The following is a 55,344-nucleotide window of genomic DNA, read 5'->3' on the forward strand; positions in this document are numbered from 1 at the left end:
CATCACCCCGTCCACGCCGGAGCGCGAGCCCGGACGCCGGACCGCCGCGGGGAGCCTGGCCGGATGAGCGGACCCATGGCCCTGGAGCCGGGCGGCGCCGAACAGGACACCCTCGCCCTGCGGCTCGCCCGCCCCGACGACCGCACCCTGTCCCTGCGGCTGCCCGCCCTCGGCACCGACGAGGCGGCCGTCAGCCTGCTGGCCGCCGAACTCGCCGACCGGATCGGCCCCGCCGTCCACCCCTACGAGGTCGCCGCCCTGCTGGAGGCCGAGGGCCTCACCGCCGAGACGATCAAGGACCGGTACGGCCATCCGAACCTGTTCTCGCTGGCCACCGCCCTCTACGAGCAGGTGCCCCGCACCTTCCCCGAGCCCGCGCCGGCCGCCGACCCCTGGCGTCCCGACCATGTCCGCTGTCTGCTGCGCGGGCTGCTCTTCGCCCTGCCGGGCCTCGCCTACCCGCTCACCGCGCCCCTGTGGCACCCCGGCCGGCACGCCGCCGCGCTGATCCTCGCGGGCCTGATCTCCTGGGCCTGGGGCCAAGGGCTCGGCCACCGCGCCCACCTGCGCAAGGCGACCGGCCCCCGGGAGGCCGCCCGCACCCTGGCCGCGGGCGCACCCCTGGGAGCCGCGCTCGCCACCGCCCTCGCCGCGCCGCTCACCGGCGGCGGCCCGGTCCTGCTCGCCGTCGCCGCCCAGTCGCTCTATCTCGCGGCCGCCGGCGTCCTGCTGGTCCTGGCCCGGGAGAGGACACTGCTCGCCGCGCTGAGCCCGCTGCTCGCGGGCGCCGCCTGCCTGCTCCGCTGGGACCCGGGCCCCGTACCGCGCCTCGGCCTGCCCCTGCTGGCGCTGCTCGGCGCCCTCGCCGTCACCGCGCACGCCCTGCGCGGCCTGCTCAAGGAGCCCGGCGCCGACGGCGGCAGACGGCCCCCGCTGCGCTGGTCGCTGCCGTACGGCCTGTTCGGCCTTGCCGCCGGGCTGCTGGTGCTGCTCGAAGGCCGCCGGGAGCCGTACGCGGTGATCGTGCTGACCCTCAGCATGGGGCCCGCCGAATGGCTGCTCTACCGCTACCGCGGCCTGTCCGTCGCCGCCCTGCGCGCCACCGCCACCCCGGCCGGATTCCTGCTGCGCTCCGCCGGTGTCCTCGGCCTGTGCCTGCTCGGCTATCTGCTGCCGCTGCTGCCCGCCGCGTATCTTACGGGCGCCCCACCGGCACCGCTCCTGCTGCTCGCGGCCACCTTGTGGACCGCGCTGCTCCTCCAGGCGTTCGGGACCGCCTGGCCGCCCGCCGTGATCTGTCTGGCCGCCGCGGGCACGGCCGGCGCGGTCACCGTGCTGCGTCTGCCACCCGGCCCGGCCGCCCTGCCGCTCGCCTGCGCGGCCGCCGTGCCGTGTCTGCTGGCGTGCGCGCTGCGGCTGCTCGGCCGCCCGGCCCGGCACGCCTGAACCAGACCCTCCTCTTCCTCGACTCACTGGAAGGACCCCCCAGTTGACCTCCCAACCGCTCGCCGCCGTCACCGGCGCCGAGGGCTTCATCGGCTCCCATCTCACCGAGGCTCTGGTCGCCTCGGGGCACCGGGTGCGGGCCATGGCCCAGTACAACTCCTTCTCCTCCTACGGCTGGCTGGAGACCCTCGCCCCGGACGTGCTGGACCAGGTGGAGATCGTCCTCGGCGACGTCCGCGACCCCGGCTCCGTGCGCGGCCTCCTCGAAGGGGCGGACGTGGCCTACCACTTGGCCGCCCTGATCGCGATCCCGTACTCCTACCAGGCGCCCCACAGCTACGTGGAGACCAACGTCACCGGCACCCTCAACGTGCTCGAAGCGGTCCGCGCCCTCGGCACCCCCCGGCTGGTGCACACCTCCACCAGCGAGACCTACGGCACCGCGCAGACCGTGCCGATCACCGAGGACCACCCCATCAACACCCAGTCCCCGTACGCCGCTTCGAAGGCCGGCGGGGACCGGCTCGCCGACAGCTACCACGCCAGCTTCGGCACCCCGGTGGTCACCCTGCGGCCGTTCAACACCTTCGGACCGCGCCAGTCGATGCGCGCCGTCATCCCCACCGTCATCGGACAGGTCGCGGCGGGGGAGCGGACCATCACCCTCGGCGATCTGCGGCCCACCCGGGACTTCCTGTTCGTCAAGGACACCGCGCGGGCCTTCCTCGCCGTGGGCGGCGCACCCGCCGAGCAGGTCGTCGGGCGCACCTTCAACGCCGGTACCGGCGGCGAGATCTCGGTCGGCGACCTCGTCGCTCTGATCGGCAAGGTCATGGACACCGCCCTCGACGTCCGCGCCGACCCCGCGCGCCTGCGGCCCGCGGGCTCCGAGGTGATGCGGCTCGTCGCCGACGCCGGCCGGCTCACCGCCGCCACCGGCTGGGGGCCCGTGCACACCCTGGAACAAGGTCTCGCGCAGACCGTGGAGTTCTTCCGCGACCCGGCCAACCTGGCCCGCTACAAGACCGGCATCTACAACATCTGACCCGTCCGGCACGTCACGACGTCTGCTCAAGGAGGCACCCCATGCACGCAGTGATCCTGGCGGGAGGCAAGGGCGTCCGGCTGCGGCCCTACACCACCGCGCTGCCCAAACCGCTCGTGCCCATCGGCGACCAGCACGCCATCCTGGAGATCGTGCTGCGCCAGCTGTCCGCGGCCGGCTTCACCGGCTGCACCCTCGCCATCGGCCACCTCGGCGAGATCATCCGCGCCTACGTCGGCGACGGCTCCCAGTGGGGCATGGCCGTCGACTACGCCACCGAGGAGAGCCCGCTCGGCACCATGGGCCCCCTGCTCAACCTGAAGGACCGGCTGCCCGAAAACTTCCTCGTGATGAACGGCGACATCCTCACCGACCTCGACTACGCGGACGTACTGCGCCGCCACCGCGCCTCCGGCGGGCCGCTCACCATCGCCACCTACGCCCGCAAGGTGCACATCGACTTCGGTGTGCTCACCACCGACGCCAGCAAAGTCGTCGCGTTCACCGAGAAACCCAGCATGGACTACCGGGTCTCCATGGGCGTCTACGGCCTCTCCCGCGCCACCCTCGACGGCTACACCCCGGGGCTGCCACTCGGCTTCGACGAACTCGTCCTCGACCTGCTCAGAGCCCAGAACCCGCCGCACGCCTACGAGTTCGACGGCTACTGGCTGGACATAGGGCGCCCAGACGACTACGACCGGGCCAACGCCGAGTTCACCAGCCGCAAGTCCCTGCTGCTCAAGGGAGCCTGAGTCCCGCATGCGCATTCTCGTCCTGGGCGGCACCGGATATCTGGGCCGCCGGGTGACCGAGCAGGTGCGCGCCCTCCCGGGCGCGCACCTGCTCGCGGGGGGCCGCACCGGCGCCGAGTACGCCGTCGACCTCGCCGCCGACCGGCCCGAGCGGCTGGCCAAGACCCTGGCGGCGGCCGCGCCCGACGCCGTGGTCAACTGCGCGGGCGCCACCGGCGGCGACCCGGTGACGCTCGCGGAGGTCAACGCCCGGGGGCCCGCCGTGCTCTGCGCCGCACTGCGCGAGGCGGCCCCCGCGGCCCGCCTGGTACACCTCGGCTCCGCCGCCGAGTACGGCCTCGGCACCCCCTGCGCGGCGGTCACCGAATCGGCGCCCGCCTGCCCCGTCACCCCGTACGGCGCCACCAAGCTCGCCGGCACCCTCGCGGTGACCGCGGCGGGCCTGGACGCGGTGGTGCTGCGGATCGGCAACCCGGTGGGGCCAGGGGCGCCCGCGGCGAGCCTGCCCGGCCGGATGGCCGCGCTGCTGCGGGCGGCCGGCTCCGACCCCGGGGCCGTGCTGCGGCTCGGGGACCTGTCTGCCTACCGTGACTTCGTGGACGTCCGCGATGTGGCCCGGGCCGTCGCCCTCGCCGTCACCGCGCCCGGACCGCTGCCGTCTGTGCTCAACATCGGCGGCGGCGGGGCCGTACCGGTGCGCGATCTGGTGCACGAGCTGGCCCGACTCGCCGCATTCCAGGGGCAGTTGGCGGAGGGCGGGAGTGGCTCGGCGCGCTCCGCCCAGGTGTCCTGGCAGTGCTCGGACATCGGCGCCGCCGAACGCGCCCTCGGCTGGCGCCCGGCCCATGGCCTGGACGACGCCCTCGCCGCGCTGTGGGCGGCGACACCGTGAGCCTGCTGATACCGCTGTACGTGCACCCGGCACAGGACCCGGGCGCCTGGCACCGGCTGATCACGGCGGCCGCCCGCACCTACGCCGTCGTCCTCAACCCGGCAAGCGGGCCCGGCGCCGCGCCCGACCCCGCGTACACGGCGGCGGCACGGGCGCTGCGCACGGCGGGCGCCCGGCTGCTCGGGTACGTCGACACCGACTACGGGACGCGGGACCGGGCCGCGATCACCGAGGACGTGCGCCGGCACCGGCTCTGGTACCGGACCGACGGCTGCTTCCTCGACCGGGTCACCGCGACCGCCGAGGGCCTGCCCGACTGCCGCCGCCTGGTCCGGGAGCTGCGGCGGCTCGGCACCGGCAGCGTGGTGCTCAACCCCGGCGTCCATCCGGCGCCGGGGTACGCCCGGCTCGCCGATCTCACCGTCACGTTCGAGGGACACTGGTCGACATACGTCTCCGCGTTCACCCGGCCGTCCTGGGCCGCGCGCCAGCCACCCGACCGTATCTGCCATCTGGTGTACGGCGTCCCCGCCGCCCTGGTCCCGCTCGCGGTGCGCACCGCGCGGCAGCGGGGGGCCGGGGTGTGCGGGCCGGTGACCGGCGAAGGGCCCAATCCCTGGGCGGGGTTGAGTCCCGCGCTGGAGTTCTCGGACGGTGTGCGAGGCTGAGCCCGATCAGCACGCTCACACCGGGGAGACCACCACCGTCATGGCCGTCATCCACCACACGACCCTCACCCCCTCCAAGGTCGAACTGCTCACCGAGTGGCTGCCCACCCGCCCGTGGTACCGCGGCGGTTCAGGCACCCCCGTCCTGGAGAAGACCGGCGGTTTCCGGCTGGACGACCCCGAGGGCGAGGTCGGCATCGAGATCATGATCGCCACCGACATCACAAGCCCCGAGCGGACCGCGTACCTGGTGCCGCTGAGCTACCGGGGCGCACCGCTGGAGGGCGCCGAGCACGCGCTCGTCGGCACGATGGAGCACGGTGTGCTGGGCAAGCGCTGGGCGTACGACGGGATGCGCGACCCGGTGCTGGTCACCGAGCTGCTGCGGCTCGTCGCGGGCCAGACGCAGGCGATGGCGCAGAGCATCACCGACCTCCCGGACCACGAGGTGACCCACGCCTACACGGGCGCCCCGTTCACCCCCGTGGCCTTCACCCCGACCCCCGCCGACGACGCGGACGGCACCTATCTGCCCACCCCGCACGGCACGGCCCTGCGGCTGCACCGCGTGCTCACCCCGTCCGACGACAACCCCCCGGTCCCGGCGACGCCCGCCCTCGGCCATGTCTCCACGGGCTGGCCGACGCCCTCGGGCGACCGCCTGCGCGCGGTACTGCTGACGGTGCGCCGGCACTGACCCGACCGGGCCGCCCGGCCACCGCCCGCCCCGCGCGGACGGTGGCCCGGCGCCCCAACCGCTCCGGTCCGCCTCCCGAGTCCCCACCCGCCGCCCCCGCCGTTCCGCCGTCCCCACCCCCTCCCACGTCGAACCGGCGGAGCCGTGGGGAAGGAACGGCCTGACAGGAACGGTCTGGCATGGACGGGTCAAATCTGGCACTCTTTCGGCAGTCGTCGCCCCGACCTCAGCGGGGGAGGCGACCGTTTCCTCAGCACCGCGCTCGCGCAAGCCCCGTACGCGACCGCCCCGGCACATCCCAGCCGGCCGGGCGGTCGTCGAGCAGGCCGGGACCCCGGCCGCCCCGAAGGAGTAGCGTGTGAGACCCACCCCCCACAAGGCCGCAGGCGTTGCCGCGCTCACCGCCGCCGCGCTGGCCGCCTTCTTCCTCCCCGCCGTACCCGCCGCCGCGCACACCGCACCCGCACCCGTGCGCGCGGCCGCCGACTGCACACCCGCCCAGGTGGTCACCGACGGCGGCTTCGAGAACGGGAGTCCGGCGTGGACCCCGTCCACGTCGACCGTGATCACCAGCCGCACCGGGCAGAGCCCGCACGGCGGCAGCTCGTACGCCTGGCTGGACGGCACCGGGAAGAGCCGTACCGACAGCCTCACCCAGAGCGTCACCCTCCCCAGCGGGTGCGCCACCGCCACCCTCAGCTTCTATCTGCACATCGACACCGCCGAGACGACGTCGAGCACCGCCTACGACAAGCTGACCGCCAAGATCGGCGGCACCACGCTGGGCAGCTGGTCCAACCTCGACAAGAACACCGGCTATGTGCAGAAGTCGTTCGACGTGTCGTCCTTCGCCGGGCAGACGGTGAACCTCTCCTTCACCGGCACCGAGGACTCCAGCCTCCAGACCAGCTTCGTCCTGGACGACATCGCCCTCGACACCTCCGGCGGCACCACGCCCCCGGCCACCGACACCACCCGCACCCCCGCGGCGCCCGGCTACACGGTGAACCTCAGCAGCGACAGCAGCGGCACCGCCTGGACCGGGCACGAGAGCGTGACCTTCACCAACGCCTCCGCCACCGCGCTGAACGAGGTCTATCTGCGGCTGTGGGACAACTACCACGGCACCTGCTCCGCGATGCCCATCAAGGTCACCAACGTCACCGGCGGCACCGCGGGCGACCTCTCCGTGGCCTGCACCGCGCTGAAGATCACGCTGCCCGCCCCGCTCACCCAGGGACAGAGCGCCTCCATCGGCTTCGACCTCGGCATCACCGTGCCGAGCGGCGCCGACCGCTTCGGGCACGACGGCGCGTACAGCAACATCGGCAACGCCCTGCCCGTCCTCGCGATCCGGGACGGCGCGGGCTGGCACCTCGACCCGTACACGAACAACGGCGAGGCCTTCTACTCCCTGGCCGCCGACTTCAAGGTCACCCTCGACCACCCGACGAGCCTGCTGGTCCCCGCCACCGGCACCTCCACCGACACCCCCGGCACGAGCGGTCGTACGATTACCACGGCCACCGCCTCCCAGGTCCGTGACTTCGCCTGGGCCGCCGGGCCCTTCAGCAAGATCTCCGGCACCTCGCCGGCCGGCGTCGCCGTGAACGTCTACTCGGTGTCCGGCATCAGCTCCTCCAGCGCCCAGTCGATGCTCAGCACCGCCAAGTCCGCAGTCGACGCCCACGCGGGCCGCTTCGGCGCCTACCCGTACGGCGAGCTGGACGCGGTGCTCGACAACAACTACTGGTTCGGCGGAATGGAGTACCCCGGCTTCGTCCTCGACCTGGTCAGCAGCACCGCGCTCACCCATGAGATCGCCCACCAGTGGTGGTACGGCATCGTCGGCGACGACGAGTACAACAGCCCCTGGCTGGACGAGGCGTTCGCGGACTACTCGACCGACCTCGCCCAGGGCATCACCGGCGCCAACTGCTGGAACAGCGTCTCCTGGGCCTCCAGCGCGGAGAAGATCACCAACTCGATGGCGTACTGGGACGCCCACTCCTCCCGCTACTCCACCGTGGTCTACGGCTACGGCAAGTGCGCCCTGCACGACCTCCGGCGTCTCATCGGCGACACCGCCATGACCAAGCTGCTGAAGGACTATGCGACCGCGCACTGGTACGGCGTCTCCACCACGGCCGAGTTCAAGGCCGCGGCCCAGGCCGCCACCAGCACGGACCTGACCTCCTTCTGGACCCAGCACCGCATCGACGGCTGACAGGCCCCCGGCCGGTCGTGGGAACCCCGCAAGGGGCGCCCATGACCGGCCTTCGGGCCACCCGGATGGACCAAACCGGTGAGTAGCCGCCTTCGTTGGGCGGAACCCGGAGTGCGGTGCGGCCCGATGCCGGGTCAGATGGAAGCCGTGCGAAGCTCGATAGTCCTTTCCCGCGGCCGCTCACGCCTGACCGTCACCGGCGTGCTGACCGGCCTCCTCCTGACCCTGTCCGTCCCGGCCGCCCTCCCCGAGAGCGGCGCCGTGACCCCCGAGCGGGGCAGCGCCTACATGGGCATGGGCGTCCTCGCCCACGACGGCATCGCCCGCGGCGCCACCGCCGACTCGCTCCCCGACTCCCGCACCGGCCAGACCGAAGGCGTGGACGTCTCCAGCTACCAGCGCGACGTCGCCTGGTCGACCCTGTACGGCAGTGGGGTGCGCTGGGCGTACACCAAGGCCACGGAAGGAACGTCGTACAAGAACGCCTACTTCACCCAGCAGTACACCGGTTCCTACGACGTCGGCATCGTGCGCGGCGCCTACCACTTCGCGACCCCGGACAGCACCGGCGGCGCCGCCCAGGCGGACTACTTCGTGAACCACGGCGGCGGCTGGTCGGCGGACGGTAAGACGCTCCCCGGCGTGCTCGACATCGAGTGGAACCCGTACGGCGGCGACTGCTACGGCAAGTCCAAGAGCCAGATGGTCACCTGGATCCGTGACTTCCTCAACCGCTACAAGGCCCGTACCGGCCGCGCCGCGGTGATCTACACCGCCACCAACTGGTGGACCCAGTGCACCGGGAACTACAGCGGTTTCGGCGCGACCAACCCGCTGTGGATCGCCCGCTACGCCTCGACGCCGGGCACACTGCCGGCCGGCTGGGCGTACTACACGATGTGGCAGTACACCTCCACCGGCAAGACGGTCGGCGACCACGACCGCTTCAACGGCGGCACGACACAACTGAAGACCTTCGCCTCCGGCTGACCCGCGGGCACGGAGGCACTCGCGGCGCCCGGCGTCACGACGCCCGATCCACCACCGGGATCACCGGTGGTGTCCAGTCGGCGTGGCGCAGGATCGCGCGCATGGCGACCCTGGCCGGTACGAGTCGCATCGCGGTGTTGCGCAGGCCGATGGCCAGGGGGCCGGACAGTTGCTGGCCCAGTCGGCCTGCCCGGCGGGCGGCGCGGGCCACCGCCTGGGCGCGGGGCCGGCGTTCGGCGTCGTACCGGGCCAGTGCCCGGGCGAGGGACGGTGCCTCGGCGAGTGCGGCGGCCAGTGCCGCGGCGTCCTCCAGTGCCTGGCAGGCGCCCTGGCCGAGGTTCGGGGTCATCGCGTGGGCCGCGTCGCCGAGCAGGACGACCCGGCCGGAGACGAACGACGGCAGGGGAGTGGCGAGTTCATGGATGTCGTGGTGCAGGACGTCCTCGGCCCTGGTGGCCGCCAGCAGGGTGCGGACCGGCTCGTGCCAGCCGTCGAAGCGGCGGCGCAGCATGCCGAGCGGATCGGAATGCCGTGTGCCGGGCGGTGAGTTGAGCACCGCGTGCCACTCGGCGTGGCCGTCCGCCAGGCCGATGTGCCCGAACTCCGCGCCCGCGCCCCAGGTCAGCTCGAAGTCGGTGGACAGGTCCAACGGGCTTCGCGTGATGGCCCGCAGCACGGTGGAGCCGCTGTAGGAGGGGCCGGGATGGTCCGGGAAGAGCTGGGCGCGCAACCGGCTGTGCACCCCGTCCGCCGCGACCACGAGGTCCGCCGCCATGACGCCGTCCGGGAGCGGCACGCCCACCTCGGTAGGGCCGGAGCGGTACAGCGAGGGCACGGTCGCGCCGATGTACGGGCAGTCGTCCGGGAGCCGCTCGCGCAGCAGCCGGTGCAGGACCGAGCGCCGGATGCCGACGATCGGTGTGCCCAGTGCCCGCTCCAGCGCCCTGCCGTCCATGTGCGCCAGCCGGCGGCCCGAGGGGGTGCGGGTGCCCCCGGTGTACTGCGGGTGCGCCGCCGCCCGTACCGCCGCCGCCGCGCCGAGCGCGTCCAGCGCCCGCAGCCCGTTGGCGTGCAGCGAGATGCCCGCGCCCGCGTCCGCCGGCGCCGCCGCCCGCTCCACGACCCGTACCCGCCAGCCGATCCGGCGCAGCCCGATGGCCGCCGCCAGCCCGCCGATGCCGCCCCCGACCACCACCGCCGTGCCGCCCATGCCGAGCCCCCTTCGCCTTTCTACAGCTGTAGAAGACCGTACAGCGAGGTTCTACAGGTGTAGAAGGCGGGGTGTAGAAAGAGGGGGTGTCCACTGATCGACGTACTCTCCTCGCCGACACGGCCATCACCGTGCTCGCCGACACCGGCATCCGGGGGCTGACGCATCGCGCCGTCGACCGTGCGGCGGAGCTGCCCGCCGGCACCACCTCCGCCTACTACCGCACCCGCCAGGCGCTGGTGACCGCGCTGGTACGCCGTCTGGTGGCCCTCGACCAGGCGGAACTGGAGCAGCTGGGTGAACTGCTGCCGGTGCCCCGGTCTGCCGCCGAACTGGCCGCCGGAATCGGCGAGTTGATCCAGGCGCGGCTCACCGGGGAGGGCCGTCGCCGTACGCTCGCGCGCTACGCCTGCGCCGTGGAGAGCGTCCATGACCCCGCGCTGCGCGAAATTCTCGTGCCGCGCGAGAACCGGGCGCGGCGCTCGGTGTGCGACTTCCTCGCGGCTCAGGGCGTGGCGGACGCGGAGGAGCGGACGGTCTGGCTGCTGCTCTGCGTGGACGGGCTCGTCTTCGACCGGCTGGTGAACGGCGGCGGAGTCCGGGAGGAGGAGATCACCGGGCTGGTGGCCGCGGCGCTGCGGTGAATGTCTCGCCCGGCCGCCCCGGGCAACACGATGGCGGCGCCGCCTCCACGGAGCGGGCTGATGAGCGACGTCCACCTGTTCGATGGAACAGGTGATCCCACGTTCGGGTCACGTCGAGGCCGCTCAGGGCGGTACGGCCCGCAGCGCCTTCAGTACCGCCCACACCACCGAGATCAGCGGCACCGCGACGATCGCGCCGATCACCCCGGCCACGATGCTGCCCGCGATCACCGACACGGCGACGACCAGCGGATGCAGCTGGACCGCCCAGCTCATCACCACGGGATGCAGCACATGCCCCTCCAGTTGGCCGATCACCACGATCAGCGCCAGCACGGCCAGGGCGGTGAGCGGCCCCCGCCCGGCCAGCGCGACCACCGTGGCGACCGCGAGCGCCACCGGCGAGCCCACCAGCGGCACGAACGCGGCGAAGAACTCCAGCAGGGTCAGCGGCAGCGCGAGCGGCACCCGCAGCAACAGCAGCGCCACGCCCACCAGGACGGCGTTGGTGGCGGCCACGATGATGATGCCGCGGGTGTACCCGGCGAAGGTCCGCCAGGCGGCTCGTCCCGCCCGGTCCCAGGCCGTACGCGCCCCGGCCGGCAGCAGTTCCGCGCGCGCCCAGGCCCACAGCCGCTCCCCGGAGTGGATGAAGAACACCGAGGCGAACAGCGCCAGCGCCCCGCCGGTCACCAGCTCCACCACCCGGCCGAGTCCGCTGACGGCGCTGCTGAGCAGGTTGGAGCGGTGTGCGGTGAGGTAGTGGGTGAACTGGCGTTCCAGCGCGGAGAGTCGGCCGGGGCTGAGCCGGAACGGCGGCCGTTGGAGCCACTCCTCGATCCGGTGCACACCACCGCGGAACTCGCCCGCGAGCCGGGGCGACTCGCCCGCCACCGCGTTGCCGACCAGCGCGAGCAGCGTGAGGAGCACCAGCAGGCTGCCGACCAGCGCGACGGCGACGGCCAGCGGCCTGGGCAGGATGCGGTTCAGCAGGTCGGCGAGCGGGCGCAGCACCGAGGTGATGACCAGCGCCAGGAACAGGGCGACGGCGATCAGCTGGAAGCTGCCGAGGACGATGAACACGCCGTAGACGACGATGCCGACGAGGATGAGCCGCCAGGCGTAGGCCGCGGCGACCCGCAGCCAGGGCACGGTGCGTTCGGTCACCGGCTCCGACGGCTCGGGGCGCGGGGAGGCCGCGAGCCGCACGGAGTAGGCGGGCCGCACCGTGTACGCGGGCCGGCTGCCGAGCCCGGCCCGGCGCCCGCCGCTTGGCCCGGCCGCCCGCCGCCGCGCATCGCCCACCGTCGCTCCCGTCCCACGCTCCTGGAAGCACCGTAAGCACACCCCCGCCCACCCGGCCCGTCCAGCGCCCGCGCCCGGGTCACACGCCGCCCACGAAGTGACCGCCCGCCGGGCCCCGGTGTCCGGCGCCCGCCAGGAGATGTGGCGGGGGCCGAGTGATGTGACAGTGGACGTGGGCCACGCGGCCCTGGCGCGAACGGCGGTCACGGGACCTTCACAGCTCTCCACGGTGGGCGGGTTCGCGTCGGGGCACTCGCGGGGTGTCGTCGGCCAGGAGGTGTGCCTCCAGTGATCACCGTCGCGGTTCTGCTGCTCCCCGTTCTCAGCCTTCTGCTCTTCGGTCTCGACCAGGTCGAGGACCGATGGGTGACCCGCCCCTCGAAGCCCAGTACCGCCCGCGTGCGCAGACGCCGCCGGGCCAGGCCCGAGCATCGCTGACCGTCTGGGGCGCCGGACCAGGCGCCCCTGTCCGACCGCCGCCACCCGTGCCGCGCGCCCGCCGTCCGCTCGGTCAGTTCCGGGGCCGGCGCGGTGTCCAGGACCTCTATGACGGCGGCGGCGTCCCGCAGCGCGGTGTCCTCGCGGGCGTCCGGGCCCCGTGCCCGTGATCGCCGGGCACCCGATCCCCGGGCGCCGGACATCGCCTCCGCGTCAGCCGCCCGCCGCACCGCGTCGGCCATGTCCGGCGGCAACTGGGCGAGTGCCCGCATCTTTCCGACCATCTTCCCCGTGCCGCACGAAGCCTCGTCGGCGCGGGGCTGCCAAGGCCGAGTCCCCCTCTCCCGGTCGGCGGATGGCCGACGGGCGCCGAGCGGAACGGGCCGGTAGCGTCAGGAGACCACCTCGGGGGTAGACGCCAGCGGCAGGACGAATCGGCGCGATGAGATGAGAGGCGTGCATGGCGGGAGTGTGGCTGGCGGCACCGTTGTGGGACATACACAACGGCCAGGGACCCAGACAGCTGGCCGAGCTGGGACTCGCGCTGGTGCTGTCGACTTTGATCGGCTGGGAGCGCGCGGCCCAGCAGAAGAGCGCGGGCCTGCGCACCCACACCCTGGTCGGCATCGCCAGCGCGCTGATGATGGAGGTCTCCCAGCACGGGTTCACCGCGGTGCTCGGCCTGGAGCACGTCTCCTTCGACCCCTCCCGCGTCGCCGCCCAGATCGTCTCCGGCATCGGCTTCATCGGCGGTGGTCTGATCTTCGTACGGCGGGACGCGGTACGGGGCCTGACGACCGCCGCGACCGTCTGGCTGACCTGCGCCGTCGGCATGGCCTGCGGCGGCGGGCTGCCCGTGCTCGCGCTTGCGGTCACGGCGCTGCACTTCCTGGTGGTGCGCGGCTACTCCTACTTCTCCGTCCGGCTGGTCCCCGGCGCGACCGCCGCCGCCTTCGAGGCCCGGCTGACCTACCGCACCGGCACCGCCCTGCTGCCCCGCCTGATGGAGACCTGCACCCGGCTCGGCTTCCGCATCGTCCAGGTCAAACTCGAACGACTACCGGGCCGTACGGACGACGCCGCCCGCGTCCTCCTCGAACTGGAGGGCACCCAGGACCCGGCCCGGCTGACCTCGGAGCTGTTCCAGGACGAGGGCGTGCTCGACATTGAACTGATCCCGGCGTCCGACGAGGAGTGACGCTGAGTCCTCCTCGGTCTGCTGCGTCCATGTCCAGGCGTACTGGAGCCAGTCCGCCACGGTCAGCGCGCCGAAGCCGCCGCAGGCCAGACGGGTCAGCCGGGGCGCGGCCGCGTAGGAGCACACCAGCGTCCCGGCGGCCCAGGCGGAGACGCAGAACGGGCAGGACAGCAGGTCGCCGACGGCACGCCGCAGGCCTCGGCCGCGCGGCTCGTCCAGGACCTCGTTCGCCTCGCCCTCGCCGATGCGGCGGGTGAAGGGGGCCCGCACGAAGCTGGTCACCTTGTCCCGGGCCAGCAGCCTGGACGCCTTGTAGGTGGCGGTGCCGAGCAGGACGACGTCCCACGGCGGCACCCGCTCGGGCAGCCGTACGCCCCGCTGCCGGGCCAGCAGCGCGAACGCGCCGGTGCCCGCCGCGAACGCGGAGGCGAGGACGGCGTAGCCGGCGAGCGGTACCTCGCCTCGCTCGTCGTAGTGTGCGGCGTCCGTCGTCATGGGGCCTCCAGTCGGTCGGCTCAGCCGAGGGCAGGGACCGAGTTCCCGAAGGGGGCGGCGCGACACGGCACGGATCCCGCTCGCGCGGTCCGGATGGCGCAAGGGCGCCGCGCGGCGGGGGTGAATCCCCGTGGCGGTCCTTCGCGGGGCGCGCCGCAGGGGTGAGCATGCCGCGTCATGGACATCCTGCTCGTGGCCAGCGCGTTCAACAGCCTCTGCCAGCGTGTGTACGCCGAACTGTCCGACCGGGGGCACCGCGTGGACGTCGTCCTGGCAGCGCAGGGCCCGGAGCCGGTGCGGGCCGCCGTACGGGAGCGGACCCCGGACCTCGTGATCGCCCCGATGCTCACGACCGCCCTGCCGGAGGACGTGTGGCGGGAGCACACCTGTCTGATCGTGCATCCGGGACCGCCCGGCGACCGGGGGCCCTCCGCGCTGGACTGGGCCGTCGCCGCCGAAGCGACGGAGTGGGGCGTCACCGTGCTCCAGGCCGAGGCCGGGATGGACGCGGGACCCGTCTGGGCGGACGAGCCGTTCCGGGTGGCGCCGGTCGGCAAGAGCGACCTGTACCGCAACGAGGTCGCCGACGCCGCCGTCACCGCCGTCCTCACGGCCGTACGCCGGCACACGGAGGGCGCGTTCAAGCCCCGTCCGCAGAGCGACCCCGCGATCGACGTCGTCCGGCGGGACCCCTTCCGCCAGGAGCGGCGCCGCGTCGACTGGGCGCACGACGACACCGCCACGGTGCTGCGCAAGCTGCGCGGCGCCGACTCCCGGCCCGGCGTCCTCGACGAACTCCTCGGCCGGGAGCTGTTCCTGCACGGCGGGCATCCCGAGGACGAACTGCGCGGCCGGCCCGGCGAACTGCTGGCCCGCCGCGCGGGAGCGGTCTGCCGGGCCACCCGGGACGGCGCGGTCTGGATCCCGGAACTGCGCCCGCGCAAGAACTCCGGCGACCCGGCGCCCTTCCGCCGCCCCGCCGCCGCGGTCCTCGCCGCCCTGGACCCCGGCCTCGAACTCCCCGACCTCCCGGCCCCGTTGGAGCTGCCCCAGGACCGGTGCACCTACACCGACATCCGCTACCGGCAGCACGGTGACGTCGGGCTGCTGAGCTTCTCCTTCCCCGGCGGCGCGATGAGCACCGACCAGTGCCGCCGGCTGCTCGCCGCCTACGAGCACGCGCTCACCCGCCCCACCAGGGTCCTGGTGCTCGGCGGGCCGCGCGACTTCTTCTCCAACGGCATCCATCTCAACGTCATCGAGGCGGCCGCCGATCCGGGGCAGGAGTCCTGGGTCAACCTCAACGCCATGGACGACCTGGTGGAGGCGGTCCTGCGCACCACCGACCGGCTGGTGGTGGCCGCCCTCGCCGGCAACGCGGCCGCGGGCGGCGCGCTGCTCGCCCTCGCCGCCGACCAGGTCTGGAGCCGCACCGGCACGGTCCTCAACCCGCACTACCGGCGCATGGGCCTGTACGGCTCCGAGTTCTGGACGTACACCCTGCCCCGCCGCGTCGGCGAGGACGAGGCCCGCCGGCTGACCGAGGAGGCGCTGCCGGTGAGCGCGGCGAACGCCGAACGGATCGGCCTGGTGGACCGGCTCGTACCGGCCGCGCCGGGGGAGTTCGCCGCGGCGGTGGAACGGCTCGCGGCCACCCTCGCCACCGCCCCCGATCTGGACCGCCGTATCGCCGCGAAGGCGTCCGCCCGCGCCGCCGACGAACGGCACCAACCTCTCGCCACGTACCGGCGGGCCGAACTGACCCGTATGCACGCCCTGTTCTTCGACCCGCACGCCCCCTACCACGCCCTGCGCGCGGCCTTCGTCCGCAAGACCCCGAGCGGCTCGACCCGCCCGCTGGCCGCACCGCCCGACCCCCGGCAGCCGCTCACCGGCCGCACCGCCCCCGCCGGAGCCCCGCGATGACCGCCCCCCTCCTGGTCGCCGGTGTCGGCAACATCTTCCTCGCCGACGACGCCTTCGGACCCGAGGTGATCCGCGCCCTCGAACAGCGGCCGCTGGCCCCTGAGGTACAGGCGCGGGTGCGGGTGCGGGACTACGGCATCCGCGGCCTCGACCTCGCCTACGACCTGCTCGGCGGCTGCGTCACCGCCGTACTCGTGGACGCCGCCCGGCGCGGGCAGCGGCCCGGGACGCTGTCCCTGATCGAGGCCGAACCCCCCGACGGCACCGTCGCGCCGGAGGCGCACGGCATGGATCCGGCGAAGGTGCTGGCCCTGGCCACCCACCTGGGCGAGGAGCCGCTGCCCCGGGTCCTGGTGCTGGCCTGCGAGCCGGAGGTGCTGCCCGCCGGGGACGAGGACATCCTGCCCGGGCTCAGCGCGGCCGTGCGCGCCGCCGTCGCACCCGCCGTCACCGCGCTGCACGCGCTCGTCCCGCTGCTGCTGGCCGACCCGGCCGCACCGGCCGCCGCATTGGGCCGCTCGATGGAAAACGGCCCGCCGCACCCGGCTGCGCTGCCCGCCCACACGCCCGCGACGGCCGAAGATCGGTGACACCCGGGCCGCGCGGGACGCGGCCCGGGGCCCAGCCGCCGAACCCGAGGAGCAGCGCCCATGTGCCGGTCCGACGTCCGACAGGCCGTCCTGGCGAAGAACGACGACCTCGCCGCGCGCCTGCGCGAGGAACTGGCGGAACAGGGGGTGGCCGTCGTCAACCTGCTGTCCAGCCCGGGGAGCGGCAAGACCGAACTGCTCGGCCGGATGCTCGCCGACGCGGTGGCGCGGGGCGTGCCCGTGGCCGCGCTCACCGCCGACCTGGCCACCGAGAACGACGCCACCCGGCTCGCCCGCTCCGGCGCCCCCGTCCAGCAGGTCCTCACCGACGGGCTCTGCCACCTGGAGGCCCGCCAGGTGCGCGAACGGCTCGCGGGCTGGCTGCCCGAGGACACCTCGGTGCTCTTCGTGGAGAACGTCGGCAATCTGGTCTGCCCGGCCTCCTACGACCTCGGCGAGAACCTGCGGATCGTGCTGATGGCGGTCACCGAGGGTGAGGACAAACCGCTGAAGTACCCGACCGCGTTCGGCTCCGCCCATGTCGTCGTCATCACCAAGACCGACCTCGCCGAGGCCGCGGGATTCGACGAGAGCACGTTCCGCGCGAACGTTCACCGGGTCAACCCGGGGGTGGAGATCGTACGGTCCTGCGCCCGCACCGGCGACGGCGTCGGCACCGTCCTCGACCGCGCCCTCGCCGCCCGCGACGGCGCCCCCGCGCACCGGCCGCCGCTCGCCCCGCATCCGCACGGACACGACCACACGCACGCGTACGAACGCCCCCACCAGCACACCGAGTCCGCGCCCGTCGCATGACCGCTCCCGCGACCGGCCCGGTCCGCCGCCGCCTCACCGTGCACGGCACCGTGCAGGGGGTGGGGTTTCGGCCGTATGTGCACCGCCTGGCGGCCGAGACGGGCCTGGCCGGATTCGTCGGGAACACCGGGGACGGCGTACTGATCGAGGTCGAGGGCCCGGCGGCGGAGGTGGCCCGGTTCTGCGAACTGCTGGCCCACCGGCCCCCGCCGCTGGCCACGGTGTCCCGGGTCGCACACGAGGACCTGCCCGCCACGGGCGCCGCAGGACCCTTCGCGATCCGCTCCACCGAACGGGCGAGCGGCCGCACCCAGCTCCCGCCCGACACCGCGACCTGCGCCGACTGCCTGCGCGAACTCGCCGACCCGGAAGACCGCAGACACCGGCACCCGTTCGTCACCTGCACCCACTGCGGCCCCCGCTTCACCATCGCCACCGGCATGCCCTACGACCGGGTGGCGACCACCATGGCCGGCTTCCCGATGTGCCCCGACTGCGCCCGGGAGTACGGCGACCCCGCCGACCGGCGCTTCCACGCCCAGCCCGTTGCCTGCCCCGGCTGCGGGCCCCGGCTCACCCTGACAGGGCCAGGCGTACGCCCCGCGCGGGACGCGGACGCGCTCGCGGGGGCACGGGAACTGCTCGCCGCCGGACGGATCGTCGCCGTCAAGGGGCTCGGCGGCTACCACCTGGCCTGCGACGCCACCGACCCGGCGGCCGTCGCCACGCTGCGCGGCCGCAAGGAGCGCGGCGGCAAGGCGTTCGCCGTCATGTGCGCCGATCTCGCGGTCGCCGAGCGCCTCGCGGTGCTGACCCCCGCCGAGCGCGCCGCGCTGACCGGACCTTGCCGCCCCATCGTGCTGGTCCGCCGCCGCACCCCCGCGGGGGAACTGGCCGACCAGGTCTGCCCCGGCAGCCCGCATCTCGGGATCATGCTGCCGTACACCCCCGTGCACACCCTGCTGTTCGGGCTGCCCGGCGACCCACCGGGACCCCGGGCCCTGGTCATGACCAGCGGCAACCGCTCCGGCGAACCCATCGTCACCGACGACACCGAGGCCCGCACCCGGCTCGCGGGACTCGCCGACGCCTGGCTCGCCCATGACCGGCCCATCGCCGCGCCCTGCGACGACTCCCTGCTGCGGATCCGCCCCGACGGCACCGAACAGGTACTGCGCCGCTCGCGCGGCTACGTCCCACGCCCGCTGCGGCTGCCGGTCCCGGTGCGGCCCGCGCTCGCGGTCGGCGGCGACCTGAAGAACGCGCCCTGCCTCGGCGAGGGCGAACTCGCCTGGTTCGGACCGCACATCGGCGACATGGGCGACCTGGCCACGCTGGACGCCGCCCGGCGGGCCGAACGGCAGCTGAGCCGGCTGACCAAGGTCACCCCCGGGCTGATCGCCGCCGACCGGCACCCCGGGTACCACTCCACCGGCTGGGCCCGCAGACGCGCGGGCGCCCGGCTGCCGCTGCGGCTGGTCCAGCACCACCATGCCCATATCGCCTCCGCCATGGCCGAACACGGCCTCGACGGCACCACCCCGGTCATCGGCGTCGCCTTCGACGGCACCGGGTACGGCGACGACGGCACGGTGTGGGGCGGCGAGATCCTGCTCGCCGACTACACCGGCTACCGCCGCTTCGCCCATCTGACCCCCGCCCCGCTGCCCGGCGGGGACGCGGGCGTGGCCAACCCGTGCCGGCTGGCCCTGGCCCGGCTGTGGGCCGCCGGCCTGCCCTGGGCGGCGGAACTGCCCAGCACCGCCGCCTGCTCCGCGTCCGAACTCACCCTGCTGCGACGCCAGTTGGACCGCCAGGTGGCCTGCGTGCCCACCTCCAGCATGGGCCGCCTCTTCGACGCCGTGGCCTCCCTCGCCGGAGTCTGCCACCGCGCCGGATACGAGGCACAGGCCGCGCTGGAGCTGGAGGCCGCGGCCCTCGAAGCGCGGGACGCGGACGCGGTGGCGTACCCCTTCGGGCTCAGCGGCGGCGCCACCCTCGCCTGCGACCCCGCGCCGATGCTGCGGGCGCTGCTCGCCGACCGGCTCCGCCGCACCCCGGCCCCGGTCCTCGCGGCCCGCTTCCACCGGGGCGTGGCCCGCGCCGTCACCGAGATCTGCCGCCGGGCCCGCGGCGCGACCGGCCTCGACACGGTCGCCCTCACCGGCGGGGTGTTCGCCAACGCCCTGCTGGAGGAGAAGTGCACGGACCTGCTGCGCGCCGACGGCTTCACGGTCCTGCGGCACGGCGAAGTCCCCCCGAACGACGGCGGGTTGGCGCTCGGCCAGCTGATGGTCGCGGCCACCGCACCCCACCACGAGACGGAGTGAGCCATGTGTCTGGCAGTGCCCGGCAAGGTCGTGTCCATCGACCACCAGGCCGACCCCCTCACCGGCCTGATCGACTTCGGCGGCGTCCGCAAACAGGTCTGCCTGGAGTACCTGCCCGAGGTGCGGGTCGGCGAGTACGTGATCGTGCACGTCGGCTTCGCGCTCCAGCGCCTCGACGAGGAGTCGGCCCGCGCCTCCCTGGAGCTGTTCGACCAACTCGGACTGCTGGAAGAGGAGTTCGGCGACGCGTGGGAACAGGCGGCCCGCCAGGAGAACGAGAGTGAGGTCCGGTGAAGTACATCGAGGAGTTCAACGACCCCGAGCGCGCCCGCCGGTTGCTGGACGACATCCGTGCCACGGTCACCCGCCCCTGGGCCCTGATGGAGGTCTGCGGCGGCCAGACGCACTCCATCATCCGGCACGGCATCGACCAACTCCTGCCCGAAGAGGTCGAGTTGATTCATGGCCCCGGCTGCCCGGTGTGCGTCACCCCGCTGGACGTCATCGACAAGGCCCTGGCCATCGCCGCCCGCCCCGAGGTGATCTTCTGCTCCTTCGGGGACATGCTGCGGGTGCCCGGCACCGACCGCGACCTGTTCCGGGTCAAGGGCGAGGGCGGCGACGTACGCGTGGTGTACTCCCCGCTGGACGCGCTCGAACTCGCCCGCAAGAACCCCGACCGCGAGGTGGTGTTCTTCGCCATCGGTTTCGAGACCACCGCCCCCGCCAACGCCATGGCCGTCCACCAGGCCCGCCGCCTGGGCCTGGGCAACTTCAGCCTGCTGGTCTCCCATGTCCGGGTCCCCCCGGCCATCGAGGCGATCATGACCGCGCCCAGCTGCCGGGTCCAGGGCTTCCTCGCCGCCGGGCATGTGTGCAGTGTGATGGGCACCGCCGAGTACCCGGACCTCGCCGCGAAGCACCGCGTCCCCGTCGTCGTCACCGGCTTTGAACCCCTCGACATCCTGGAGGGCATCCGGCGCGCCGTGCAACAGCTGGAGCGGGGCGAGCACCGGGTGGAGAACGCCTATCCGCGGGCCGTGTGCGAGCAGGGCAACCCGGCCGCCCTGCGCATGCTGGAGGAGGTCTTCGAGGTCACCGACCGCAACTGGCGCGGCATCGGCCGGATCCCGGCCAGCGGCTGGCGGCTGACCGACGCCTTCCGTGCCCACGACGCCGAGCACCGCTTCGACGTCTCGGGCATCCGCACCGAGGAACCGGCCGTGTGCCGGGCCGGCGAGGTCCTCCAGGGCCTGCTCAAGCCGACCGGGTGCGAGGCGTTCGGCACGGCCTGCACCCCGCGCACCCCGCTCGGCGCCACCATGGTCTCCAGCGAGGGCGCCTGCGCCGCCTACTACCTCTACCGCCGCATGAACACCCCGGCACCGCAGGGATCGCGGATCCCGCGGGAGGAGATGAACCCCGTTGGCTGACCTCGCCACCCCCGCCGCCACCCCCGAGACCGCCGTCGACCCGGCTAACTGGACCTGCCCCGCCCCGCTGCACGACCAGCCGGTCGTCGTCATGGGCCACGGCGGCGGCGGCGCCCTCTCCGCCGAGCTGATCGAGCAGGTCTTCGCCCCGGCCTACGGCAACCCCGTGCTCGCCGCCCTCACCGACTCCGCCGTGTTCGACCTCGGCGGCGCCCGGCTCGCCTTCTCCACCGACTCCTACGTCGTACGGCCCCTGTTCTTCCCCGGCGGGGGCCTCGGCGACCTCGCCGTCAACGGCACCGTCAACGACCTCGCGATGAGCGGCGCCCGGCCCGCCTTCCTCTCCACCGCCTTCGTCCTGGAGGAGGGCGTGGAACTGGAGGTGGTCGGGCGGATCGCCCGCGCCATCGGCGCCGCCGCCCGGGCCGCGGACGTCACCGTGGCCACCGGCGACACCAAGGTGGTCGAGTCCGGTCACGGCGACGGCGTCTACGTCACCACGGCCGGCGTCGGCCTGGTCCCCGACGGCGTCGACATCCGCCCGCAGCGCGCCCGGCCCGGCGACGCGGTCATCGTCAGCGGGCCGATCGGACAGCACGGCGTGGCCGTGATGAGCGTGCGCGAGGGCCTGGAGTTCGGCGTCGAGATCGTCTCCGACACCGCGCCGCTGGCCGGTCTGGTCGCGGCCATGCTGGAGGTCACCAAAGATCTGCACGTCCTGCGCGACCCCACCCGGGGCGGGCTCGGCGCCTCCCTGAACGAGATCGCCCGCGCCTCCGGCACCGGCGTGCTGCTGCGCGACCGGGCGGTCCCGGTTCCGGAGGAGGTCGCGAACGCCTGCGGCTTCCTGGGCCTCGACCCGCTGTACGTCGCCAACGAGGGCCGGCTCGTCGCCTTCGTACCCCCCGAGCACGCCGAGGCGGTGCTCGCCGCCATGCACGCCCATCCGCAGGGCACCGGCGCCGCGCTGATCGGCGAGTGCGTGGCCGACCACCCGGGCATGGTCGTCGTCGCCACCGGCCTCGGCGGCACCCGGGTCGTGGACCTGCCGCTGGGCGAGCAGCTGCCCCGGATCTGCTGACCGGGACCGCGAGCGCCAAGGGAAAGCCCGGCCCCCGCCGTCCTCGGCGGGGGCCGGGCTTTCCCTTGGCGCTTCCTACGTGTCGACGCCCGTGATCTCCAACTCGCGTCCGCTGCGCAGCTCCTGGGAGGGGCGATCGCAGTGCGGGCACCAGAAGAACGGCGGTATGCCCACCGCGAACTCCTCGGCGCACCCGTCGCACCACGCCAGCGCGGGCACCGGCTCCACCACGAGCCGGGCATTCGCGAGCGCCGTGCCGTCGCGGGCCACCTCGAAGGCGAAGTCCAGCGCGTCGGGCACCACCCCGGACAGCTCACCGACCCGGACGGTCACCGCTGACACCCGGTCCGCACCGTCCGCGCGGGCGATCTCCTCGGCCTGTTCCACGATCGCCGACGCGATCGACAGTTCGTGCACGGCCGCCTCAGGGGTAGCGCCGGTTCGCGCCCGGACCGCCGGTCATCCGGAAGATCCGCAACTCCCGGATGATCCCGGGGAACTCCTTGATCACCAGGGCGGTGATCACGCCGCCGACCAGCGCGGCCTGGAGCAGCAGCAGCTGCCGTCCGGACATCCCCGATCGCGTGCGCCTTCTGCTTCTACAATCGCTCATGGCGGTCACTTTCCGTTCTCTCAGCCGGGCGAGATGTTCGGCATGCTCTCGCCCAGGGCGTCATGCCGCTTCCAGTGGATACCGGTGGAGCGGCGCGCGTCGGAGCTGCCGTCCCGGTGGTGTCCGGTCTGCTCCTGGTACGGGCCCTTGTTGCCCTGGTGCAGCCCGGGAACATGGCTCGGGGTGTCGGGCTTCGCCTCGGGGCGGCCCACTCGGATGGTGCCCATGTCCGCTCTCCTTCCAGGCCGTACGACTACGACCGTTCGGTGAGGTCCCTGAAGAACTGTTCTACGGCGGCCCAGACCTGCCCGCCACCGGAGAGGCCCTGCCACTCGCGGCGGACCAGCGCGGTCATCCGGAAACAGTCGTCGACCGGCACGATCCAGTGCTCCGCGAGCCCGCGCACGGTGTTGACCAGCAGCGCCTCCACGTCCGGGGTCATGGACGCCACCTGCGGGACCTCGGCGGCCAGCCGCCGCCAGGCGTCCGCGTCCACCTCCCAGCGCATCGCCCCGGCCGGGCTCGGCCCCTGCGCGGTGACCGCCCCGTCGGAGCGCGGCACGAAGAACACCAGCCCCACCGGGACACCCAGCACCCCGGTGTCGACCGGCGGGAGCCGCAGCCGGCGCCGGGGCACCAGCCGGTAGCGGCCCTCGCCCGCCGCGCCGTCCGCGAACAGCACCGAGCAGGGGCCGCACACACAGCGCACCTCGGCGGCCCCGGTGTCGTACAGATGGGGGTGCTCGTCCGCGACCCGGGCCGCGCACAGCTCGCAGCTCTCCGCGTCGGCCGTGGCCGCGCGGTCGGCGGCGGAGCGGATGACCCGGGCGAGTGCCCCCTCCACGCTCACCCCGCCTCCTGCGGCACGGACCGGCGCTTGATCGTGTTCAGCGGTACGAAGGCGGGGGCGGCCTTGCGCTCCTCGCCGGCCGGCACGATCTCCACCTCGGCAAGCTCCGGGGCCACCGCCAGGACGGCCTCCCGGACCGCCGCGGCGATGTCCGCGGAGCCGCTCCCGCAGCCACCACCGCAGCCGCCCTTGGAGCCGGAGTCGAGCCGCACCCGCGCGACCTCGCCCTCGACCCCGGCCCAGGTCAGGTCGCCGCCGCGCTCGCGCACCGCCGGCCGCAGCCGCTCCATGGCGCGCTCGGCCCGCTCGGCCAGGGGCTGCGGGTGCACGCCGTGCAGCACCATGAGGTGCCCGACCAGCTCGTCACCGGCCAGCCGCGCGCCCAGCCGCTCGTCGGCGCCGTCCAGGACCCGGGCGAGGGCCTCGCCGTAGACCTCGGTCAGCAGCCGTACCGCCTCCAGGGCCGGGCCGGGCGTGTGCTCAAGGCCCGCCAGCACCTCGTCGAGCCGGGCGAGCCGGGCCTCCACCGCCGGATCCGCCAGGCGTCCGGCCGGATCAGCCATGGTTGGCCCCGTACGTCGGCGAGTGCACGGTGCTCAGGGTCTTGCCCTTGCCCATGTACATATGGACGCCGCACGGCAGACAGGGGTCGAAGCTGCGCACCGTGCGCATGATGTCGACGCCCTTGAAGTCGTCGGGCCCGTTCTCCTCGAAGATCGGCTGGCCCATGACCGCGTCCTCGTAGGGACCGGGCGTGCCGTAGATGTCACGGGGGCTGGCGTTCCACGGGGTCGGCGGGTACGGATGGTAGTTGGCGATCTTCTTGTCCCGGATCACCAGGTGGTGCGAGAGCACCCCGCGCACCGCCTCGTGGAAGCCGCAGCCGATCGACTCGTCCGGCACCTCGAAGTTCTCGAAGACCTTGGTGTCGCCGCTCTGCAACATCCCCATGGCCTCCTCCAGGAACTGGAGGGCCATCGCGGCGGCGTAGGCGATGAAGTACGGCCGGGCGCGGTCGCGTTCGAGGGTGTTGCTCCACTTCGGGATGCGCCACTCCAGGGTGGTCTCCGGCAGCTTCTCGCCCTTGGGCAGGGTGATGCGGATACCGCCCCCGGTCGCCTTCACGTACGGCGTGTCCACCAGGCCGCTCAGCGCGGTCGACCAGAGCCGGGCGAGCGGGCCGCCGCCGGTGTCCAGGGCGAGGTGCTCACCGGTGTCCGGGTGGTACCAGCGCGGGCTCATCACCCAGCTGTAGTTGCCCTCGAAGTCCCGCTTCTGCGGCACCGGTACCGTGGTCTGGTTCCAGGGGTGGCGCATGTCGATGGGGTTGCCCAGCGGGTCGTGGGTGACGAACGGGTCCTCGTTCACCCAGTCCTCGTAGAAGGAGCTGCCCAGCATGATGCGCAGCCCGAGGTTGATGTCGATCAGGTTGTTGGTCACCAGCTTGCCGTCCACCACGATGCCCGGGGTGACGTACATCGCCTTGCCCCACTCGTTCATGGTGGCGTAGCGGTAGTCGACCACGTCCGGGTTCTGGAAGGCGCCCCAACAGCCCAGCAGAATACGGCGCTTGCCGACCTCCTCGTAGCCCGGCAGCGCCTCGTAGAAGAAGTCGAAGACGTCGTCGTTCATCGCCACCGCCTTCTTCACGAAGTCGATGACGCGCATCAGGCGGCTGAGGTAGTCGGTGAAGACGCTCGGCTGCGGCATCGTGCCGACGCCGCCCGGGTAGAGCGTGGAGGGGTGCACATGGCGCCCCTCCATCAGGCAGAACATCTCCCGGGTGATCCGGCTGACCTTCAGCGCCTCCTTGTAGACCTCGCCCTCGAAGGGGTTGAAGGCCTTCATGATCTCGGCGATGGTGCGGTAGCCGTGCACATCCCCGCGGGGCGCGTCGGTGCGCTCGGCGCGGGCCAGCACCCCGGGGTTGGTGGCCTTGACCATCGCCTCGCAGAAGTCCACGAAGACCAGGTTGTCCTGGAAGATCGTGTGGTCGAAGATGTACTCCGCCGCCTCGCCGAGGTTGGTGATGTGCTCGGCCAGCTTCGGCGGCTTGACGCCGTAGGCCATCTGCTGGGCGTAGTTGGAGCAGGTGGTGTGGTTGTCGCCGCAGATGCCGCAGATCCGGGAGGTGATGAACCCGGCGTCGCGCGGGTCCTTGCCCTTCATGAACACCGAGTAGCCGCGGAACAGCGACGAGGTGCTGTGGCACTCCACGACCTCACGGTTGGCGAAGTCGATCTTCGTGTAGATGCCCAGGTTGCCGATGATCCGGGTGATCGGATCCCAGTTCATGTCCACGAGCTGGGCTGGTTTGCGTCCTGAGGTCCGCGCGTCGGTGGTGGTCATCTGCGGTACTGTCCCTCGCTGTTCGGGTCGGGCGGAGCGGATGGCGGGGCGGGCGGAGGGGTGATGCGCGGGCCGGGGGAGTACGGCGTCACGCGCGCCAGTGCGGGTCGTAACCGCTGGTCAGCTTCTGCTTGTTGTGCCGCCAGCGGGGCTCGTGGTTCACCATGTCGTTGGTGATTCCGCGCAGTCGGCGGATGACCGCTCCGTACGGCTTGATCACCATCGACGAGAGCGTGCCGCCGGGGGGCTCGTCCATGAACGGCATGAAGGCGTCGGGGAAGCTCGGCATGGTGCAGCCGATGCAGATGCCGCCGACGTTCGGGCAGCCGCCGATGCCGGACATCCAGCCTCGCTTGGGCACGTTGCAGTTGACGACCGGACCCCAGCAGCCCACCTTCACCTGGCACTTGGGCGAGTTGTAGTCCCTGGCGAAGTCGGCCTGCTCGTAGTAGGCGGCCCGGTCGCAGCCCTCGTGCACGGTCTTGCCGAACAGCCACTGCGGCCGCAGCATGTGGTCCAGCGGCGGCGGGGGAGCGGTGCCGGCGGCGTGCTGGAGCACCCACACCAGGGTCTCCATGAAGTTCTCCGGCTGGATCGGACAGCCGGGCACGTTGACCACCGGGAGGCCCGAGCGCGCCTTGAACTCCCAGCCCAGGTAGTCCGCGAGGCCCATGCAGCCGGTCGGGTTGCCGGCCATGGCGTGGATGCCGCCGAACGTGGCGCAGGTGCCGGCCGCGACCACCGCCCATGCCTTGGGCGCGAGTTGGTCGATCCACGAGTTCAGGGTCTGCGGTTCGCCGGTCTCGGGGTCGTTGCCGAACGACGTCCAGTAGCCGTCGCCCTCGATGATGTTCTGGTTCGGGATCGAGCCCTCGATCACCAGGATGAACGGCTCAAGCTCACCGCGGGCCGCCTTGCGGTAGGGGGTGAGGAAGTCCTCGCCGCCCAGGCTCGGGGAGAGGACCTTGTTGACGAGGTTGACCTTCGGCAGGCCCGGGATGAGACCGAGCACCACGTCCTCGATGGACGGCTGCCCGGCGGCGGTCAGCGACACGGTGTCGCCGTCGCAGCTCATGCCCTCGGAGATCCACAGGATGGTGATCTCGTCGAAGCCCTGGGGGGCGTCGGCGCGGGCCTCGGTGGTACCGCTCTGTGTGGTCATCTCTGCGGCCTCCGTCGCAGTCGGTCGTGGGCCCGGCCGGGGGCGGCCGGGGTGCCCGTGGTTGCGAGGGGTGCGACCTCGTCGGGCCGGAAGTAGTGGAAACGGCCGTACCAGCCGTGCAGTTCGGCGGCCGGATCGTCGTCCACGGTCACGGCGATCCGCACACTGCCGTCCACGTCGTGGAAGACCCCGGCGACGGTGGCGGACCGCCCGTCCAGGAACATGTCCTGGGCGTCGGCCCCGCGCGTGCGCGGCCGCAACAGCACCGGACTGCCGGCCCCGATGCGCGCATCGCCCACGAGCACGGTGTCGGTCACCGGCGACAGCCCCTCGTCCCCGCCCTCCTGCCACCAGGCGGGGCGCTGGGGGGTGGCGGTCGGTCCGGGCGTCGGGGGCTCGCGGTGGGCCGCGGGGGCCGCTGCCGAGGCTGTGGTGGCCGAGTGCGGCGCCGGGGGCTGGTGCTGGACCTCCGGGCCCGCGGAGTGTGCCGCGGCGGGCGGTTCGGGTACCGAGAGTTCCTGGTGGGGCGCCGTGGCCGCCGCGCGGATCGCGGCGCCGGGTTCCGGCGTCAGGGTTTCGCGGTGGGCCTGCGGGGCGGCCGAGCGGGCCTCGGCGGGTGGCTCCGGCGCCGAAGTGTCCGGCCGGTCGGCCCCGGTCGAAGCGCGGGTCCCGGTCGAGCGGCCGGAGGTCCGGGAGCCCGACGAGGCCGCCGGTGTCAGTGAGCGGATCGCGCCGTGCAGGCGTTCGAAGACCTCGCGGGGCATGCTGTCGACCCGGTCCAGGATCCGCGCGGCCCGGGGATCGGTGGCCCGCGCCTCCGCCTTCTCCGCGTCGGTCAGCAGCATCGTGCGCAGCGTCAGGATCTCGTCGATCTCCGCCGCGTCGTGCAGGTCGCCCGGACTCTCCGGCGCCACCTGCGGATGATCCGAGAGGATGATCGGCGCCGAGAGCATCGCCGGACCGGTCTCGCCCTCGCCGTCGGTGGACTCCGGGGGCGCCCCGCCGAGGACGGGGAACGTGAACGCGTTGCGGCAGCCGCGCGCCCGCTCGGCCAGCGCCTCGGGCGGATCGATCAGCGAGACGAACTCCACGCCCTCGCCGCCGAGAACCGTGTGCGTGGCGATCAGCGCGTCGCGCAGCGCCTCGTTACGGCAGGCCCCCGCATCGGCCGGCTCGCCCGTGTTCTCGGTGCGCACCCGCAGCCGGAAGAGGCCCGGCGTGAGCGGTTCGGCGGACACCGTTGTCGCGGCCCGCAGCTCCCGGTGCCGTCGTACGATCCGTCCCGCGCTTCCCGGCAGCGGCTCGTACTCGTCTCCGCCGGGCGCGCCGACGTCGACCGTACGACCGCCGTCCAGCAGCTCGGCGAGCGGCACCGTCAGCTCGGTCTCGCGCGGGATCGCCTCGTCGAAGGAGAGATGCGTGGCGCCGTCGGCCGTGCGCAGGGACTCCACCGGGGAACCGTCCGCGTCCTCCACCTGCTTGTGCTGCATCTGGAGGTGGCGGACCCGCAGTCGTACGACCGCGTCGTCCTTCGGGGCGCGCAGCAGGCACTCGGTCTGCTGGTACCAGGAGTCCGCGGAGCCGGAGATCCCGGGCGCGACCGGGCCGAAGCGCTCCACCCAGTCGCGCGGCAGCAGCACCCCGAACTGCCAGCGGACGCGGTTCTTGGGGGAGGACCGGCGGTACGGGTACAGCAGATAGCCCTCGTACAGCACGGCGTCGGCGACGGCGCCCAGCTGCTCGAAGGCCCGTTCGGGCGCGGCGTCGGCATCGTCCGTGAGCAGGGGTTCGCGCACGCCGACCTGGTCCGGCATCCCGCCTCCTCGTCGCTGGGCAACCGGGCGGTCACTCGCGCACCCGGGGATTCCTTTCACCACGGTCACACCCGTCACGGCTTCGCGCCCCTCCGACGCACCCGCATTGGGCCGGTCAGGCGATGTGTCCGTTTCCGGGTTGCGGACGGGCGCACCGGGCCCCCGGGTGCGGCCCGGGTGGGCGGAGGGGCGACAGGGGCCCCAAGTGCCGCTGTCCGAGCCGGTGTTGGGGCTCCTCCGGGTGCGCCGACCGCTAGAATCAAAGGCCACACACAGCGGGGGTTGTCGGACGCGGGGGGAGTCGTCATGTCCGGAGGATTCGGGGGCCCGGAGGGCCCGAGAGACGCGGAAGGCCCCGGGGGATCCCGGGGCCAGGGAGGGCCTACGGGATCCGGTGGACCCGCGGGACCCGGTGGGCCTGCGGGACATGATGGGCCTGCGGGAGCTGGCGGGCCTGCTGGATCCGATGAGGCTGCTGCGGGATCCGGCGGGTTCGGAAGCCCCGCAGGAGCCCCCGGCGTCGGCGGCCCTGGGGGACCCGCAGGTCCCGGAGGATTCGCGGGGCATGGTGGGCCCGAGGTCCCGGGAGGATCAGCAAACCCCGCAGGAGCCTCCGAAGGCGCGGGCGGCCCTGGAGGCCCCGGCAGTCCCGGAGGGCCTGGGGGACCCGCAGGCCCCGGCGGATTCGCGGGGCCTGGTAGGCCCGAGGCCCCGGGAGGATCAGCAAACCCCGCAGGAGCCTCTGAAAGCGCGGTCGGCCCTGGAGGCCCCGGCAGTCCCGGAGGGCCAGGTGGGCCCGGAGCCCCCGGAGGGTTGGGAAGCTACCCCGGAGCCCCCGGAGCCCCCGGAGCCCCCGGAGCCCCCGGAGCCCCCGGAGCCGCCGGAGGGTTCGGAAGCTACCCGGTAGCCGCCGGAGCCCCGGGAGCCGCCGGATCCGCCGGAGCCGGTGGAGTCACTGGTCCCGGAGGGCCCTGGGCCTATGGTCCGCCGGCCGGTCAGGGCTTCGGTGTGCCGCCCATGCCCGCCGCTCCGCCGCCCGCGCCCCCGGACACCGGCCGGGCCGTCGCCGTCGCCCTGCTCAACCTCAGCGGACTCGGCCTCGGCTACGCGCTCACGCGGCGTCGGCTGCTCATGGCCGCCTGCTGGGTGGCGACCGCGATCCTGCTGGTCATCGCCCTGCCCGCCGATGCCGACGGCATCCCCGGCGCCCTGCTCGCGGTGTACGCGCTCCTCCTGCTGCTGGCGGCCGCCCACGGCGCGTACGTCGGACTGCGCACCCGCCTGGTGTGGCCCGGCCGCGCGCCCCTCGCGCTGCTGCTGGGCCTGGTGCTGCTCGCCGTACCGGCCGGCGGTGCGCTCTGGTACCAGGACGCCCGGGACGAGGCCGTACAGCAGGCCCTCCTCAAGCGCCTGACGAGCGCCGACCAGCTGGTGGCGGCGGACGCGGGCAAGTCCTTCAGCACCGCGGAAGGGGACTACCGCGAGGCCCTCGGGGTCTATCGCGAGCTCGTCGCCGACCACCCCGGCTCCCGCGCCGCCCACAAGGTCCCCGCCAGCCTGCGCACCTACTACTCCAAAGTCGCCGCGCCCTACGACAGGCAGGACTACTGCACCGCCGTGGCCCCGCTGACATATCTGCGCACGGTGCCCGGCGAGCTGCCCAAGGCCACCGTCGGCACCCTCGCCGACTGGCCCGACGACCGCCTCGCGACCTCGCTGTACGAGTGCGGAGCACAGGGCCTGTCCGCGGGTGACCAGGACTGGGTCACCCGCTTCGGCGACCTGATGAAGACCTTCCCGGGCGCCCCGCAGACGACGAAGGTGGCCCCCGCCGTCGACGCGGCCGTGAAGAAGGCGCAGAAGGGCGTGGGCGGCTCCGGATCCTGCGCGGCCGTCGAGGAGTTGCAGCAGCTCGACACCAGGATCGGCGACCTGAAGACGGCCGCGGGCGACCCCGGCGGCAAGCTCGCGTCCGCCGCGTCCCGGGCCGGGCGCAGCGGCGACGACGGCGCCTACGACTGCGGTGTCCAGGAGTACAGGAGCGGCGACTTCAGCAACGCCCAGCAGACCATGGACAAGTTCGTCGCCGGGCACCCGCACCACAAGAACCGGGCGCGCGCCCAGAAGATCGCCATCGCCGCCGAGGTCGCCCAGACCATCCCGGCGGCCGGCAAGAAGCTGCCCACCACCGCCGACGGCGGCAGTATCTCCGTCACGGTGAAGAACGACAGCCCGGACGACGTGACCGTCCTCTACACCGGCCCGGTCACCGGCAGCTTCACCCTGAAGGCCTGCGGCGGCTGCCGGTCGTACCTGCTCGCCGACACGCTGATGTCCACCTTCAAGCCCTGCGCCGGTGGCAAGGACTATCCGCAGCGCACCCTGCAACTCCCGGTCGGCACCACCTACTTCGTGCACAAGCCGAACGGCGGCCAGGCGACGACCGCGGGCTCCGACACCGCGAAGCTGCGCCCCGGGTACATCTACACCGAGTGCGCGTACACCACCCAGGGCTTCGGGGGCTCGGGGACCTGACCGGCTCCGCCGCCGGTCAGGCCGAGCGGGGGGATCAGTCCTCGCGGCCGCCCCGGCGGCGGGCGGCCACCACGACGCCCGCGCCGACGACCACGGCCACGGCCGCGGCGCCCGCGAGGGGCAGCGCGGGACCGGCGCCGGTGGCCGCGAGGTTGCCGCCGGTGCTGTCGGAGCCGCCGGTGGTGAGGTCACCGGTGGTACCAGTACCGGACGTGGTGCCGGTGGTGCCGTTCGTCGTGGTCGTACCGCCGTCCGTGCCCGTGCCGGTGCCGCCCGTGGACGTCGTCGAGCCGGTGCCGCCGGTCGAGTCGCCGCCCTTCGAACCGCCGTCCCCGGTGGAGCCGCCGCCCGTGGTGTCGGTGCCACCGGAGACGGCGAGCGTGATGCGCGCGGTGTCGTTCTTCTTGACGTGGTCGAACGGCCGGGCCTCCGAGCCGAGTTCCACATAGCCGCGGGCGCCGGGCACCGCCTTGTCGAGCTTCACCTTGAAGGTGTACGTCCTGCTCTCGTGCTCGTTCACCCAGGGCGCGCCGGTGCCGCACGCGTAGGACTCGGCCCCGGTGTTCGTGCACAGCGTGTCGGTCCGCACCGCGGAGGTGCCCTCGGGCAGCGTCACCAGGACATGGGCCGCCCGCTGACCCGGCTGCGGCCGCACCCAGGCGGGCCCCGCGTTCGCGAACCTCACCCGCAGCGTGACCGTGTCCCCGGCCTTGCCCTTCAACTGGGCGCCACCGACCTGGAGATCGGCCGTGTTGACGGCGTTCACCGCGACGTCCGCGCTGGACGCGGCGCCGGCCGGCGGGGTCTTCTCGTCGGGCCGCTCGACCAGCTTCAGGGCGGCGGCCGTGCCGTGCACCGGGGCGGCGGCGCCGTCGTCCGGGACCGGGGCCGAGGAGTCGACCGTCACCTGGACGTGCTCGTACAGGGCGCGGTCCAGGGCCTTGAGGGTCAGCGGCCGCTCCGGGGCGTAGACGACGCCCGTCTGCACCGGCTGGTCGAACTCGCACACCAGCTGCGTGTGGCCCGGCTCCTCGGCGGCCGAACCGACCGTGTAGCTCAGGCAGTTGGAGGGCACCGCGCTCTGGCCCAGGCCGCGGGTGACGGAGTACGACAGCCAGACCTTGTCGAGTGCCGCGGTGCCCGTGTTGGTGAAGGTGGGCGACAGCGGGAGCTCGCTGCCCGGCTTCACCTTGTCGAACGGCGCGATGGTGCCCAGCGCCAGGCCGGTCGCGGGGCCGTCGGCGGCCACGGCCGGCGCGGCGCACAGCGCGATCAGGGCGACGGCGCCGAACGCGCCCGCGGTCTGGCGCACCGCACGGGGGCCGGGAGAGCTGAAAGGCATGGAATCCTCTGACTGGAGCGACAGTGGCGGACGAACGGTCGGTGGGGGAACGGGAGTTCCCCCACTCTGTGAGACGTCTGTGTCACCGGAACGGTTGTACGAGAGATCGTTCCGGCTCCGCCGGGCCCCTCGCCCTTGTCCGCGCCCCTGCCCGTGCCCGTGCGCGCTGCCCGCGGATGCCTCAGCCGGCCGCGTTGTCCGTGCGCAGCCGCACCTGTTCCTCCAGCCGGCGCAGGCTGTCCTCCAGGGCCGCCGCGGCCGCGCGCTCGCCCGGGTCGTGGTCCTTGTCGAAGAAGGACAGATGGACGGTCACCTCGCTGGCGCCGCTGCCGATGCCCGCGACCTGGAGCCAGCCCGCGTAGTCGCCCTGCTCGCGGGTGCCCCACTCCAGACGCATCTGGTCGGGTTCGGCGCGCAGCAGGGCGGGGGTGTCCTTGTCGGAACCGGCCTCGTGCACGCTGACGGCGGGCAGCTCCTCGGGGGCCACGTGCAGGGCGCCCGGGAGCCAGGAGTCCAGCTGGTGGAGATTGGCCGCCTGGTCGAAGACGTGCTCGGGCTGGGCGGGCATCGTACGGGAACGTTCGTACTCGGCCATGGTGGCATCGCTCCTCGGGTCGGGAGTCGTACCCCGCCCGCGTGCCCCTTCCGCGGCGGCCGAAAAGCGCCGCTGCCCGGCCGTCAGGCCACCGCGGTGCGGGCGGCCTGTTCCACCAGGGAGACGCCGTCGCTCATGGAGGCGCTGCCGTCGGAGAGGACGGCGACGAGGCAGCGATGGCCGCCGAGGGTGACCTCGCCGATGCTGTTCACGTCCCACAGGCCCGTGGTGGTGCGCTGGAGCCAGCCGTTCTTCAGCTCGGTCCCGGCCGCGTTCACCGCCGAGACGCCCCAGGACTGCTCGGGCAGGACCTCGCCCATCAGGGTGCGGATGTAGGTGCGGGAATCGGGGGTGAGGGGGCTCTGGGCGCTGTCGTCGAAGACCGCGCGCAGCAGCCGTATCTGATCGCTCGCGGTGGTCCGGGTCAGCCCCCACCTGCCGCTGGTACCGGCCGTGGTCGAGGTCAGCCCCAGGCGCTGGTTGGCCGCCGTGAGACCGGGGTCCCGGCCGATCTCCTTCCACAGGGCGTCCGCCGCGTCGTTGTCGCTGCGCTTGATCATCGGCTCGGCGTGGCCGCGCTCCTCGTCGGTCAGCGCGCGCCGCTCGTCCTGCGCCTTGAGCAGCAGCGCGGCGAGGATGTCGACCTTGACGATGCTGGCGGTGTCGTAGGCGCGGTCCTCGCCCTGGATCACGGGGGTGGTCGCGCCCGCGTCGAGGTCGAGGACGGCGACGGTGGCGTGCGGATCGGGGACGGGAGGCTTTGGAGCGGGAGTCTTCGAGGCCGGCGCCGAGGTTTTGGGGGTCGGCTTCGGCTTCGGGGCGGGCGTGGCGGCGGCCGCCGCCGGTATGCCGGCGGTGAGCAGGGCGGTCACCGAGGCCAGAAGGACGCCGGCCGTGCGGCGCGGGTGCGAGGACATGGCACCCGAACGTAGACAAAACCCGCCCCGTGCGAAGTGGCTGCCGTCACTCCGGCCCCCCTTCCGCCCGAATTGTAAGAAGAGTCACCGAGGGCGGACCGGGGGCGGCCGACCGGTGCACGGCGGTCGTCACGGCGGCGTGTATACCCGTCCCGGCCCCGGTCCTCGCTTATCGTCGGCCGGACACCGACATCCGGAGAGATCATGGAAAAAACGGATGAACTGGTTGCCGCGGGGGAGGGTGTGGCGGTCGTCCCGGTCCCTCCGCCTCCGTCCGTGCGCCGCCCCCGGCCCTGGCCGCTCGGCGCGGCCGTCCTGCTCGCGGCGGGCGCGAGCGCCGTACTCCTCGTCGGCGACTCGGGGTGGCTGGACCAGCCCGCCGTAGGGGCCTGGCGCACGGTCTGCCTGGCCATCATCGTCCAGGCGATCCCCTTCCTCGTGCTCGGCACCGTGCTCTCCGGGGCCATCAACGCCTTCGTGCCCGCCGACCTGTTCACCCGGGTGCTGCCGAAGCGGGCCGCGCTCGCCGTGCCGGTCGCGGGCGTCGCCGGCGCGATCCTGCCGGGCTGTGAGTGCGCCTCCGTACCGGTCGCCAACAGCCTGATCCGCCGGGGTGTCACCCCGGCCGCCGCCTTCGCCTTCCTGCTGTCCGCGCCCGCCGTCAACCCCGTCGTGCTCACCGCCACCGCCGTCGCCTTCCCGGGCAATCCCGCGATGATCGCCGCCCGGCTGCTCGCCTCCCTCGGCACGGCGGCCGTGATGGGCTGGCTGTGGCTCTGGCGGGGCGACGAGAAGTGGCTGCGTCCGGCGCTGCGCCGACGGCACACCGGGCACGCCCACGGCCACAGCCGCTGGCAGGAGTTCCGGATCGGCTTCCAGTACGACTTCCTCCAGGCCGGCGGCTTTCTCGTGCTCGGCGCGATGGCCGCCGCCACCTTCAACGTCGCCGTGCCGCGTGCCGTCCTCGACGCCTTCTCCGGCACGCCCTGGCTCTCGGTGCTGTTCCTGGCGGGCCTCGCGGTGCTGCTGGCGGTCTGCTCGGAGGCCGACGCGTTCGTCGCCGCGTCGCTGACCGGGTTCTCGCCGACCGCCCGGCTCGCGTTCATGGTGGTCGGGCCCATGGTCGACCTGAAGCTGATCGCCCTCCAGGCGGGCACGTTCGGCCGCGCCTTCGCCTGGCGGTTCTGTACGGCGACCACGGTCGTGGCCGTCGCCGCCAGCGCCCTGACCGGAGGGGCCCTGCTGTGAGACGCCTCCTCCAGAGCCTGCTGCTGAAGCTGACCGGCCTCGGCCTGCTGCGCATCACACTGTTCAGCGACACATACCTGCGCTACGTCAAGCCGGGCCTGCGCCCCGTGCTCATCGCCTCCGGCGTCGTCCTGCTCCTGCTCGGCATCGTGGCGGCCTTCTCCCGGACGGGGAACGGGGGACACGCCCACGACGGGCCCGCATCCGGTGGCCCCGACGGGCACGCGTCCGACGCCCACGACGGGCACACGGACGGCGCGCACGAAGCGCACGCCCACGACGGCCATGAGGGGCACGACGGCCATGACCACTCCGCCACGCCCAAGATCGCCTGGCTCCTCGTCCTCCCCGCCCTGAGCCTCCTCCTCTTCGCCCCGCCGGCCCTCGGCGCCTACACCGCCGCCCGCTCCGGTGCCGAGCCGGTCGCCGTGCAGAAGAAGGGCTTCGAGCCGCTGCCCGCGACCTCCCCGCTGCCGCTGACCCTCACGGAGTTCACCAAGCGCGTCCAGCAGGACCGCAGCCGGGCCATCCAGGGCCGTACCGTCCGCCTGACCGGCTTCGCCACGCCCGACGCGACGGGCGAGGGCTGGTATCTGACCCGGATCATCTTCAGCTGCTGCGCCGCCGACTCCCAGACCGTCAAGATCCATGTCTACGGCTCCGGTTCCGCCGAACCGCCCGCCGCCGACACCTGGCTCGCGGTCACCGGCACCTGGCACCCCGCGGGCACCCTCGGCACCACCTCCGCACCGGCCGCGCTGGACGCCCGCCTGACCACCCCGATCGCCCAGCCGATCAACGCCTTCACCGACGATCTGCCGATCACCCCCGGCTAGGCACCGTCCCGGGGGGCCCGCTCAGCCGAACAGGCCGCGTACCCGGATCGTCTCCACCCGGCGCCAGGTGCCGCCGGGCAGCAGCAGCCATTGGTTGCCGGGGCCGTGGCCGCGCCAGTGGGCCGTGCCCGGGGCTGGGCTGCCGGAGCGGGGACGCGGGTCCCGGTGTGCGGGCAGGGGTGCTCCGCAGTCGCGGCCGGTACGGGGCCTTCCGGTCCTCGCCTTGCCGTTCTTCCTGCGCTGTTTGCCCATACGTGCCTCACCTCCCGTTCCTCCCGGTTCCCCTTACGGCAGGATGCACCGCCCCGGCGCCCGGCGGCAGGGCCGAACGGACGCTCTTTTCTGGCGGGGCGGCGCCGGGTCGCGCAGCGTGGAGCACAGGGGGCAGCAGCCAGAGAGGTGGGACAGATGGACCAGGACGTCTCCAAGCCCCGGGTCGTGGTGGGGGTCGACGGCTCGCCGTCCTCCTTCGAGGCGGTGCGCTGGGCCGTGCGCTACGCCGGGCTCGTCGGCGGCGCGGTGGAGGCCGTCGCGGCCTGGGAGGTGCCGCTGTACGGCTGGTCCGCGCCCGCGGTTGACATGTACATCGACGAGGAGGCGACCCGCGAGCAGATGGCGCAGGAGCTGACCGAGGTGCTCGGCGCGGACGCGGCCGCCGGGGTGCGCACCCGCGTGGCCCACGGCAACCCCGCCGAGATCCTGCTGCGGGCCGCCGAGGGCGCCGAGGTCCTGGTCGTCGGCAGCCGCGGCCGGGGCGGCTTCGCGCGCGTCATGCTCGGCTCGGTCAGCCAGCGCGTCGCCGCGCACGCCGCGTGCCCGGTGGTCATCGTCCGCTCCGAGGAGACCTGAGCCCCGGGCTCACTGCGGCCCCGGCGGCTCCCGCAGCACGCTCCAGGCCACCGGACCCAGCAGGTCCGCGAGCCGCCGGAACACGTCGAGCAGCAGATCGTCCAGAGTGAGCACGCCCACCGGGCGGCCGTCGTCGAGGACGGGCAGCCGGCGCACACCGGTGCGGCGGAAGGTGCGGTACGCCTCGTGGATCTCGTCGCCCGCGTCCAGGGTGACCACCCGCGGGGACATCACCGCGTCGATCCGGCTGGCCGGCGGCAGGCCCTCGCCGAGCCCGCGCAGCGCCAGATCGCGGTCGGTGACGATGCCGAGCAGGGTGCCGTCCGCGACGACCAGGAGGGAGCCGACGGCGGTCTCGGCCATCAGCCGGGTGGCCTCCGCCAGGGTGACGTCGGGCGCGACGGTCACGGGCGGCGCGGTCATCAGCCGGCCGACGCTGACCTGACCCGCGACGGACGGCGCGCCGGGCAGGGGACCGGCCGGGGGGAGATGGGTCATCAGGACCTCTTTCGGGGCACCGAGGGGGACACCGGCACTGGGGGATGCCGTCTCCAGACTGCGCCGGGCGGGCCGCCCGGGGGCAGGGGCCGCCCGGACCTCGCTGGGGTAGTCCGATTCCCACCGAAAGGGACAATGTACCCATCGGCCCACCCGTTCGGCCGTGCCGGCGTGGCGAGCCGGACGGGCCGCTGCGCCGACGCGCAGCCCGAGGAAAGGCGGTGAGGACGATGCCCCTGCCCCTGGTCGTGGGTGTCGACGGCTCCGATTGCAGCCTGCTCGCGGTGGACTGGGCGGCCGACGAGGCGGTCCGGCTCGGGGTGCCGCTGCGGCTGGTGCACGCCTCGCTCTGGGAGCGCTACGAGGGGCGGCTCCCCTCGCTCGGCGGCGAACCGGCCGCTTTCCATGTGCTGGCCGAGCACATCGTGGCCTCGGCGACCGAGCGCGCACTGCGGCGCGCCCCGGATCTGAAGGCGGACTCCGCCGTACTGGCCGAGGACCCGGTCGCCGCCCTGCTCGCCGAGGGCGACAACGCCACCGCCGTGGTGACCGGCAGCCGGGGCCGGGGCGAGCTGAAGGGGCTGCTGCTCGGCTCGGTGGGACTGGCCGTCGCCGGGCGGGCGTCCGGTCCGGTGATCGTGGTCCGCGGGGACACGGCGGGGCTCGGGGGCACCCATGAGCGGGTGCTGCTGGGCGTCGGCGAGCCCGGCACCAGCGACACGGCCGCCCGCTTCGCGCTGCGCGAGGCCGCCGCCCGCCGGTGTGTCCTGGACGCGGTGCGCACCTGGCGGCGCTCCGGTGACCGGGCCGAGGACGGGGCCGCGCCGGACCACGAGGACGAGGCCGCCGAACTGATCGACAAGCTGCTCCAGGCCCCGCTGGGCGAGCACCCGGACGCACGGGTGGCCCGGACCGTCCTGGAGGGTCCGCCCGGCAAGGTGCTCCTGCATCGCTCGGCCGCGGCCGATCTGCTGGTCGTCGGGGTACGGCGGGAGCGCGGGCACGCCGGGCTTCAACTGGGCCGCGTGGCGCACCGGTTGCTGCACCACGCCAAGTGCCCGGTGGCCGTCGTACCCCAACTGCCGTGACAGGCCCCCGCGTCGCGGGAGCCGAGGGGGTCAGCGGCCGGAGTGCTCCTTCGCGCCCTGCGGCTCCAGATGGGAGGCGAGCACGGCGGCCTGGACCCGGCGCTGCACACCGAGCTTGGCCAGCAGCCGGGAGATGTGGTTCTTGACCGTCTTCTCCGACAGGTACAGCCGCCTGCCGATCTCACGGTTGGTCAGGCCGTCCCCGATCAGCGCCAGGATGTCCCGCTCGCGCGGCGACAGGCTCGCCAGCTCCGGCGGCAGCGACGGCGTCTCCTCCGGGTCGGCCCGCAGTGAGCGCATCAGCCGGGCCGTCGTCTCCGGGTCCAGCATCGACTGCCCGGAGGCGACCGTGCGCACCGCCGAGACCAGGTCCGAGCCCTTGATCTGCTTGAGCACATAGCCGGACGCGCCGGCCATGATCGCGTCCAGCAGGGCGTCCTCGTCGTCGAACGAGGTGAGCATCAGACACGCCAGCTCCGGCATCCGGTCGCGCAGTTCCCGGCAGACCGAGATGCCGTCCCCGTCGGGCAGCCGTACGTCCAGCACCGCGACATGCGGGCGCAGGGCGGGGCCCCGGACCAGCGCGTGCGCGGCGGTGTCGGCGTCGCCGACGACGGAGATGTCCGGTTCGGCGTCCAGGAGATCCGCCAGACCGCGCCGAACGACCTCATGGTCGTCCAGGAGGAACACCCGGATCGGGTCCTGTGCCGTGAAGGTGCGTGTCTCGGTCATCTCGACCTCTCGTTCCCGGAAAGCAGACAGACTGCGGCCTGTCACCTGGCCGATCATCGCCGGACTGCGCCGTGCGCACCAGGGCCGACCGGCCCCACTTCCCGAGACCGGCCCGCATGCCAAGAATGTCACGCCTCCGCCGTCCGCCGACCGGGCGCCAGGTCGAAGCGGACGTCCACGACCCCCTCGACCGCGCGTACGAGGCGGGCCGCCACCGGGACCAGCGAGGTGTCCCGGATCTGCCCGATGACGGTCACCACGCCGTCCTCCACCCGCAGTTCCACGGCCGAGTCCGGCGGCGGGAAGAGCCGTGCCACGATCTCCCGGCGCACCTCCTCCTCGATCTCCTGGTCGTCGCGCAGGAAGACCTTGAGCAGATCGGCGCGGCTGACCACGCCCTCCAGCAACCCGGTCTCGTCCACCACGGGCAGCCGCTTGACCCGGGCGCGGGCCATGGTCCGGGCGGCCTCGGCGAGGGTGGCGTTCGCGCGTACGGTGACCGCGGGGGAGGTCATCAGGTCCCCGGCGGTGATCGCCTCGCCCTTGGCCATGTCGGCGGGCGGCCGCAGCCGCCGGTACTCCTCGGCCGGGTCGTCCCGCAGCTCCTCCTTGGGCAGCATGTCGGCCTCGGAGACCACACCGACCACCAGGCCCTCGCCCTCGATCACGGGCACGGCGCTGACCTGCCAGTCCTGCATCATCTCCACCAGCTCCTTGAAGGGAGCACGCCGGCCGACGGCGGCGACGGTGGTCGTCATGACGTCGCTGACGATGTGCGGGGTGCCGTACATGGTGACTCCGTAGCTTCTCGACGCAGCTTCTCGACGGGAGTTCCGCTGTCCCCAGCGTGCGCCGGGCGCGCTCGGTCGGCACAGGGGCCGCCCGGCCCCCGCGCGGCGCCGCGGCCCGGGCCGGTCGGTCCCGGCAGGGGACCAGCGGCCCCTGACCGGCTCGCCGGTCCTGCCCGAGCCTGGAATCGTCGCTCCTGTCTCCCCAGGCGACGCCCCAGGAAGGTGGAACCATGACCCGAACCGTCACCGCGGGCCTCGACGGCTCGCCCGAGAGCCGGGCCGCCGTCGAATGGGCGGCGCGCGAAGCCGCGCTCCGCGACCTGCCGTTGCGGATCCTGCATGTGCGCGAGCCCGAGGCCGACACCGACACCGACCGCGGGGCCGCCGAGGAATGGGCCCGCACGGTGCGCGAGTCCGCGGCGGGCCTGCGGCTGCGACACCCCGGCATCGAGGTGGCCACCGACCAGGTCACCGCGGAACCGGCACAGGCACTGGCGGAGGCGGCCGACGGCGCGGAGCTGCTGGCGCTCGGCTCCCGGGGGCTCGGCCGGCTCGGCGGGTTCCTGGTCGGTTCGGCCGGGCTGTACGTCATCGCGCACACCACGCGTCCGGTGGTACTGGTCCGCGCGGGTGAAGCGGCCGCCGACGAACACCAGCCGGATGCCTCGGGCGTCCCGTCCGCCGCGACCCCCTTCCGGCCCGTCGTCCTCGGTCTGGACATCGACGACCCCGAGGGACCAAGCCAGGCCCTGCTGGAGTTCTCCTTCGACGCCGCCGCGCGCCGCGGCGCCGCGCTGCGGGTCGTGCACGGATGGACGCCCCCGCCCTACGCCGCGTACGGCATCCCCGCCGACCCGCCGGTCATGCCCTCCTTCGGACGCCGGGCCGCCACCCTGCTCACCGAGGTGCTGCGGCCCTGGCGGCAGAAGTTCCCGGACGTCGAGGTGAGCGAGGTGAGCCGGGCCGGCAACTCCGCGCCGGTCCTGATCGACGCCGCCGGGGACGCCTCCCTGGTGGTCGTCGGGCGGCGCGTCCGCAAGAGCCCGTACGGCATGCATGTCGGCCATGTCACCCACGCCGTCCTGCACCATGTCGCCGCGCCCGTGGCCGTCGTCGCGCACAGCTGAGGCGACGCGCGCGGCCGAACAGCCCGGACAGCCCGGCCGCGCGCCGCGATGCATGGCCGCGACGGCCGGAACGGTGCGGTACGGCTCGCGCACGCCGGTGAATCTGCCGACGATGGGGTGCGGGAGCGCCGCGTCGGCGACCTCCACCAGGGCTCTGCCAGGGAGAGTGAACACGATGGACCTGCCCGTTCTCGTCGGCGTCGACGGCTCCGAGGAGAGCCTGCGCGCCGTGGACCGGGCCGCCGAGGAGGCCGCCCTGCGCGGGGCGCCGCTGCGGCTCGTCCACGCCTCGCTCTGGGAGCGCTACGAGGGTTCCCTCATCGCCCAGGAGGTCGGGAAACCGGCCGAGGAGGTGATGGCCCAGGACATCATGGACGCCGCCGAACGCCGGGCCCACCGGCACCACCCGGAACTGCGGCTCACCACCTCCGTGCTGGCCGACGAACCCTCGTTCGGACTGGTGAACGAGAGCAGCACCGCCCGCCTCGTGGTCGTCGGCTGCCGGGGCCGCAACGCCGTCACCGAGCTGCTGCTCGGCTCGGTGAGCCTCTCGGTCGCCGCCCGCGCCCACTGCCCGGTGATCGTGCTGCGCGGCGGACCCGAGCGGCGGACGGCCCCCGGCCGCGTCGTGCTCGGCGTCGCCGACAAGGACGCGGGCCCGGCCGCCGTACGGTTCGCCGCCGAGGAGGCGGCGCTGCGCGGGGTGCCCCTGGAGGCCGTACGGGCGTGGCGGCGGCCCGCGCACAGCACCACCGGGCGTCCGCTGCTCGCCGGCGGGCCCGCCCAGGCACAGGAGCAGGAAGCCGCAGAGGCGCTGGAGGAGGCCCTGCGGGACGTCCCCGAGGGGCTGGAGCAGCATCGGCGCACCGCCGAGGGACACGCCCGTGACGTCCTCGTCGACGCCTCCCGGGACGCCGGACTGCTCGTCGTCGGCGCCCGGCGCCGCACCGGCCGGTTCGGCCTCCAGCTCGGCCGGGTCACCCACGGGGTACTGCACCACGCGGCCTGTCCGGTGGCCGTCGTACCGGAAACCGACTGACCCCGCCCACGACGTGTTCTCGCGTCGACGGCCGCGCACGAATCTGATGATGATCGGAGTCCCCATGACCGAGGCCGCCCCCCAGGAAGCCGCGCTCAGCGAGGAGGAGCTGCGCACCCTGGACGCGCACTGGCGCGCCGCCAACTATCTGGCCGCCGGCCAGATCTACCTCATGGCCAACCCGCTGCTGACCGAACCGCTGCGCCCCGAGCACATCAAGCCGCGGCTGCTCGGCCACTGGGGCACCTCGCCCGGACTCAACCTCGTCTACACCCACCTCAACCGCGTCATCAAGGCCCGCGACCTGGACGCGCTGTGCGTATGGGGGCCGGGGCACGGCGGCCCGGCGGTCCTCGCGGGGTCCTGGCTCGAGGGCAGCTACAGCGAGACCTACCCGGACATCAGCCGGGACGGCGCCGGCATGGAGCTGCTGTTCCGGCAGTTCTCCTTCCCCGGCGGCGTGCCCAGCCATGTGGCCCCCGAGACCCCCGGCTCCATCCACGAGGGCGGCGAACTCGGCTACTCCCTCGCACACGCCTACGGTGCCGCCTTCGACAACCCCGACCTGCTCGTGACCTGTGTGATCGGCGACGGTGAGGCGGAGACCGGGCCGCTCGCCGCGTCCTGGCACTCCGACAAGTTCCTCGACCCGGTGTACGACGGCGCCGTCCTGCCCGTCCTGCATCTCAACGGCTACAAGATCGCCAACCCGACCGTGCTCTCCCGGCTCCCCGAGGGCGAACTCGACGCCCTGCTGCGCGGATACGGCCACGAACCGCTGTACGTCACCGGCGAGGACCCCGCCCAGGTGCACCGCGCCCTCGCCGCAGCTATGGACGACGCGCTGGACCGGATCGCGCAGACGCAGCGCGGCGCCCGCGAGGAGGGGATCACCGAGCGGGTGCACTGGCCGATGATCGTGCTGCGCACCCCCAAGGGCTGGACCGGCCCCGCCGAGGTGGACGGCCTCCCCGTCGAGGGCACCTGGCGCGCCCACCAGGTCCCGCTGCCGGGCGTGCGCGAGAACCCCGCGCATCTGCGGCAGCTGGAGCAGTGGCTGCGCTCGTACCGGCCCGAGGAGCTGTTCGGCCCGGACGGCCGGCCCAGCGCGGACGTCCTCGCCTGCGTCCCCGAGGGCGACCGCCGCCTGGGCTCCAACCCGCACGCCAACGGCGGCGTCCTGCTGCGCGACCTGCCGCTGCCGCCCCTGGACACCTTCGCCGTGGCCGTCGACAAGCCGGGCACCGCCCTGCACGAACCCACCCGGATCCTCGGCGACCTCCTCGAACAGGTCATGGAGGACACCCGCGAGCGCCGGGACTTCCGCCTCGTCGGCCCGGACGAGACCGCCTCCAACCGGCTCCAGGCCGTCTTCGACGCCAGCGGCAAGGCATGGCAGGCCGAGGTGCTCCCGGTGGACGAGCATCTGTCCCGGCACGGGCGGGTGATGGAGATCCTCTCCGAACACCTCTGCCAGGGCTGGCTGGAGGGGTATCTGCTCACCGGCCGGCACGGACTGTTCTCCTGCTACGAGGCGTTCGTGCACATCGTCGACTCGATGGTCAACCAGCACATCAAGTGGCTCAAGACGTCACGGCAGTTGACCTGGCGGGCCCCCGTCGCCTCCCTCAACTACCTGCTCACCTCGCACGTCTGGCGCCAGGACCACAACGGCTTCTCGCACCAGGATCCCGGCTTCGTGGACCACGTCCTCAACAAGAGCCCCGAGGTCGTCCGCGTCTATCTGCCGCCGGACGCCAACACCCTGCTGTCGGTGGCCGATCATGTGCTGCGCAGCCGCGACTACGTCAACGTCGTCGTGGCCGGCAAGCAGCCCTGCTTCGACTGGCTGACCATGGACCAGGCCCGCGCCCACTGCGCGCGCGGCGCCGGGATCTGGGAGTGGGCCGGCACGGAGAACGGCGCCGAACCCGATGTCGTCCTCGCCTGCGCCGGTGACGTCCCCACCCAAGAGGTGCTGGCCGCCGCCCAGTTGCTGCGCATCCATCTGCCCGAGCTCGCGGTGCGGGTCGTCAACGTGGTCGACATGACCCGGCTGCTGCCGCACGACGAACACCCGCACGGCATGCCGGACTTCGAGTACGACGGCCTGTTCACCACCGACAAGCCCGTCATCTTCGCCTACCACGGCTACCCCTGGCTGGTCCACCGCCTCGCCTACCGCCGCACCGGCCACGCGAACCTCCATGTGCGCGGCTACAAGGAGTCGGGCACCACGACCACCCCGTTCGACATGGTCGTGCGCAACGACCTCGACCGCTACCGCCTCGTCATGGACGTCATCGACCGCGTCCCTGGCCTCGCGGTCCGCGCCGCCGCCGTCCGCCAGACCATGGCCGACGCGCGCAGCCGCCACCACGACTGGATCCGCGAGCACGGCACGGACCTGCCGGAGGTCGCGGAGTGGACCTGGGGAGGCTGAACGGGGGCCGTGCGGCCCAAGCGCGAGCCCCGTGCGTCGGTCACCCCGGACCTGTCGGACGTTCCGGATCCGGGGATGCGTCACCTCCTGCGGCCGCTGCCGCTACTGCCGGGAGGGAGGGCGTCTACGGCCAGTGCCTGGGTGGCGGTGGCTGGATCCTCGGCCACACGATCGACGCCCTCAAGGTCGTCTGGGCGGGGAGCAGCACGGACTGGCCGCCCCCACGGCCTGATGCGCACCGCCTGGTCCATGTCGTCCGGCGGCGCCCACGGGTGCAACAGCTCCCGCAGCCGGGCCAGTTCGGCCGGGTCCGTGACCAGCCGGGCCTACCCCGTCACCACGGCGCTCCAGCCGAGATGGGTCTCGGGATCGATGGCGTCGGCGGCCCCTCAACAGTGCCTTTCGGACCCGCGCCGGGCCGAACGGCCCCGCCCGCGTGCCGGGGCACATGCCCCCGGCACGCCGAGGATCAACAAGGCGCCGAACCGACGGCCGCGTATACCTCTTCCGCCCCGAGCGGCTACCGTGTCCTTCGGAACCCGTCGGTTCGAAGGCATGGGCTGATGGGAAGTGGAGGGCGTGGTGACCGGAAGGGAGCGGCCCGGCGTGCGGCTGCCGCAGCTGAAGCTGGACGAGCTGCTGGAGGAATTGCAGGCCAGGATCGACGCGGCCCGCGGTACCCGGGACCGGGTGCACAGCCTGCTGGAGGCGGTCCTCTCCGTCGGCCGCGAGCTGGAGCTGGAACAGGCCCTGCACTCCATCGTGGAGGCCGCGGCGGCGCTGGTGGACGCGGAGTACGCGGCGCTGGGCGTCATCGGCCCGGACGGCACGACCCTCGCCGCCTTCCACACCGTGGGCCTGTCCGAGGAGCGGATCGCCGAGATCGGCCCCTACCCGGAGGGCCACGGCATCCTGGGCGAGCTGATCCGCCACCCGGAGCCGCTGCGCCTGTCCAAGCTCTCCGCCCACCCGTCGTCGTACGGCTTCCCGGCCGGGCACCCGCCGATGAACACCTTCCTCGGCGTCCCGATCCGCGTCCGCGACCAGGTCTTCGGCAATCTGTACCTCACCGAGAAGCGCGGCGGTGCCGACTTCGACGAGGAGGACGAGTCGGTCCTCGCCACCCTCGCCGTCGCCGCGGGCGTCGCCATCGACAACGCCCGGCTCTACGAGGACTCCCGGCTGCGCGAACGGTGGCTGCTGGCCAACGCCGAGATCGGCCACAGCCTGATGTCCGGCAGCGAACGCGCCGAGGCCCTGGACCTGATCGCCGAACGCGCCCGCGAGATCACCGGCTCGGCGCTCGCCGCCGTCGCGATGCCGATGCCGGACACCGAGGCGCTCGGCGTGGAGATCGCGGTCGGCGCCCAGTCCGACGCACACCGCGGCCTCGTACTGCCCCTGGACCGCAGCCTGATGGGCCTGGCCTTCACCGCCGCCGCCCCGGTCACCAGCGACGACGCCGCTCATGACAGCCGCGTCGGGCAGGACCCGCCGCGCTTCGACGGCCTCGGCCCCGCCGTCGCCGTGCCGATCGGCACCGGCGAGGGCGGCGTCCGCGGTGTACTGCTGCTGGCCCGCGAGAGCGACCGGTCGGTGTTCTCCGACAAGGAGACCGAGATGCTGCGGGGCTTCGCCGCGCAGGCCGCGATCGCCATGGAGCTCGCCGAACGCCGGCAGGCCGCCCAGCAGATCGCGCTCCTGGAGGACCGCGACCGTATCGCCCGGGACCTGCACGACCTGGCCATCCAGCGGCTCTTCGCCACCGGCATGACTCTCCAGAGCGCGGGCCGCTTCATCGAGCACCCGGAGGCGTCCGAGCGGGTCCTGCGCGCCGTGGACGACCTGGACGAGACCATAAAGATCATCCGCTCGACCATCTTCGGGCTGCGCGCCCGCGAGGGCGCCGCGGCGAGCGGACTGCGCGCCCGCGTGGTCCGGGTGGCCGGCGAGGCCGCCCCGGTGCTGGGCTTCGCGCCCAGCGTGCGCATGGAGGGCCTGGTCGACACCGACGTACCGGGCGAGATCGCCGACCATGTGGTCGCCGTGCTCTCCGAGTCCCTCACCAACATCGCCCGGCACGCCCACGCCGACCGCGCCGAGGTGCTGCTCGCCGCCGACGGCCACGAGGTGCGCCTGCGGGTCCGTGACAACGGCGTCGGCATCCCCTCCGGCGGCCGCCGCAGCGGGCTGCGCAACATGGCGGAACGCGCCGAGCGGCTCGGCGGCAGCCTCGACGTGGGGAAAACCGCAGGGGGCGGGGCCACACTGGAGTGGCGGGTCCCGCTGCCCGCCTCGTAACCCGGGCGATCCCCGGGGCGCGGGCCCCGCGGGCACCCGGTCGGGTCCGGTCGGCCCATGACAGCGGCCGGGCGGTGGCCGCAGGCTGAACGTGCGGCGCGGTATCCAGAGCCCCTGGAGGAAGCCATGGACGGCACTCCGAACACCGTGAACGACGTGATGACCCGCAGGGTGCTCGCCCTGCGCACCGGCGCGGGCTTCAAGGACATCGTGCAGGCCATGCGCGAGTGGCGGGTCGGCGCGGTGCCCGTCCTGGACGACGCGGGACACGTGGTCGGTGTCGTCTCCGAGGCGGATCTGCTGCCCAAGGAGGAGTACCGCGACAGCGACCTCGACCGGTACGGCAGGATGCGCCACCTCGCAGAGCTGGCCAAGGCCGGGGCGGCGAGCGCGGAGGCGCTGATGACCACCCCGGCGGTCACCGTGGCCCCGGACGCCACCCTCGGCCACGCCGCCCGCGTCATGGCCCGCGCCCGCGTCAAGCAGCTCCCGGTGGTGGATCCCGAGGGCACCCTGCTGGGCATCGTGAGCCGTTCCGATCTGCTGAAGGTGTTCCTGCGCGGCGACGCGGAGATCGCCGACGAGGTCGCAGGCGAGGTCGTCACCCGGCTCTTCGGCGCTGAAGCGGCCGGGATCCGGGTGGAGGTGCACGATGGTGTCGTGACGCTCAGCGGCCGGGTCCGGGAGACCGCGCTCGTACCGCTCGCCGGGCGCCTCGCGCGGGCCGTGCCCGGCGTGGTGGACGTGCGGTGCGCGCTGGCCGGGCCGCCGCGCCACCCGGATCTGGACCCGGACCTGCCGGACGCCGAGTCGGCCCGCGCCCGCTGAGGGGCCGCCGGCGCGAGAGGAGGCGGTGACGATGAGGACACCTGCCACGACGGTCAGGCCGGTACGGCTGTGGCGATGGCGGCGCAATCCGCTGCGCCGGCACAGCGATGCCGTCGAGGCCTGGATCGTCCTCGCCACCTGGGTGCTCGTCCTCGTCTGCGGCGTCGCCGCCGGTCTTCTCGCGGCCCAGGCGTCCGCCGCGTCCTACACCGCCCGGCTCGCCCAGGTGCACCCCGTCACCGCCGTGCTCACCGACCCGGCCGCCGCGACCCCGGCCGCCGGCACCGGCTACGACGACGGGCGGGTGTGGGCGCCGGTGCGCTGGACCGACGCGGACGGCTCGGTGCACACCGACCGGGCGAAGGTCGCGTCCGGCGCCCCCGCGGGCAGCAGCGTCACGGTCTGGACGAACCACGCCGACCATGTGGTCGCCCCGCCGGTCACCGGCGCTTCGGCCGACCTCCAGGCGGCCCTCACCGGCGTCCTCGTCGGCCCGTCGGCCGGCGCGGCCCTGTGGTGCGCGGGCTGGCTGGTCCGGGGCCGGCTGATCCGGCGCAGGATGGCCGAGTGGGACGAGGAGTGGAAGCAGATAGGGCCGCGCTGGGGGAACCTCAGCGGTGGCCGCGGCTGAACTCCTCGGCCTCTTCGGAAGACGTGCTCAGCCGCTGCGGAAGGCAGGCTCAAGACGGCGTGCTCAGCCCTCCGCGAGATAGCAGTCCACGCCCACGACGCCCTCCACACCCCGCACCATGCGCACCGCGAGCGGGATCCGCGTGCCGTCCGTGACCTTCCCGGTCAGCGTCACGACCCCGTCGACCACCACGACGTGCAGCGGCTCGACCGGCGCGGGGAACAGCACGTCCAGCACCTCGCGCCGGATCTCGTCGGCCAGTTCACGGTCCTCGCGCAGGAACACCTTGAGCAGGTCGCCCCGGCTGACCACGCCCTCCAGCACCCCCTCCGCGGTCACCACCGGCAGCCGCTTGACGCGCTTGAGCGCCATGATCCGGGCCGCCTCGGCGAGCGTGGCGTCGGCGTGCACGGTGACGGCGGGCGTGCTCATCAGGTCCTCCGCGGTCACCCCGCCCGCCTTGGCCAGGTCACCCAGGCGGCGCCGCTGGGTCATCCGGTCCGGGTCGCTGTCCCGGAACTCCTCCTTGGGCAGCAGATCCGCCTCGGAGACCACGCCCACCACCCGGCCGTCGCCCTCCAGGACCGGCAGGGCGCTGACGTTCCACTGCTCCATCCGCGCCACGATGTCCTTGAACAGGGTTGTACGCCCCACCGCCACCGCCGCGCGCGTCATCACGTCGCCGACCCGGCTCGGGCCCCCGGCACGGGCCTGTTCGGCGGGCTGCCGGGCGGTCACTCGGCGCTCCCGCTGCCGTAGGGCGCGTAGAGGTCGAGCAGCCGGACCCGGGAGGCGTGCAGCCGCTGTGCGACCACCCGGCCGACCCAGAGCGCGATCGCCCTCCCGAACTCCGGGTCCTCCTCGCACAGCGCGAGCACGGAGGCGGCGTCGAACTCCCAGGCCCGCACCGGGCTCATCGCCTCGGCGCCCAGCTGCCAGATGTGCGGCGGGAAGTGCCAGGACCAGCCGACCAGTTCGCCGTGCCCGAGGGTCTCGATGACGGCGGGACGGCGGCCGGGTACGCGCAGGTCGAGGGCGATGGTGCCGGTGCGCACGATCCAGAAGCGGTCGGCGCGCCGCCCCTCCTCGAACAGCCGGGTGCCGGCCTCGAAGGAGACCTGGCGGGCGAGGCTCATCAGCCGATCGCGCCGCACGGGGTCGAGCGCCGTGGTCATGGTGGTGGCGGAGGTCATCGCACCGGCTCCCTTCCTGGGGTGGTGATCCCAGCGTGGGCGCGTCCGCCCGGCGCCGCCACAGGTCGCCCGGACCCGGGCGGGGGCCTTTCGGCCCAGGCGCGGGGGCGTGCGCCGGGGCCGAGATGTGAAGGGCGAGCCGGGACGGAAGGGCGGGAAGGGCCACCCGCTTCTCGCGGATCCGGATTGCGCGGTGCACGGCTCCCGGCCGCTTCTCCGCGTCTCAACGGCTCTTCCCGCCACTACCAGCACACCACGAGAACCGCCGGTTCACCAGTGCCGTCCGGTTCCGGGGCGCCTCGACACGGGGGGCCGTACGGCCCCAGCCGTATCCCGCCGAGATGGCGCACCATAGAGGACAAGCGCATGGGGATATAAACACGCAAACCCGTCATGGGGGCGTGGAGCGGAGAAGAGAGGCTGAGAGCATGGTCTTCGCATCTTGGACCACCCCCGGGGTCTTCACCGGCCGGGGCGGCGCCCGCACGGTGGAGGCGGGCATCCTCACCGGCGACCTGACCGTCCACACCACCTGGGACGGCCGCAGGGCCGATGTGGCGGTGCAGTACAGCGGCACCTCCCAGTGGTTCACGCTCAGCGGCAGCCCGGTGTCCTGCCGCTCCGAGCGCGCCAGCCGTGACCTGCACCAGGAGGTCGTCGAATCGATCAGGGCGGGCGCCGAGGCCACCGTGCCCCAGTTCCATCAGACCGCCAGCTCCTAGGTGTATTGATCACGAGCGTTGTTAACGCGGGCCGGTCTTGATCGTGGCGAAGGCCTCCGTGTGTGGTGGAGGTGTCGAATCTTCACCGCACGGAGGCCTTCGTGTCCCACCGTAATGCCCGGCTGACCGTTCACGGCAGGCGGCTGCTCGTCGAACGTGTCCACTCCGGCCGTCCCGTCGCCCACGTCGCCGCGGAGATGGGCATCTCCCGCCCCACGGCCCACAAGTGGATCCGGCGCTGGCAGGCCGAAGGCGAGAGCGGACTCATCGACCGTTCCAGCCGTCCCCGCAGGACACCGCACCGGACCGCAGCCGCCACCGAGGCGCAGGTCTGCAGGCTGCGGCGGGACCGCAAGCCGGGCCCGGCACGTATCGGACCGATCCTGGGCCTGCCCGCCTCCACCGTGCACCGCATCCTCACCCGGCACGGCCTGAACCGCCTGGCCCACCTGGACCGGCCGACCGGCCAGGTCATCCGCCGCTACGAACGCGACCAGCCCGGCGAACTCCTCCACGTGGACGTCAAGAAACTCGGCCGGATCCCCGACGGCGGCGGCCACAAGGTCCTGGGCCGCCAAGCCGGCCGGCCCCGACGAAGCAGCGTGGGCTTCGACTACGTCCACTCCGCCGTCGACGACCACAGCCGCCTGGCCTGCAGCGGGATCCATCCGGACGAAAAGGCCGACACTTGCGCAGCCTTCCTCCGCCGGGCCGCAGCGTTCTCCGCCGCGTCGGGCATCACCCGCATCGAGCGAGTCCTGACCGACAACGCCTGGCCCTACCGCAAAAGCTTCGCCTGGCGTCAGGCCCTGGCCGACCTCGGCGCGGCCGGCAAGCTCACCCGCGCCTACCGGCCGCAGACCAACGGCAAGGTCGAACGCTTCAACCGCACCCTGCTCGACGAATGGGCCTACCTGCGGCCCTACACCAGCAACACCGAACGCACCGCCGCCCTGGCAGACTTCCTCCACACCTACACCCACCACCGCTGCCACACCGCCCTCGGCGGCCACCCACCGATCAGCCGTGTGAACAACGCTTCAGGTCAATACACCTAGCGCCGTACCCGTACACCGGCACGGCCGGCCGGGTCAGGCGTCCAGTGCCGCGGCGACGCTCGGGTAGCAGCGGATCAGGCCGGTGAGCCCGACGATCTCCAGGGTGCGGAGCACCGGTCTGCGCACCCCGGCCAGGCGCAGCCAGCCGGCCGGTGCGTGGGCCTGGTGGGCGGCGATGAGGACGTTGATGCCACTGGAGTCCATGAACCCCACCCCGGCGAGGTCGGCGACCGTGCGCGGGGTGTCCGCGGTGGCCGCGGGCATCAGCGCGCGCCGCAGGACGCCCGCCGTCCGGTGGTCGATCTCACCGGTCACCGTGACGACGACGGCCCCGTCCAGCGGTGCCCGGCCGACCGCCAGCCCGTCCGGCTCCAGTGGTTCGTCGATGCTCGCCATGTCCGTCACCCGTACCTCGGCCCTGTTCGAAGGTTCCGCCGGCTCCCTGCCCGGCCGCTCACCGGCCACCTGCCCCGATTTCCCCGGACGATGCCGCACCGGTGCCGCCCGGCAGTGGCTCCCGGCGCTCCAGCCAGGCGCGCGGTACGGCCGTCACGCCGGTGCGCGCGGCCACGATGCCCCCGGCGATGGCACAGGTGGTGTCCACGTCGCCGAACCCCTCCGCCGTGGTCCACAGGGCGGCCACCAGGTCGCCGGGGTGGCGGGCGGCGCACCACACGGCGAACGGCACCGTGTCGTCGGCGCGGATCCGCTGCCCGTTGCCGAGCAGGTCCGAGGCGCGCCAGGGCTCGGTGGCGAAGGGCACCTCGGCGGCGCGGGCCAGCCCCTCCCGGACCGTGCCGTCCGGGGTCAGGGCCGCCACATCGACGATGGTCAATGTGCCGCGCGCCGACAGTGCGGCCGCGACCGCCACGGCGACCGCTCCCGCGATGCCCTCGGGATGGGCGTGGGTGACCTCCGCGGAGCGCGTCGCCTGCGCGACGACCCGGGGGAGACTGCCGTGGAAGAACGCGCCGAGCGGGGCCACCCGCATCGCCGCGCCGTTGCCGAGGCTGCCCTCGCCGCCGAACAGCTCGCGCGCGAACTCCCGCCACCGGTCAGGAAGTTCGAGCAGACGCGGCAGCAACTGGTGCATGCCGTGGCCGTATCCACGGGCGGGATCGGTGTCGTAGCCGAGTGCGAAGGACAGGGCCAGTTCGCGCGGGCGGATCTCGCCGTGTTCCTCCAGCACCCGCAGCACGGCGAGGGCCATCGCGGTGTCGTCGGTCCAGTGCCACGGCGATTCCTCGGGGGCCTGCCGGGCGCTTATCTCCCGCAGGGCCCGGCGGGGTTCGCGGAAGAGCGGGAACCAGCGTTCGCCGAAGGCGTCGCCGAGCGCCAGGCCCTCCAGGCTGCGGCGGGCGGCGGCACGGTCCGTGGTCGCGGTGACGGTCATGGCCCCGATTGTGCCCGGCGGGTCACAGCGGTGTGGCGGCGTGCAGCAGAAACGCCAGGGTGAGCGCGGAGTTGGCCGAGAACATCGCGGACAGGGCGGCCCCGGTGGCCGCGGTCCACACCGCGAGACCGGCCGTCGTGAACAGGGACGGCCAGGCGCGGGCGGCGGGTTCGGGGCCGAGCAGGGCCGCGACCCGGCGGGGGAGCGGCCCCGGCGCGGCGAGCGCGGGCAGCGTCGGCACGGGCGCGGGTCCGGTGGCGGATCCGGTGGCGGCCAGCGCCGCCCTGCCGATCGCGCGGGCCACCACCCGGCGGCTGCCCACGGCCCGCGCGGCCTCCTCGTCCGCCCAGCGCTCCGCCGTGTACGCCACCGCCGTGCGCAGCGGCAGCAGGAACGGGTTGGCGCAGGCGGCGAGTTGGACCAGCAGCAGATGGCGGTGGTGCCGGGCGGCGAGATGGGCCCGCTCGTGCGCGAACAGCGCGCGGCGCTCCCGCGCGGCCAGCGAACCGAGCATCCCCCTGGACACCACGATCCGGTCCCGCCGTCCGCCCGGCAGCGCGTAGGCGTACGGCGCCGCGTCCGGCAGTACGGCCACCTCGGTGCCCGGTAACCCGGCGAGCGCCCGGTGGGCCCGCCGCCGTACCCGTGCATGGCGGGCCAGGGTGCGGCCGCCCGCGGCGAGGACCGCCAGCAGCGCGGGGATCGCGGCCTTGCCCGCGATCTCGTGCCGGGGCACGCTCGCGCGCACCTCCGGGTCGGACCAGCCGTCCGGCAGCGGATTGCCGGGCAGTTGGGCGGTGCCGACCACCATCAGCAGGGCCAGGCACACCGTGCTGCACAGCGCCAGCACGGTGGAGACCGATGTCAGCAGCACGGTCGCGGTGCGCGGATGCAGCCGCTGCTCGGCCAGCCGGGCGATCGGCCAGGCCGTCAGCGGCAGGACCAGGGGCAGGAAGACGAAGATTCCCATGTGCGCTCAGTCGTCGCCGGATTCCAGCAGCTCGCGCAGCAGCCGCTCGTCGCCCTCGGGCAGCGCGGTGATGAAGCTGGCCAGCACCGCGTGCCGGTCCTGCTCGCCGTCCAGGACCCGGCGCATCTTCAGCGCGGCCAGGCCCGCCTCGTCCGCCGCCGGCAGCCAGACGAAGGAGCGCCCCTCGCGCCTGCGGGTGACGGCGTTCTTCGCCAGCAGCCTGCCCAGAACCGTCATCACGGTCGTATAGGCGAGCCCGGCGGCCAGATGGTCGCGCACCCAGCCCGCGGTCACCGCGCCACCGGCCTCGTGCAGCGCCGCCAGCACCCGTGTCTCCAACGCCCCCTGCGCTCTGCGCCGACGGTGCGCGTCCGGCTCCGCCACCCGCGTTCTCCCTTCCTGCGTGCCGTCTGTGTGCCTCAACCCCTCGTGCCGAAGGAGCGTCACATCGTACAGAGCGGACCTGCGGCGGCTTTCTTCTACAGTGTTGTAGATTCGCACCGGCGAACCGGTGAGGGCGACGAGAGCAAGGGAGCGGACCCGTGTCGGTCAACCTGAGCAAGGGTCAGCGGATCAGTCTGGACAAGGCGGACGGCGGCGCACTGGACGCCGTACGGATGGGCCTGGGCTGGCGGGCCGCGCCACGCAAGGGGTTCCTGGCCAAGCTGGCCGGCACCCGGGAGATCGATCTGGACGCCTCCGCGCTGCTGTTCGCGGGCGGACAGCTCGCGGACGTCGTCTTCTTCCGCCACCTGGCCAGCGACGACGGCTCGGTACGGCATCTCGGCGACAACCTCGTCGGCGGCGCGGGCGCCGGGAGTGACGACGAGGTCATCCTGGTGGACCTGGCGCGCGTGCCGGGCCATGTCGACCAGATCGTGTTCACCGTCAACTCGTTCACCGGGCAGACCTTCGGCGAGGTGCAGGACGCCTTCTGCCGGCTGGTCGACGAGCGGACCGGCACGGAACTCGCCCGCTACACCCTCAGCGGCGGCGGCGCGTACACGGCGCAGATCATGGCCAAGCTCCATCGCACCGGCACCGGCTGGCAGTTGCAGGCCCTCGGCGCACCGGCCTCGGGCCGCACCTTCCAGGACCTGCTGCCCGCGATCGCCGCGCATCTGTGACCCTTCTTGATCAAATCATTGCGCGCGTGTGGAACCGGTGACGGACGGAACACGTTGATCATCATGGACGCGGATTCCCGCGGTGTCTCTGGAGGACATGCATGAGC

The 55,344-nt window shown here is 73.6% G+C and carries 56 protein-coding genes and 3 pseudogenes (2 of these 59 only partly in view); 34 read left to right on the forward strand and 25 right to left on the reverse strand.

Going from position 1 to position 55,344, the window contains the following annotated elements; translation table 11 throughout:
- From pelF to HEP81_RS35625, 9 genes are all read left to right on the forward strand, one after another.
- Window positions 1–67: the end of a GT4 family glycosyltransferase PelF gene (pelF, locus tag HEP81_RS35585; RefSeq protein ID WP_037660796.1), read on the forward strand. The gene continues 1,451 nt to the left of window position 1, outside the view; only the last 67 of its 1,518 coding nucleotides appear in the window; its start codon lies off the left edge, out of view; its stop codon occupies window positions 65–67.
- Complete coding sequence (locus HEP81_RS35590) at window positions 64–1,446, forward strand: hypothetical protein (protein ID WP_037660798.1); 1,383 nt, start codon at window positions 64–66, stop codon at window positions 1,444–1,446. Before pelF ends, HEP81_RS35590 begins: the two co-directional genes overlap by 4 nt.
- Before the next feature lie 43 nt (window positions 1,447–1,489).
- On the forward strand, window positions 1,490–2,491 hold the full coding sequence (locus HEP81_RS35595) for a GDP-mannose 4,6-dehydratase (RefSeq protein WP_037660801.1): 1,002 nt from the start codon (window positions 1,490–1,492) through the stop codon (window positions 2,489–2,491).
- A gap of 41 nt (window positions 2,492–2,532) precedes the next feature.
- On the forward strand, window positions 2,533–3,246 hold the full coding sequence (locus HEP81_RS35600; protein ID WP_037660804.1) for a nucleotidyltransferase family protein: 714 nt from the start codon (window positions 2,533–2,535) through the stop codon (window positions 3,244–3,246).
- 7 nt (window positions 3,247–3,253) lie between these two features.
- On the forward strand, window positions 3,254–4,138 hold the full coding sequence (locus tag HEP81_RS35605; RefSeq protein WP_037660807.1) for an NAD-dependent epimerase/dehydratase family protein: 885 nt from the start codon (window positions 3,254–3,256) through the stop codon (window positions 4,136–4,138).
- The gene (locus HEP81_RS35610) at window positions 4,135–4,806 is read left to right on the forward strand and encodes a spherulation-specific family 4 protein (protein ID WP_037660825.1); all 672 of its coding nucleotides are present in this window, start codon (window positions 4,135–4,137) and stop codon (window positions 4,804–4,806) included. The genes HEP81_RS35605 and HEP81_RS35610 overlap by 4 nt, the downstream gene beginning before the upstream one ends.
- Before the next feature lie 40 nt (window positions 4,807–4,846).
- On the forward strand, window positions 4,847–5,503 hold the full coding sequence (locus tag HEP81_RS35615) for a maltokinase N-terminal cap-like domain-containing protein (protein WP_037660827.1): 657 nt from the start codon (window positions 4,847–4,849) through the stop codon (window positions 5,501–5,503).
- A 358-nt stretch (window positions 5,504–5,861) separates the two neighbouring features.
- A complete protein-coding gene (locus HEP81_RS35620) occupies window positions 5,862–7,730 on the forward strand; it encodes a M1 family aminopeptidase (protein WP_037653829.1) in 1,869 nt (622 codons plus the stop codon).
- Window positions 7,731–7,868: 138 nt separating this feature from the next.
- Complete coding sequence (locus HEP81_RS35625; RefSeq protein WP_078967265.1) at window positions 7,869–8,720, forward strand: lysozyme; 852 nt, start codon at window positions 7,869–7,871, stop codon at window positions 8,718–8,720.
- Between the two features lie 34 nt (window positions 8,721–8,754).
- Here the strand turns inward: HEP81_RS35625 and HEP81_RS35630 are convergent, their stop codons facing one another.
- Window positions 8,755–9,930, reverse strand: a complete 1,176-nt coding sequence (locus HEP81_RS35630; protein ID WP_037653830.1) for an FAD-dependent monooxygenase — start codon at window positions 9,928–9,930, stop codon at window positions 8,755–8,757.
- 86 nt (window positions 9,931–10,016) lie between these two features.
- Here HEP81_RS35630 and HEP81_RS35635 point away from each other — a divergent pair, with 86 nt between their 5' ends.
- Complete coding sequence (locus tag HEP81_RS35635; RefSeq protein WP_037653831.1) at window positions 10,017–10,574, forward strand: TetR/AcrR family transcriptional regulator; 558 nt, start codon at window positions 10,017–10,019, stop codon at window positions 10,572–10,574.
- 123 nt (window positions 10,575–10,697) lie between these two features.
- Here HEP81_RS35635 and HEP81_RS35640 read toward each other — a convergent pair whose 3' ends face one another.
- The gene (locus HEP81_RS35640; RefSeq protein ID WP_037653832.1) at window positions 10,698–11,879 is read right to left on the reverse strand and encodes an AI-2E family transporter; all 1,182 of its coding nucleotides are present in this window, start codon (window positions 11,877–11,879) and stop codon (window positions 10,698–10,700) included.
- A 288-nt stretch (window positions 11,880–12,167) separates the two neighbouring features.
- On the opposite strand from HEP81_RS35640, the gene HEP81_RS35645 reads away from it, so the two are divergent.
- Window positions 12,168–12,317: a hypothetical protein gene (locus HEP81_RS35645; protein WP_172624465.1), complete on the forward strand. Its 150-nt coding sequence runs from the start codon at window positions 12,168–12,170 to the stop codon at window positions 12,315–12,317.
- 460 nt (window positions 12,318–12,777) lie between these two features.
- A complete protein-coding gene (locus tag HEP81_RS35650; protein ID WP_037653834.1) occupies window positions 12,778–13,515 on the forward strand; it encodes an MgtC/SapB family protein in 738 nt (245 codons plus the stop codon).
- A 48-nt stretch (window positions 13,516–13,563) separates the two neighbouring features.
- On the opposite strand, the pseudogene HEP81_RS35655 reads toward HEP81_RS35650, so the two are convergent.
- Window positions 13,564–14,010, reverse strand: a pseudogene (locus HEP81_RS35655) (DUF1360 domain-containing protein); the annotation flags it as partial.
- Window positions 14,011–14,187: 177 nt separating this feature from the next.
- On the opposite strand from HEP81_RS35655, the gene HEP81_RS35660 reads away from it, so the two are divergent.
- From HEP81_RS35660 to hypE, 7 genes are read left to right on the forward strand one after another with little or no spacing between them, the layout of a single operon-like run.
- Entirely contained in the window at window positions 14,188–15,936 is a 1,749-nt protein-coding gene (locus HEP81_RS35660; protein ID WP_051850046.1) for a hydrogenase maturation protein, read from the forward strand.
- Entirely contained in the window at window positions 15,933–16,526 is a 594-nt protein-coding gene (locus HEP81_RS35665; protein WP_037653836.1) for a hydrogenase maturation protease, read from the forward strand. Before HEP81_RS35660 ends, HEP81_RS35665 begins: the two co-directional genes overlap by 4 nt.
- Window positions 16,527–16,586: 60 nt before the next feature.
- Complete coding sequence (gene hypB, locus HEP81_RS35670; RefSeq protein ID WP_051850047.1) at window positions 16,587–17,342, forward strand: hydrogenase nickel incorporation protein HypB; 756 nt, start codon at window positions 16,587–16,589, stop codon at window positions 17,340–17,342.
- On the forward strand, window positions 17,339–19,672 hold the full coding sequence (gene hypF, locus HEP81_RS35675) for a carbamoyltransferase HypF (RefSeq protein ID WP_037653837.1): 2,334 nt from the start codon (window positions 17,339–17,341) through the stop codon (window positions 19,670–19,672). Before hypB ends, hypF begins: the two co-directional genes overlap by 4 nt.
- A gap of 3 nt (window positions 19,673–19,675) precedes the next feature.
- Window positions 19,676–19,966 carry a HypC/HybG/HupF family hydrogenase formation chaperone gene (locus tag HEP81_RS35680; protein ID WP_037653839.1) on the forward strand — a complete coding sequence of 97 codons (291 nt, stop codon included), beginning with the start codon at window positions 19,676–19,678 and terminating at the stop codon, window positions 19,964–19,966.
- Window positions 19,963–21,105, forward strand: coding sequence for a hydrogenase formation protein HypD (gene hypD, locus HEP81_RS35685; RefSeq protein ID WP_037653840.1), 1,143 nt, complete (start codon window positions 19,963–19,965; stop codon window positions 21,103–21,105). Before HEP81_RS35680 ends, hypD begins: the two co-directional genes overlap by 4 nt.
- Window positions 21,098–22,186 carry a hydrogenase expression/formation protein HypE gene (hypE, locus tag HEP81_RS35690; protein WP_037653841.1) on the forward strand — a complete coding sequence of 363 codons (1,089 nt, stop codon included), beginning with the start codon at window positions 21,098–21,100 and terminating at the stop codon, window positions 22,184–22,186. The genes hypD and hypE overlap by 8 nt, the downstream gene beginning before the upstream one ends.
- Window positions 22,187–22,261: 75 nt before the next feature.
- Here hypE and hypA read toward each other — a convergent pair whose 3' ends face one another.
- The 8 genes from hypA to HEP81_RS41800 form a co-directional block, all read right to left on the reverse strand.
- Window positions 22,262–22,603 carry a hydrogenase maturation nickel metallochaperone HypA gene (hypA, locus tag HEP81_RS35695; RefSeq protein WP_037653842.1) on the reverse strand — a complete coding sequence of 114 codons (342 nt, stop codon included), beginning with the start codon at window positions 22,601–22,603 and terminating at the stop codon, window positions 22,262–22,264.
- 7 nt (window positions 22,604–22,610) lie between these two features.
- The gene (locus tag HEP81_RS35700) at window positions 22,611–22,760 is read right to left on the reverse strand and encodes a hypothetical protein (protein ID WP_164932484.1); all 150 of its coding nucleotides are present in this window, start codon (window positions 22,758–22,760) and stop codon (window positions 22,611–22,613) included.
- A 59-nt stretch (window positions 22,761–22,819) separates the two neighbouring features.
- On the reverse strand, window positions 22,820–23,026 hold the full coding sequence (locus tag HEP81_RS35705; protein ID WP_037653844.1) for a hypothetical protein: 207 nt from the start codon (window positions 23,024–23,026) through the stop codon (window positions 22,820–22,822).
- Window positions 23,027–23,052: 26 nt separating this feature from the next.
- Entirely contained in the window at window positions 23,053–23,649 is a 597-nt protein-coding gene (locus tag HEP81_RS35710) for a DUF5947 family protein (RefSeq protein ID WP_037653845.1), read from the reverse strand.
- On the reverse strand, window positions 23,646–24,212 hold the full coding sequence (locus HEP81_RS35715; RefSeq protein WP_037653847.1) for a NifU family protein: 567 nt from the start codon (window positions 24,210–24,212) through the stop codon (window positions 23,646–23,648). The genes HEP81_RS35710 and HEP81_RS35715 overlap by 4 nt, the downstream gene beginning before the upstream one ends.
- Window positions 24,205–25,998, reverse strand: a complete 1,794-nt coding sequence (locus tag HEP81_RS35720; protein WP_037653848.1) for a nickel-dependent hydrogenase large subunit — start codon at window positions 25,996–25,998, stop codon at window positions 24,205–24,207. The genes HEP81_RS35715 and HEP81_RS35720 overlap by 8 nt, the downstream gene beginning before the upstream one ends.
- 88 nt (window positions 25,999–26,086) lie before the next feature.
- On the reverse strand, window positions 26,087–27,160 hold the full coding sequence (locus tag HEP81_RS35725) for an NADH-quinone oxidoreductase subunit B family protein (RefSeq protein WP_037653849.1): 1,074 nt from the start codon (window positions 27,158–27,160) through the stop codon (window positions 26,087–26,089).
- Window positions 27,157–28,974, reverse strand: a complete 1,818-nt coding sequence (locus HEP81_RS41800; protein WP_243279695.1) for a hypothetical protein — start codon at window positions 28,972–28,974, stop codon at window positions 27,157–27,159. The genes HEP81_RS35725 and HEP81_RS41800 overlap by 4 nt, the downstream gene beginning before the upstream one ends.
- 1,017 nt (window positions 28,975–29,991) lie before the next feature.
- Here HEP81_RS41800 and HEP81_RS35740 point away from each other — a divergent pair.
- Complete coding sequence (locus tag HEP81_RS35740; protein WP_037654020.1) at window positions 29,992–31,509, forward strand: hypothetical protein; 1,518 nt, start codon at window positions 29,992–29,994, stop codon at window positions 31,507–31,509.
- Window positions 31,510–31,543: 34 nt separating this feature from the next.
- Here HEP81_RS35740 and HEP81_RS35745 read toward each other — a convergent pair whose 3' ends face one another.
- The 3 genes from HEP81_RS35745 to HEP81_RS35755 all read right to left on the reverse strand — a co-directional run bounded on the left by HEP81_RS35745 (window position 31,544) and on the right by HEP81_RS35755 (window position 34,363).
- On the reverse strand, window positions 31,544–32,851 hold the full coding sequence (locus tag HEP81_RS35745; protein ID WP_037653851.1) for a hypothetical protein: 1,308 nt from the start codon (window positions 32,849–32,851) through the stop codon (window positions 31,544–31,546).
- Between the two features lie 181 nt (window positions 32,852–33,032).
- Entirely contained in the window at window positions 33,033–33,446 is a 414-nt protein-coding gene (locus HEP81_RS35750; RefSeq protein ID WP_037653852.1) for an SRPBCC family protein, read from the reverse strand.
- Between the two features lie 83 nt (window positions 33,447–33,529).
- A complete protein-coding gene (locus tag HEP81_RS35755) occupies window positions 33,530–34,363 on the reverse strand; it encodes a serine hydrolase (protein WP_037653853.1) in 834 nt (277 codons plus the stop codon).
- Between the two features lie 204 nt (window positions 34,364–34,567).
- Here HEP81_RS35755 and HEP81_RS35760 point away from each other — a divergent pair, with 204 nt between their 5' ends.
- Both HEP81_RS35760 and HEP81_RS35765 read left to right on the forward strand, forming a co-directional pair.
- The gene (locus HEP81_RS35760) at window positions 34,568–35,611 is read left to right on the forward strand and encodes a permease (RefSeq protein WP_078967267.1); all 1,044 of its coding nucleotides are present in this window, start codon (window positions 34,568–34,570) and stop codon (window positions 35,609–35,611) included.
- Window positions 35,608–36,447 carry a TIGR03943 family putative permease subunit gene (locus HEP81_RS35765; RefSeq protein WP_037653855.1) on the forward strand — a complete coding sequence of 280 codons (840 nt, stop codon included), beginning with the start codon at window positions 35,608–35,610 and terminating at the stop codon, window positions 36,445–36,447. The genes HEP81_RS35760 and HEP81_RS35765 overlap by 4 nt, the downstream gene beginning before the upstream one ends.
- 21 nt (window positions 36,448–36,468) lie before the next feature.
- On the opposite strand, the gene HEP81_RS35770 is transcribed toward HEP81_RS35765, so the two are convergent.
- Window positions 36,469–36,699 carry a hypothetical protein gene (locus HEP81_RS35770; RefSeq protein WP_037653856.1) on the reverse strand — a complete coding sequence of 77 codons (231 nt, stop codon included), beginning with the start codon at window positions 36,697–36,699 and terminating at the stop codon, window positions 36,469–36,471.
- A gap of 156 nt (window positions 36,700–36,855) precedes the next feature.
- Here HEP81_RS35770 and HEP81_RS35775 point away from each other — a divergent pair, with 156 nt between their 5' ends.
- The gene (locus tag HEP81_RS35775; RefSeq protein WP_037653857.1) at window positions 36,856–37,296 is read left to right on the forward strand and encodes a universal stress protein; all 441 of its coding nucleotides are present in this window, start codon (window positions 36,856–36,858) and stop codon (window positions 37,294–37,296) included.
- Window positions 37,297–37,305: 9 nt separating this feature from the next.
- On the opposite strand, the gene HEP81_RS35780 is transcribed toward HEP81_RS35775, so the two are convergent.
- Window positions 37,306–37,794, reverse strand: a complete 489-nt coding sequence (locus HEP81_RS35780; RefSeq protein ID WP_051850049.1) for a CBS domain-containing protein — start codon at window positions 37,792–37,794, stop codon at window positions 37,306–37,308.
- Window positions 37,795–38,024: 230 nt separating this feature from the next.
- On the opposite strand from HEP81_RS35780, the gene HEP81_RS35785 reads away from it, so the two are divergent.
- Window positions 38,025–38,882: a universal stress protein gene (locus HEP81_RS35785; protein WP_037653859.1), complete on the forward strand. Its 858-nt coding sequence runs from the start codon at window positions 38,025–38,027 to the stop codon at window positions 38,880–38,882.
- A 30-nt stretch (window positions 38,883–38,912) separates the two neighbouring features.
- Here HEP81_RS35785 and HEP81_RS35790 read toward each other — a convergent pair whose 3' ends face one another.
- Entirely contained in the window at window positions 38,913–39,614 is a 702-nt protein-coding gene (locus HEP81_RS35790) for a response regulator (RefSeq protein WP_037653860.1), read from the reverse strand.
- A 128-nt stretch (window positions 39,615–39,742) separates the two neighbouring features.
- Window positions 39,743–40,405 carry a CBS domain-containing protein gene (locus tag HEP81_RS35795; protein ID WP_037653861.1) on the reverse strand — a complete coding sequence of 221 codons (663 nt, stop codon included), beginning with the start codon at window positions 40,403–40,405 and terminating at the stop codon, window positions 39,743–39,745.
- 230 nt (window positions 40,406–40,635) lie between these two features.
- Between HEP81_RS35795 and HEP81_RS35800 the strand changes: the two genes are divergently transcribed.
- The 3 genes from HEP81_RS35800 (at window position 40,636) to HEP81_RS35810 (ending at window position 45,014) form a co-directional block, all read left to right on the forward strand.
- Window positions 40,636–41,532 (forward strand): universal stress protein, encoded by an 897-nt coding sequence (locus HEP81_RS35800; protein ID WP_037653863.1) that lies wholly within the window; start codon window positions 40,636–40,638, stop codon window positions 41,530–41,532.
- Window positions 41,533–41,707: 175 nt separating this feature from the next.
- Entirely contained in the window at window positions 41,708–42,571 is an 864-nt protein-coding gene (locus HEP81_RS35805) for a universal stress protein (RefSeq protein WP_037653864.1), read from the forward strand.
- Window positions 42,572–42,635: 64 nt separating this feature from the next.
- Entirely contained in the window at window positions 42,636–45,014 is a 2,379-nt protein-coding gene (locus HEP81_RS35810; RefSeq protein ID WP_037654024.1) for a phosphoketolase family protein, read from the forward strand.
- Window positions 45,015–45,238: 224 nt separating this feature from the next.
- On the opposite strand, the pseudogene HEP81_RS41810 reads toward HEP81_RS35810, so the two are convergent.
- Window positions 45,239–45,397: pseudogene (locus HEP81_RS41810) on the reverse strand (pyridoxamine 5'-phosphate oxidase family protein); the annotation flags it as partial.
- Between the two features lie 199 nt (window positions 45,398–45,596).
- Between HEP81_RS41810 and HEP81_RS35815 the strand changes: the two are divergent.
- The 3 genes from HEP81_RS35815 (at window position 45,597) to HEP81_RS35825 (ending at window position 48,774) form a co-directional block, all read left to right on the forward strand.
- Window positions 45,597–47,315 carry a sensor histidine kinase gene (locus tag HEP81_RS35815; protein ID WP_037654025.1) on the forward strand — a complete coding sequence of 573 codons (1,719 nt, stop codon included), beginning with the start codon at window positions 45,597–45,599 and terminating at the stop codon, window positions 47,313–47,315.
- 126 nt (window positions 47,316–47,441) lie between these two features.
- On the forward strand, window positions 47,442–48,143 hold the full coding sequence (locus HEP81_RS35820) for a CBS domain-containing protein (RefSeq protein WP_037653865.1): 702 nt from the start codon (window positions 47,442–47,444) through the stop codon (window positions 48,141–48,143).
- A 31-nt stretch (window positions 48,144–48,174) separates the two neighbouring features.
- Window positions 48,175–48,774, forward strand: a complete 600-nt coding sequence (locus tag HEP81_RS35825) for an Rv1733c family protein (protein ID WP_037653866.1) — start codon at window positions 48,175–48,177, stop codon at window positions 48,772–48,774.
- Window positions 48,775–48,837: 63 nt separating this feature from the next.
- On the opposite strand, the gene HEP81_RS35830 is transcribed toward HEP81_RS35825, so the two are convergent.
- Window positions 48,838–49,449, reverse strand: a complete 612-nt coding sequence (locus HEP81_RS35830) for a CBS domain-containing protein (protein WP_037654027.1) — start codon at window positions 49,447–49,449, stop codon at window positions 48,838–48,840.
- Between the two features lie 59 nt (window positions 49,450–49,508).
- Complete coding sequence (locus HEP81_RS35835) at window positions 49,509–49,967, reverse strand: Crp/Fnr family transcriptional regulator (protein ID WP_037653867.1); 459 nt, start codon at window positions 49,965–49,967, stop codon at window positions 49,509–49,511.
- Between the two features lie 428 nt (window positions 49,968–50,395).
- Here HEP81_RS35835 and HEP81_RS35840 point away from each other — a divergent pair, with 428 nt between their 5' ends.
- Together HEP81_RS35840 and HEP81_RS35845 are read left to right on the forward strand one after the other, a co-directional pair.
- Window positions 50,396–50,689, forward strand: coding sequence for a hypothetical protein (locus tag HEP81_RS35840; RefSeq protein ID WP_037653869.1), 294 nt, complete (start codon window positions 50,396–50,398; stop codon window positions 50,687–50,689).
- 101 nt (window positions 50,690–50,790) lie between these two features.
- The gene (locus HEP81_RS35845; protein WP_037654028.1) at window positions 50,791–51,747 is read left to right on the forward strand and encodes an IS481 family transposase; all 957 of its coding nucleotides are present in this window, start codon (window positions 50,791–50,793) and stop codon (window positions 51,745–51,747) included.
- Between the two features lie 33 nt (window positions 51,748–51,780).
- Here HEP81_RS35845 and HEP81_RS35850 read toward each other — a convergent pair whose 3' ends face one another.
- The 4 genes from HEP81_RS35850 to HEP81_RS35865 are packed head-to-tail and all read right to left on the reverse strand — an operon-like array spanning window position 51,781 to window position 54,494.
- Window positions 51,781–52,143: an STAS domain-containing protein gene (locus HEP81_RS35850; RefSeq protein WP_037654029.1), complete on the reverse strand. Its 363-nt coding sequence runs from the start codon at window positions 52,141–52,143 to the stop codon at window positions 51,781–51,783.
- Between the two features lie 58 nt (window positions 52,144–52,201).
- Entirely contained in the window at window positions 52,202–53,140 is a 939-nt protein-coding gene (locus HEP81_RS35855) for an ADP-ribosylglycohydrolase family protein (RefSeq protein ID WP_051850050.1), read from the reverse strand.
- Between the two features lie 22 nt (window positions 53,141–53,162).
- Entirely contained in the window at window positions 53,163–54,110 is a 948-nt protein-coding gene (locus HEP81_RS35860) for a M56 family metallopeptidase (protein WP_037653871.1), read from the reverse strand.
- 6 nt (window positions 54,111–54,116) lie between these two features.
- Window positions 54,117–54,494, reverse strand: a complete 378-nt coding sequence (locus HEP81_RS35865) for a BlaI/MecI/CopY family transcriptional regulator (RefSeq protein WP_037653872.1) — start codon at window positions 54,492–54,494, stop codon at window positions 54,117–54,119.
- A 158-nt stretch (window positions 54,495–54,652) separates the two neighbouring features.
- Here HEP81_RS35865 and HEP81_RS35870 point away from each other — a divergent pair, with 158 nt between their 5' ends.
- Both HEP81_RS35870 and HEP81_RS42415 read left to right on the forward strand, forming a co-directional pair.
- Window positions 54,653–55,237, forward strand: a complete 585-nt coding sequence (locus tag HEP81_RS35870; RefSeq protein ID WP_037653873.1) for a TerD family protein — start codon at window positions 54,653–54,655, stop codon at window positions 55,235–55,237.
- A 101-nt stretch (window positions 55,238–55,338) separates the two neighbouring features.
- A pseudogene (locus tag HEP81_RS42415) lies at window positions 55,339–55,344 on the forward strand (TerD family protein); its annotated part runs 552 nt beyond the window's last position; the annotation flags it as partial.

This window comes from Streptomyces griseofuscus, from assembly GCF_014673495.1.
Lineage (GTDB): Bacteria > Actinomycetota > Actinomycetes > Streptomycetales > Streptomycetaceae > Streptomyces > Streptomyces murinus.

Bases quoted from the DNA above. Each gene is read 5' to 3' on its own strand.
- HEP81_RS35590 (WP_037660798.1), top strand. From the start codon at position 64: ATGAGCGGACCCATGGCCCTGGAGCCGGGCGGCGCCGAACAGGACACC.
- HEP81_RS35600 (WP_037660804.1), top strand. From the start codon at position 2,533: ATGCACGCAGTGATCCTGGCGGGAGGCAAGGGCGTCCGGCTGCGGCCC.
- HEP81_RS35605 (WP_037660807.1), top strand. From the start codon at position 3,254: ATGCGCATTCTCGTCCTGGGCGGCACCGGATATCTGGGCCGCCGGGTG.
- HEP81_RS35615 (WP_037660827.1), top strand. From the start codon at position 4,847: ATGGCCGTCATCCACCACACGACCCTCACCCCCTCCAAGGTCGAACTG.
- HEP81_RS35625 (WP_078967265.1), top strand. From the start codon at position 7,869: ATGGAAGCCGTGCGAAGCTCGATAGTCCTTTCCCGCGGCCGCTCACGC.
- HEP81_RS35630 (WP_037653830.1), bottom strand. From the start codon at position 9,930: ATGGGCGGCACGGCGGTGGTGGTCGGGGGCGGCATCGGCGGGCTGGCG.
- HEP81_RS35650 (WP_037653834.1), top strand. From the start codon at position 12,778: ATGGCGGGAGTGTGGCTGGCGGCACCGTTGTGGGACATACACAACGGC.
- HEP81_RS35660 (WP_051850046.1), top strand. From the start codon at position 14,188: ATGGACATCCTGCTCGTGGCCAGCGCGTTCAACAGCCTCTGCCAGCGT.
- HEP81_RS35665 (WP_037653836.1), top strand. From the start codon at position 15,933: ATGACCGCCCCCCTCCTGGTCGCCGGTGTCGGCAACATCTTCCTCGCC.
- hypB (WP_051850047.1), top strand. From the start codon at position 16,587: ATGTGCCGGTCCGACGTCCGACAGGCCGTCCTGGCGAAGAACGACGAC.
- hypF (WP_037653837.1), top strand. From the start codon at position 17,339: ATGACCGCTCCCGCGACCGGCCCGGTCCGCCGCCGCCTCACCGTGCAC.
- HEP81_RS35680 (WP_037653839.1), top strand. From the start codon at position 19,676: ATGTGTCTGGCAGTGCCCGGCAAGGTCGTGTCCATCGACCACCAGGCC.
- HEP81_RS35700 (WP_164932484.1), bottom strand. From the start codon at position 22,760: ATGTCCGGACGGCAGCTGCTGCTGCTCCAGGCCGCGCTGGTCGGCGGC.
- HEP81_RS35705 (WP_037653844.1), bottom strand. From the start codon at position 23,026: ATGGGCACCATCCGAGTGGGCCGCCCCGAGGCGAAGCCCGACACCCCG.
- HEP81_RS35715 (WP_037653847.1), bottom strand. From the start codon at position 24,212: ATGGCTGATCCGGCCGGACGCCTGGCGGATCCGGCGGTGGAGGCCCGG.
- HEP81_RS35720 (WP_037653848.1), bottom strand. From the start codon at position 25,998: ATGACCACCACCGACGCGCGGACCTCAGGACGCAAACCAGCCCAGCTC.
- HEP81_RS35725 (WP_037653849.1), bottom strand. From the start codon at position 27,160: ATGACCACACAGAGCGGTACCACCGAGGCCCGCGCCGACGCCCCCCAG.
- HEP81_RS41800 (WP_243279695.1), bottom strand. From the start codon at position 28,974: ATGCCGGACCAGGTCGGCGTGCGCGAACCCCTGCTCACGGACGATGCC.
- HEP81_RS35740 (WP_037654020.1), top strand. From the start codon at position 29,992: ATGCCCGCCGCTCCGCCGCCCGCGCCCCCGGACACCGGCCGGGCCGTC.
- HEP81_RS35745 (WP_037653851.1), bottom strand. From the start codon at position 32,851: ATGCCTTTCAGCTCTCCCGGCCCCCGTGCGGTGCGCCAGACCGCGGGC.
- HEP81_RS35750 (WP_037653852.1), bottom strand. From the start codon at position 33,446: ATGGCCGAGTACGAACGTTCCCGTACGATGCCCGCCCAGCCCGAGCAC.
- HEP81_RS35755 (WP_037653853.1), bottom strand. From the start codon at position 34,363: ATGTCCTCGCACCCGCGCCGCACGGCCGGCGTCCTTCTGGCCTCGGTG.
- HEP81_RS35760 (WP_078967267.1), top strand. From the start codon at position 34,568: ATGGAAAAAACGGATGAACTGGTTGCCGCGGGGGAGGGTGTGGCGGTC.
- HEP81_RS35770 (WP_037653856.1), bottom strand. From the start codon at position 36,699: ATGGGCAAACAGCGCAGGAAGAACGGCAAGGCGAGGACCGGAAGGCCC.
- HEP81_RS35775 (WP_037653857.1), top strand. From the start codon at position 36,856: ATGGACCAGGACGTCTCCAAGCCCCGGGTCGTGGTGGGGGTCGACGGC.
- HEP81_RS35780 (WP_051850049.1), bottom strand. From the start codon at position 37,794: ATGACCCATCTCCCCCCGGCCGGTCCCCTGCCCGGCGCGCCGTCCGTC.
- HEP81_RS35785 (WP_037653859.1), top strand. From the start codon at position 38,025: ATGCCCCTGCCCCTGGTCGTGGGTGTCGACGGCTCCGATTGCAGCCTG.
- HEP81_RS35790 (WP_037653860.1), bottom strand. From the start codon at position 39,614: ATGACCGAGACACGCACCTTCACGGCACAGGACCCGATCCGGGTGTTC.
- HEP81_RS35795 (WP_037653861.1), bottom strand. From the start codon at position 40,405: ATGTACGGCACCCCGCACATCGTCAGCGACGTCATGACGACCACCGTC.
- HEP81_RS35800 (WP_037653863.1), top strand. From the start codon at position 40,636: ATGACCCGAACCGTCACCGCGGGCCTCGACGGCTCGCCCGAGAGCCGG.
- HEP81_RS35805 (WP_037653864.1), top strand. From the start codon at position 41,708: ATGGACCTGCCCGTTCTCGTCGGCGTCGACGGCTCCGAGGAGAGCCTG.
- HEP81_RS35810 (WP_037654024.1), top strand. From the start codon at position 42,636: ATGACCGAGGCCGCCCCCCAGGAAGCCGCGCTCAGCGAGGAGGAGCTG.
- HEP81_RS35820 (WP_037653865.1), top strand. From the start codon at position 47,442: ATGGACGGCACTCCGAACACCGTGAACGACGTGATGACCCGCAGGGTG.
- HEP81_RS35825 (WP_037653866.1), top strand. From the start codon at position 48,175: ATGAGGACACCTGCCACGACGGTCAGGCCGGTACGGCTGTGGCGATGG.
- HEP81_RS35830 (WP_037654027.1), bottom strand. From the start codon at position 49,449: ATGACGCGCGCGGCGGTGGCGGTGGGGCGTACAACCCTGTTCAAGGAC.
- HEP81_RS35835 (WP_037653867.1), bottom strand. From the start codon at position 49,967: ATGACCTCCGCCACCACCATGACCACGGCGCTCGACCCCGTGCGGCGC.
- HEP81_RS35840 (WP_037653869.1), top strand. From the start codon at position 50,396: ATGGTCTTCGCATCTTGGACCACCCCCGGGGTCTTCACCGGCCGGGGC.
- HEP81_RS35850 (WP_037654029.1), bottom strand. From the start codon at position 52,143: ATGGCGAGCATCGACGAACCACTGGAGCCGGACGGGCTGGCGGTCGGC.
- HEP81_RS35855 (WP_051850050.1), bottom strand. From the start codon at position 53,140: ATGACCGTCACCGCGACCACGGACCGTGCCGCCGCCCGCCGCAGCCTG.
- HEP81_RS35860 (WP_037653871.1), bottom strand. From the start codon at position 54,110: ATGGGAATCTTCGTCTTCCTGCCCCTGGTCCTGCCGCTGACGGCCTGG.